At 74.4% G+C, this 56,151-nt stretch carries 51 protein-coding genes and 2 pseudogenes (2 of these 53 only partly in view); 27 read left to right on the top strand and 26 right to left on the bottom strand.

The features are described from left to right. On the bottom strand, positions 1–191 hold the beginning of the coding sequence (locus DQ392_RS07670; RefSeq protein WP_114014730.1) for a M20 family metallopeptidase. Its footprint begins 1,051 nt before the window's first position; only the first 191 of its 1,242 coding nucleotides appear in the window; it begins with the start codon at positions 189–191; its stop codon lies beyond the left edge, outside the window. Between the two features lie 223 nt (positions 192–414). On the opposite strand from DQ392_RS07670, the gene DQ392_RS07665 reads away from it, so the two are divergent. Continuing rightward, a complete protein-coding gene (locus DQ392_RS07665) occupies positions 415–1,227 on the top strand; it encodes a FadR/GntR family transcriptional regulator (protein WP_114014729.1) in 813 nt (270 codons plus the stop codon). Between the two features lie 39 nt (positions 1,228–1,266). On the opposite strand, the gene DQ392_RS07660 is transcribed toward DQ392_RS07665, so the two are convergent. Beyond that, positions 1,267–1,977, bottom strand: coding sequence for an HAD family hydrolase (locus DQ392_RS07660; RefSeq protein WP_114014728.1), 711 nt, complete (start codon positions 1,975–1,977; stop codon positions 1,267–1,269). 251 nt (positions 1,978–2,228) lie between these two features. On the opposite strand from DQ392_RS07660, the gene DQ392_RS07655 reads away from it, so the two are divergent. Then, positions 2,229–4,229, top strand: coding sequence for a glycoside hydrolase family 84 protein (locus DQ392_RS07655; RefSeq protein WP_114014727.1), 2,001 nt, complete (start codon positions 2,229–2,231; stop codon positions 4,227–4,229). Positions 4,230–4,310: 81 nt separating this feature from the next. Here DQ392_RS07655 and DQ392_RS07650 read toward each other — a convergent pair whose 3' ends face one another. The 5 genes from DQ392_RS07650 to DQ392_RS07630 all read right to left on the bottom strand — a co-directional run bounded on the left by DQ392_RS07650 (position 4,311) and on the right by DQ392_RS07630 (position 11,327). Beyond that, positions 4,311–5,432 carry an aromatic ring-hydroxylating oxygenase subunit alpha gene (locus tag DQ392_RS07650; protein WP_114014726.1) on the bottom strand — a complete coding sequence of 374 codons (1,122 nt, stop codon included), beginning with the start codon at positions 5,430–5,432 and terminating at the stop codon, positions 4,311–4,313. Then, positions 5,429–6,604: an N-methyl-L-tryptophan oxidase gene (gene solA / locus DQ392_RS07645; protein ID WP_114014725.1), complete on the bottom strand. Its 1,176-nt coding sequence runs from the start codon at positions 6,602–6,604 to the stop codon at positions 5,429–5,431. Before solA ends, DQ392_RS07650 begins: the two co-directional genes overlap by 4 nt. 80 nt (positions 6,605–6,684) lie before the next feature. Next, positions 6,685–9,189, bottom strand: a complete 2,505-nt coding sequence (locus DQ392_RS07640; RefSeq protein WP_114014772.1) for a GcvT family protein — start codon at positions 9,187–9,189, stop codon at positions 6,685–6,687. Between the two features lie 2 nt (positions 9,190–9,191). Continuing rightward, positions 9,192–10,277, bottom strand: a complete 1,086-nt coding sequence (locus DQ392_RS07635; RefSeq protein ID WP_114014724.1) for an S-(hydroxymethyl)mycothiol dehydrogenase — start codon at positions 10,275–10,277, stop codon at positions 9,192–9,194. A 246-nt stretch (positions 10,278–10,523) separates the two neighbouring features. Then, positions 10,524–11,327 (bottom strand): IclR family transcriptional regulator, encoded by an 804-nt coding sequence (locus tag DQ392_RS07630; protein ID WP_114014723.1) that lies wholly within the window; start codon positions 11,325–11,327, stop codon positions 10,524–10,526. 254 nt (positions 11,328–11,581) lie between these two features. On the opposite strand from DQ392_RS07630, the gene DQ392_RS07625 reads away from it, so the two are divergent. Together DQ392_RS07625 and DQ392_RS07620 are read left to right on the top strand one after the other, a co-directional pair. Beyond that, entirely contained in the window at positions 11,582–11,938 is a 357-nt protein-coding gene (locus tag DQ392_RS07625; RefSeq protein WP_114014722.1) for a bifunctional 3-phenylpropionate/cinnamic acid dioxygenase ferredoxin subunit, read from the top strand. Then, complete coding sequence (locus DQ392_RS07620) at positions 11,935–13,119, top strand: NAD(P)/FAD-dependent oxidoreductase (protein WP_114014721.1); 1,185 nt, start codon at positions 11,935–11,937, stop codon at positions 13,117–13,119. The genes DQ392_RS07625 and DQ392_RS07620 overlap by 4 nt, the downstream gene beginning before the upstream one ends. Before the next feature lie 223 nt (positions 13,120–13,342). On the opposite strand, the gene DQ392_RS07615 is transcribed toward DQ392_RS07620, so the two are convergent. Then, a complete protein-coding gene (locus tag DQ392_RS07615) occupies positions 13,343–14,017 on the bottom strand; it encodes an AIM24 family protein (protein ID WP_114014720.1) in 675 nt (224 codons plus the stop codon). 262 nt (positions 14,018–14,279) lie between these two features. Between DQ392_RS07615 and DQ392_RS07610 the strand changes: the two genes are divergently transcribed. The 3 genes from DQ392_RS07610 (at position 14,280) to DQ392_RS07600 (ending at position 16,857) form a co-directional block, all read left to right on the top strand. Then, the gene (locus DQ392_RS07610; RefSeq protein WP_114014719.1) at positions 14,280–14,468 is read left to right on the top strand and encodes a hypothetical protein; all 189 of its coding nucleotides are present in this window, start codon (positions 14,280–14,282) and stop codon (positions 14,466–14,468) included. A gap of 29 nt (positions 14,469–14,497) precedes the next feature. Then, a complete protein-coding gene (locus DQ392_RS07605) occupies positions 14,498–15,475 on the top strand; it encodes an NAD(P)-dependent oxidoreductase (RefSeq protein ID WP_114014718.1) in 978 nt (325 codons plus the stop codon). 119 nt (positions 15,476–15,594) lie between these two features. Then, complete coding sequence (locus DQ392_RS07600) at positions 15,595–16,857, top strand: alpha/beta hydrolase family protein (protein WP_181856321.1); 1,263 nt, start codon at positions 15,595–15,597, stop codon at positions 16,855–16,857. A gap of 15 nt (positions 16,858–16,872) precedes the next feature. Here DQ392_RS07600 and DQ392_RS07595 read toward each other — a convergent pair whose 3' ends face one another. Beyond that, positions 16,873–18,246, bottom strand: a complete 1,374-nt coding sequence (locus DQ392_RS07595) for an amidohydrolase family protein (protein WP_245981241.1) — start codon at positions 18,244–18,246, stop codon at positions 16,873–16,875. A gap of 115 nt (positions 18,247–18,361) precedes the next feature. Here DQ392_RS07595 and DQ392_RS07590 point away from each other — a divergent pair, with 115 nt between their 5' ends. Then, positions 18,362–18,574: a DUF2180 family protein gene (locus tag DQ392_RS07590; RefSeq protein ID WP_114014717.1), complete on the top strand. Its 213-nt coding sequence runs from the start codon at positions 18,362–18,364 to the stop codon at positions 18,572–18,574. A gap of 70 nt (positions 18,575–18,644) precedes the next feature. On the opposite strand, the gene DQ392_RS07585 is transcribed toward DQ392_RS07590, so the two are convergent. Both DQ392_RS07585 and DQ392_RS07580 read right to left on the bottom strand, forming a co-directional pair. Further along, positions 18,645–19,682, bottom strand: a complete 1,038-nt coding sequence (locus DQ392_RS07585) for an SDR family oxidoreductase (RefSeq protein ID WP_114014716.1) — start codon at positions 19,680–19,682, stop codon at positions 18,645–18,647. A 216-nt stretch (positions 19,683–19,898) separates the two neighbouring features. Beyond that, positions 19,899–20,660, bottom strand: a complete 762-nt coding sequence (locus tag DQ392_RS07580) for a VOC family protein (RefSeq protein ID WP_114014715.1) — start codon at positions 20,658–20,660, stop codon at positions 19,899–19,901. Positions 20,661–20,984: 324 nt separating this feature from the next. Here DQ392_RS07580 and DQ392_RS07575 point away from each other — a divergent pair, with 324 nt between their 5' ends. After that, on the top strand, positions 20,985–21,173 hold the full coding sequence (locus DQ392_RS07575) for a DUF5133 domain-containing protein (protein WP_114014714.1): 189 nt from the start codon (positions 20,985–20,987) through the stop codon (positions 21,171–21,173). Here DQ392_RS07575 and DQ392_RS07570 read toward each other — a convergent pair. Together DQ392_RS07570 and DQ392_RS07565 are read right to left on the bottom strand one after the other, a co-directional pair. Next, complete coding sequence (locus DQ392_RS07570) at positions 21,161–22,171, bottom strand: cytochrome c oxidase assembly protein (protein WP_425470498.1); 1,011 nt, start codon at positions 22,169–22,171, stop codon at positions 21,161–21,163. The genes DQ392_RS07575 and DQ392_RS07570 overlap by 13 nt on opposite strands. Continuing rightward, positions 22,168–22,704: a DUF2243 domain-containing protein gene (locus DQ392_RS07565; RefSeq protein ID WP_181856320.1), complete on the bottom strand. Its 537-nt coding sequence runs from the start codon at positions 22,702–22,704 to the stop codon at positions 22,168–22,170. Before DQ392_RS07565 ends, DQ392_RS07570 begins: the two co-directional genes overlap by 4 nt. 209 nt (positions 22,705–22,913) lie before the next feature. Between DQ392_RS07565 and DQ392_RS07560 the strand changes: the two genes are divergently transcribed. The 6 genes and pseudogenes from DQ392_RS07560 to DQ392_RS07535 all read left to right on the top strand — a co-directional run bounded on the left by DQ392_RS07560 (position 22,914) and on the right by DQ392_RS07535 (position 26,225). Beyond that, entirely contained in the window at positions 22,914–23,114 is a 201-nt protein-coding gene (locus DQ392_RS07560) for a hypothetical protein (protein WP_114014713.1), read from the top strand. Positions 23,115–23,218: 104 nt separating this feature from the next. Further along, positions 23,219–23,858 (top strand): annotated as a pseudogene (locus DQ392_RS07555) (helix-turn-helix domain-containing protein); the annotation flags it as partial. Positions 23,859–24,003: 145 nt separating this feature from the next. Next, a complete protein-coding gene (locus DQ392_RS07550) occupies positions 24,004–24,558 on the top strand; it encodes a sugar O-acetyltransferase (protein WP_114014767.1) in 555 nt (184 codons plus the stop codon). A gap of 277 nt (positions 24,559–24,835) precedes the next feature. Next, positions 24,836–25,252, top strand: a complete 417-nt coding sequence (locus DQ392_RS07545) for a DUF2267 domain-containing protein (protein WP_114014712.1) — start codon at positions 24,836–24,838, stop codon at positions 25,250–25,252. A gap of 56 nt (positions 25,253–25,308) precedes the next feature. Beyond that, positions 25,309–25,632, top strand: coding sequence for a DUF2795 domain-containing protein (locus DQ392_RS07540; RefSeq protein WP_114014711.1), 324 nt, complete (start codon positions 25,309–25,311; stop codon positions 25,630–25,632). A gap of 86 nt (positions 25,633–25,718) precedes the next feature. Then, on the top strand, positions 25,719–26,225 hold the full coding sequence (locus DQ392_RS07535; protein ID WP_114014710.1) for a hypothetical protein: 507 nt from the start codon (positions 25,719–25,721) through the stop codon (positions 26,223–26,225). A 167-nt stretch (positions 26,226–26,392) separates the two neighbouring features. Here DQ392_RS07535 and DQ392_RS07530 read toward each other — a convergent pair whose 3' ends face one another. Together DQ392_RS07530 and DQ392_RS07525 are read right to left on the bottom strand one after the other, a co-directional pair. After that, on the bottom strand, positions 26,393–27,850 hold the full coding sequence (locus tag DQ392_RS07530) for an NAD(P)-binding domain-containing protein (RefSeq protein WP_114014709.1): 1,458 nt from the start codon (positions 27,848–27,850) through the stop codon (positions 26,393–26,395). Between the two features lie 108 nt (positions 27,851–27,958). Then, the gene (locus tag DQ392_RS07525; RefSeq protein ID WP_114014708.1) at positions 27,959–29,398 is read right to left on the bottom strand and encodes a carboxylate--amine ligase; all 1,440 of its coding nucleotides are present in this window, start codon (positions 29,396–29,398) and stop codon (positions 27,959–27,961) included. A gap of 125 nt (positions 29,399–29,523) precedes the next feature. On the opposite strand from DQ392_RS07525, the gene DQ392_RS07520 reads away from it, so the two are divergent. After that, on the top strand, positions 29,524–30,831 hold the full coding sequence (locus tag DQ392_RS07520) for a glycoside hydrolase family 26 protein (protein ID WP_114014707.1): 1,308 nt from the start codon (positions 29,524–29,526) through the stop codon (positions 30,829–30,831). A 55-nt stretch (positions 30,832–30,886) separates the two neighbouring features. Here the strand turns inward: DQ392_RS07520 and DQ392_RS07515 are convergent, their stop codons facing one another. The 8 genes from DQ392_RS07515 to DQ392_RS07480 are packed head-to-tail and all read right to left on the bottom strand — an operon-like array spanning position 30,887 to position 41,415. Further along, a complete protein-coding gene (locus tag DQ392_RS07515; RefSeq protein WP_245981240.1) occupies positions 30,887–32,137 on the bottom strand; it encodes a GNAT family N-acetyltransferase in 1,251 nt (416 codons plus the stop codon). Beyond that, the gene (locus DQ392_RS34340; protein WP_181856319.1) at positions 32,134–33,138 is read right to left on the bottom strand and encodes a YveK family protein; all 1,005 of its coding nucleotides are present in this window, start codon (positions 33,136–33,138) and stop codon (positions 32,134–32,136) included. Before DQ392_RS34340 ends, DQ392_RS07515 begins: the two co-directional genes overlap by 4 nt. A gap of 12 nt (positions 33,139–33,150) precedes the next feature. Further along, complete coding sequence (locus DQ392_RS07505) at positions 33,151–34,416, bottom strand: glycosyltransferase (RefSeq protein WP_114014706.1); 1,266 nt, start codon at positions 34,414–34,416, stop codon at positions 33,151–33,153. Next, a complete protein-coding gene (locus tag DQ392_RS07500; RefSeq protein WP_114014705.1) occupies positions 34,413–35,177 on the bottom strand; it encodes a polysaccharide deacetylase family protein in 765 nt (254 codons plus the stop codon). The genes DQ392_RS07505 and DQ392_RS07500 overlap by 4 nt, the downstream gene beginning before the upstream one ends. Further along, positions 35,167–37,038, bottom strand: coding sequence for a lipid II flippase MurJ (locus tag DQ392_RS07495; protein ID WP_114014704.1), 1,872 nt, complete (start codon positions 37,036–37,038; stop codon positions 35,167–35,169). The genes DQ392_RS07500 and DQ392_RS07495 overlap by 11 nt, the downstream gene beginning before the upstream one ends. Next, positions 37,035–38,423 (bottom strand): O-antigen ligase family protein, encoded by a 1,389-nt coding sequence (locus tag DQ392_RS07490; protein ID WP_114014703.1) that lies wholly within the window; start codon positions 38,421–38,423, stop codon positions 37,035–37,037. Before DQ392_RS07490 ends, DQ392_RS07495 begins: the two co-directional genes overlap by 4 nt. Continuing rightward, on the bottom strand, positions 38,420–40,192 hold the full coding sequence (locus DQ392_RS07485; RefSeq protein WP_114014765.1) for an exopolysaccharide biosynthesis polyprenyl glycosylphosphotransferase: 1,773 nt from the start codon (positions 40,190–40,192) through the stop codon (positions 38,420–38,422). Before DQ392_RS07485 ends, DQ392_RS07490 begins: the two co-directional genes overlap by 4 nt. Continuing rightward, complete coding sequence (locus DQ392_RS07480; RefSeq protein ID WP_114014702.1) at positions 40,189–41,415, bottom strand: glycosyltransferase family 4 protein; 1,227 nt, start codon at positions 41,413–41,415, stop codon at positions 40,189–40,191. Before DQ392_RS07480 ends, DQ392_RS07485 begins: the two co-directional genes overlap by 4 nt. A 246-nt stretch (positions 41,416–41,661) precedes the next feature. On the opposite strand from DQ392_RS07480, the gene DQ392_RS07475 reads away from it, so the two are divergent. Further along, a complete protein-coding gene (locus DQ392_RS07475; protein ID WP_114014701.1) occupies positions 41,662–42,162 on the top strand; it encodes an anthrone oxygenase family protein in 501 nt (166 codons plus the stop codon). Positions 42,163–42,355: 193 nt separating this feature from the next. Here the strand turns inward: DQ392_RS07475 and DQ392_RS07470 are convergent, their stop codons facing one another. Both DQ392_RS07470 and DQ392_RS07465 read right to left on the bottom strand, forming a co-directional pair. Further along, positions 42,356–44,128, bottom strand: coding sequence for a hypothetical protein (locus DQ392_RS07470; protein ID WP_114014700.1), 1,773 nt, complete (start codon positions 44,126–44,128; stop codon positions 42,356–42,358). A gap of 145 nt (positions 44,129–44,273) precedes the next feature. Then, positions 44,274–45,426: pseudogene (locus tag DQ392_RS07465) on the bottom strand (CaiB/BaiF CoA transferase family protein). Positions 45,427–45,903: 477 nt separating this feature from the next. Here DQ392_RS07465 and DQ392_RS07460 point away from each other — a divergent pair. The 10 genes from DQ392_RS07460 (at position 45,904) to DQ392_RS07415 (ending at position 56,111) form a co-directional block, all read left to right on the top strand. Then, the gene (locus DQ392_RS07460) at positions 45,904–46,584 is read left to right on the top strand and encodes a helix-turn-helix transcriptional regulator (RefSeq protein WP_114014699.1); all 681 of its coding nucleotides are present in this window, start codon (positions 45,904–45,906) and stop codon (positions 46,582–46,584) included. A gap of 334 nt (positions 46,585–46,918) precedes the next feature. After that, positions 46,919–48,124, top strand: coding sequence for a glycosyltransferase family 2 protein (locus DQ392_RS07455; protein WP_114014698.1), 1,206 nt, complete (start codon positions 46,919–46,921; stop codon positions 48,122–48,124). A gap of 132 nt (positions 48,125–48,256) precedes the next feature. Then, complete coding sequence (locus DQ392_RS07450) at positions 48,257–49,468, top strand: class II D-tagatose-bisphosphate aldolase non-catalytic subunit (protein ID WP_114014697.1); 1,212 nt, start codon at positions 48,257–48,259, stop codon at positions 49,466–49,468. After that, on the top strand, positions 49,465–50,391 hold the full coding sequence (locus DQ392_RS07445; RefSeq protein WP_114014696.1) for a hypothetical protein: 927 nt from the start codon (positions 49,465–49,467) through the stop codon (positions 50,389–50,391). Before DQ392_RS07450 ends, DQ392_RS07445 begins: the two co-directional genes overlap by 4 nt. 70 nt (positions 50,392–50,461) lie before the next feature. Then, positions 50,462–50,968, top strand: coding sequence for a cupin domain-containing protein (locus DQ392_RS07440; protein WP_114014695.1), 507 nt, complete (start codon positions 50,462–50,464; stop codon positions 50,966–50,968). Positions 50,969–50,970: 2 nt separating this feature from the next. Then, positions 50,971–52,137 (top strand): DegT/DnrJ/EryC1/StrS family aminotransferase, encoded by a 1,167-nt coding sequence (locus DQ392_RS07435; protein WP_245981239.1) that lies wholly within the window; start codon positions 50,971–50,973, stop codon positions 52,135–52,137. After that, on the top strand, positions 52,137–53,315 hold the full coding sequence (locus DQ392_RS07430; RefSeq protein ID WP_114014694.1) for a GNAT family N-acetyltransferase: 1,179 nt from the start codon (positions 52,137–52,139) through the stop codon (positions 53,313–53,315). Before DQ392_RS07435 ends, DQ392_RS07430 begins: the two co-directional genes overlap by 1 nt. 195 nt (positions 53,316–53,510) lie before the next feature. Beyond that, positions 53,511–54,233: a TIGR04282 family arsenosugar biosynthesis glycosyltransferase gene (locus DQ392_RS07425; protein ID WP_114014693.1), complete on the top strand. Its 723-nt coding sequence runs from the start codon at positions 53,511–53,513 to the stop codon at positions 54,231–54,233. Continuing rightward, positions 54,230–54,883, top strand: a complete 654-nt coding sequence (locus DQ392_RS07420; protein ID WP_114014692.1) for a methyltransferase domain-containing protein — start codon at positions 54,230–54,232, stop codon at positions 54,881–54,883. The genes DQ392_RS07425 and DQ392_RS07420 overlap by 4 nt, the downstream gene beginning before the upstream one ends. A 160-nt stretch (positions 54,884–55,043) precedes the next feature. Continuing rightward, positions 55,044–56,111, top strand: a complete 1,068-nt coding sequence (locus tag DQ392_RS07415) for a zinc-dependent alcohol dehydrogenase (RefSeq protein ID WP_245981238.1) — start codon at positions 55,044–55,046, stop codon at positions 56,109–56,111. Positions 56,112–56,122: 11 nt separating this feature from the next. On the opposite strand, the gene DQ392_RS35780 is transcribed toward DQ392_RS07415, so the two are convergent. Continuing rightward, a protein-coding gene (locus tag DQ392_RS35780; RefSeq protein WP_281272958.1) for an LPFR motif small protein crosses the window boundary here: on the bottom strand, positions 56,123–56,151 show its final stretch. The gene runs 103 nt beyond the window's last position; 29 of the gene's 132 nt are visible here — the last part of the coding sequence; its start codon lies off the right edge, out of view; it ends in the stop codon at positions 56,123–56,125.

Raw genomic sequence — 56,151 nt, 5'->3', positions numbered from 1 at the left:
ACCTCGGTGACGGTGTGCTCCCACCCGAACCGGGAGAACAGCTCGGAGACGAGTTCGGCGGCCGGTTTCTCCACGGCCTCCGCGCCCGCGGCATTCACGGTGCGCAGCCGCACCAGTTTCTGCGTGAAGGCGACGGCCGCCTCGGTGTCGAGCACGGATTCCCACGGCGGTGTGCCGGGACCGGAACGCATGGAACCTCCAAGTCCCCTCCCAGACCGCCCTACCCAGGTGGCCAGGCGACTGGTCAGACCAGTTGATCGTCCGTACTCTGCTGGTGGGCCGAGGGCCCGGTCAAGGGGTCGGCACGGGCCGGTCCCGTGTGCGCGCACGGGACCGGCCCGCACGCGTACACGGAACGGATCCGCGGGCGCGCACCGGACCGGCCCGCACGCACACATGGGAAAGGGCGGACGCATGCCGGCGGAATCTCCTCAACGGCCCACCGCACGGGCCGACTTCCGGCCCGTGCGCCCCGTGCGGGCCTACCAGCGTGTGGCCGAGCAGGTAGAGGAACGCATCCTCGGCGGCTCTCTGCCGCCCGGCTCCCGGCTTCCCGGCGAACGCGAACTGATGCGCCAGTTCGACGTGGGCCGCTCGACGATCAGGGAGGCGCTGCGGGTCCTCCAGTCCTCAGGGCTGATCCGCTCGCGCCCCGGTGACCCGCAGGGCGCCGAGGTGCTGGGCGTCTCCCCTGACACCCTCAGCCACGCGCTGGGCCGCCTGGCCCGCTCCCACCTGTCCGGGCTCGGCGAACTGATCCAGTTCCGGATGCTCCTGGACGCGGAGAGCTACCGGCTCGCCGCGCGCCTCCACTCCGCTGACGACCTGCGGCGGCTGACCGAACTGGTGGACGAGATGGCGAAGCTCGCCCCCCAGGATCCGCACGGATTCAGCGAGGCCGACGGGGAGTTCCACCGCGTGGTGGCGAAGGCCAGCGGCAACGCGCTGCTCGCCCTGTGCGCCCGCGCCGTGCACGACGCCGTCGTCGAGGCCATCGAGAGCAAGCTGGTCCGTGCGGAGGCCGCCGGCGAGGCGGCCGCCGCGATGCGGCGTTCGGTCGCCCACCACCGGCACATTCTCGACGCGCTCCGCGCCTGCGACGGGGCCCTCGCGGCGCGCCTCGGCAGGCAGGCCCTCCACGAGCACTACGCGCCCCACCTTCCGCCCGGGGACCGAGCGCGGCTGCGCGCGGCGTTGGAGGAGGACCCCGGACGACCGCCAGGATGAGCTTTCCACGGGAAGGGGGGTGCCTCCGGGGAGGTCCTCCTAGCCTCCCTGGGGCGCCTGTGGGGAGCTGTTCGCGGGCTCTGTCAGAAGGTCGCGCAGGTCGGGGACGGTGGGGGCGGGGGTCAGCCAGTGGGCGGGGGTGGGGCCGCCCGTGTAGCCGAGGACGGGCATCCGGGCCGCCCGCGCCGCCCGGATGCCGGCCGGGCTGTCCTCGACGACCAGGCACTGCGCGGCGGGCACCCCGCACTCCGCCGCCGCATGGAGGAACACGTCCGGCGCCGGCTTGCCCTCGGCCACGTCCTCGGCGCTGAAGACGCGCCCCGCGAAGCGGTCCCACAGCCCGGTGGCCGTCAGCGAGTGGCGGATGCGTGAGTGGCTTCCGCTGGAGGCGACGCAGTAGGGGACGGAACGCTCTTCGAGGGCGTCCAGGACGTCGCGGACGCCGGGCATCGTGTGCGGGGCCGCGTCGAACGCGGCGGCGACCCGGGCGCGGTACTCCGCCAGCCAGCTCTCGTCCACGGGCACCGTCGCGTGGGCGCGTACCTGTGCGAGGAGGTAGGGCTCCGGAGTGCCCAGGAACCTCTCCAGTACGTCCTGGGGGGTGAGCGGCCAGCCCGCCTCGGTCGCCATGGCGGCCACCACCTCCGGCCCGATCCGTTCGGTGTCGACCAGTACGCCGTCGCAGTCGAAGATGACCAGCCGTGCTGCCGCGAGGGCCTGGGCGGGGGAGGGGCCGAGGGGGGCGTTCATGCGCCCCACCCCATCACACCGCGCCCCGGGTGCCTCCAGCGGGCCGAGCGGAGGTCCGACCTCTCGGCGCGTGCACCGGACGCGGACCTGGCCCAGGGACGGAACGCGGAGGGAATACAGCGGAGGGAAAACGGGGGAGAAAAAGTGGAGAGAAAGAGCCCACCGTCTTGACGAGTGGACCAGACCACTCGAAGCTGACATCCGATCAATCAGCGTACGCCGCCCACGCACCCGTATCTCACGGAGGCCGCATGTCCGCCGCTGACGGAGTCCGCATCAAAGTCCTCGCCCTCGGTCTGGCCCTGCTCGCCGCAGGGGTCCCGGCGGTGGCGTCCGCCGCCGGCGGATCTGACGGAGGGAGCGGAGGGGGCGGAGCGGGCCGCACCGGCGGTGCCGACGCCGCGCTGCCCACCGTCTCACCCACCCCGCAGCACGCCGAACGCGCGGGCGGCGACGTCCGCGTCCCCCGCACCGCCGAGATCGTCGTCGGCGAGGACACCGACGCCGCGGCCCGCCGCCTGCTCACCGACGTGCTCAAGGCGGGCGGCGTCCGCTCACCCGAGGTCCGCGACAAGCCCTCAGGCCGCGCCCGGCTGACGGTCCTGCTGGGCGAGGCGACCAGGGACGACATAGCCGAGGCGCTGCGCGGCACCGCGGCGCCCGACCACGCCGAGGGATACGCCCTCAGGGTCTCCAGGGCGGGCAAGCGCCACGACGGCGGTACCGTCGCGCTGGGCGGCACGGACGCGGCCGGACAGTTCTACGCCGTGCAGACCCTCCGCCAGCTGATCACCGAGCGCCACGGCCCGCGCCGCATCGCGGGCGCCGCCATCAGCGACCACCCCTCGATGCCGCTGCGGGGCACCATCGAGGGGTTCTACGGGCCGCCCTGGACCCAGGCCGAACGCCTGGACCACGTGCGGTTCCTGGGCGACACGAAGGCGAACACCTACGTGTACGCGCCCAAGGACGACCCCTACCACCGGGAGAAGTGGCGCGAGCCCTACCCCCAGGACAAGCTCGCCGAGCTGGGCGAGCTGGTGGAGGCCGCCCGCGCCCACCACGTCCGCTTCACCTTCGCCGTCTCGCCCGGCACCTCGATCTGCTACTCGGACCCGGACGACGTCAAGGCCCTGGAGGCGAAGCTCCAGTCGCTCTACGACCTGGGCGTGCGCGACTTCTCCGTTCCGCTGGACGACATCAACTACACGAAGTGGAACTGCGACGGCGACCAGGACACGTACGGCGCACCCGGCCGCGCCCCGGCCGCCGAGGCACAGGCCGGCCTTCTCAACGCCGTCCAGCGCGGCTTCCTGGCCGAGCACGAGGGCACCAGGCCCCTCCAGACGGTCCCCACCGAGTACGGCGACCTGACCGAGACCGCCTACAAGAAGACGCTGCGCGAGAAGCTCGACGCCGACGTGGAGGTGATGTGGACCGGCACCGACGTGGTGCCGCCCGAGATCACCGACGAGCAGGCGCAGAAGGCGTCCGAGCTGTTCGGGCGCAAGGTGTTCGTCTGGGACAACTACCCGGTCAACGACTTTGAGCAGACCAAGGGCCGGCTGCTGCTGGCCCCGTACGACAAGCGGGACGCGGGCCTGTCGGAACACACCAGCGGCCTGGTCTCCAACCCCATGAACCAGGCGGGCGCCAGCAAGCTCGCCGTCTTCACGATGTCGGACTTCTCCTGGAACGACCGCGGCTACGACCGCGACCGCTCCGGTGCGCAGGCCGCCGCCTACCTGGCGGGCGGGGACGCGCGGAGTGCCGCGGCGGTCCGCACCTTCGTGGACCTCAACCACATGGCCCCCACCTTCGGTGAGGAACCCTGGCAGCCGCAGTCGCCGAAGCTGGCCGCCCGGCTCGACGGCTTCTGGGAGCGCTACGCCGACGACCCGGCAGCCGCCGTCCGCGGCCTGCGCCCCGTCGCCGACGACATCCGCCGCGCGCCCGCCCGCATCCGCGACGGCGTCCAGGACCGCTTCTTCCTGCACGACGCCGGCCGCTGGCTGGACGCCACCGAGCTGTGGGGCGAGGCCATGGGGCAGGGACTGCGGGTGCTGACCGCGCTGCGGAACGGCGACGACGAGGCGGCCGAGGCCGCCCGCGCGGCCATGGACGAGGCGGCGGAGAAGGCCTCCGCCCTCACCGTCGACCCCGACGAACACCACCAGGTCGGCCCGGTCAGGATCGGCGACCCCTACCTCGCCGACTTCCTGGCCGGCGTCCGCGACCAGCAGGACGGCTGAGGCGGCGGTGGCGTGAAGACGGGGCCGGCGACCCGGGCGGTGCGTTCCCCGCCCCGGTCGCCGGCCCACCACCGGTGTCACTCAGCCTGGCCCCTCCAGTCGTCCCGTCACCCACGCGTGGAACTCCCCGATGTGGTGCTCGCTGGGGACCAGCACGCCGCCGTCGCGGTAGGCGCGGGAGGACATGGCGGGCTGGGTGCGCTCGCAGGCGTCGAAGTCCTGGACGTTGACGCGGTGGAAGAGCTCCACCGAGCGGTCCAGATCGGTGCCCTCCGCCACGACCTCGGGCGCGTAGAGCCAGTCGCACTCCACGACGGTGCGGTCCTCGGCCAGCGGGAACATCCGGTGCCAGATGACGTGGTCGGGAACCAGGTTCACGAAGACCTGCGGGCGCACGGTGACCGCGTAGTAGCGGCGGTCGTGGGCGTCGGGCACGCCGGGCAGCCGCGCGAACCCCGCGCTCCCGTCCACCGTGAACCCCTGGGCCTCGGCGGCGAACTCGGGACCGTGGCCCACGAAGTACTGCGCGGCGAGCCCGTCGGCGAACTCCGGCAGCACCTCCGTCAGTTCGGGGTGGATGGTGGCGCAGTGGTAGCACTCCATGAAGTTCTCGACGATCAGCTTCCAGTTGGCCGCCACGTCGTAGGTGTGCCGCCTGCCCAGTGCCAGCGACTCGATCGCGTAGTGCCCGATGACGTCGCCGCCGCCGAGCCGGCCGGCGACGTCGCCCATCACCGTCTCCTCGAACGACGGTGGCTCTTCGGCCAGACACACCCACGCGTACCCCAGCCACTCCCGCAGCGCCACGGTGTGCAGCCCGTAGGAGCCGCGGTCCACGTCCGGCATCCGCGTGAGGTTGGGGGCGGCCGTGAGCTTGCCGTCCAGGTCGTACGTCCAGGCGTGGTACGGGCATTGCAGGCTGCGCCGCACCTCGCCCGCTTGTTGTGTGCACAGCCTGGCGCCGCGGTGGCGGCACACGTTGAGGAAGGCCCGCAGGTCTCCGCGCCGGTTGCGGGTGACCAGCACGCTCTCGCGGCCCACCTGGACGGTGCGGTAGGCGCCGGGCTTGTCGAGATCGGCCGAGCGGACCGCGCAGAACCACTCGGTCTCGAAGATGCGTTCCTGCTCGCGCCGGAAGTTTCCCGGATCGGTGTAGCGGTCACCTGGCAGGGTCGCCAGCAGGCTGCCGACGGCGGTCGTCATGGTGCGGTCACTCCCTCGGGCTTCACGGACTGCCTCAGCGGGTCGAAGAGGGCGATCGGATGTTCGGTGGCGCCGGTGAGCGCCAGGTCGGCGACGATCTCGCCGATGACGGGAACGAACTTGAAACCGTGCCCGGAGAAGCCGCACGCCACCGTGACCGCATCCGGGTGCTCGGGGTGGCGGGCCAGCACGAAGTGCTCGTCCGCCGTGGTGGTGTACATGCACGCGACGGCCCTGCGCAGGCTGCCGGGCAGGTCGGGCAGGCGGGGCCGCAGCTGGGCTGCCATCGCCTCCGCCTCCCGCCGGCCGACCGTGCGCTCCAGGGTCTCCGGGTCGCAGACCGAGCCCTTGCGGAAGAAGGCGACCTTCGCGCCGCCGTCCGGGCCCTCGATCGCGGGGAAGCCGTAGATCTGCACCCCTTCGCCGTCCTCCCACACGTAGATGGGGTGCCGCTCCGGCTCGAACGCCGCGGTGCCGCCCCGCGGATGGAACCAGTACATGACCTGCCGCTCGATGGTGAAGCCGACACCGAGATCGGCCAGCAGGCGGGGCGCCCACGCGCCGGGGCACACCACCAGGTGCCCCGCGGTGTAGACGTCGTCCACCGTGTGGACGCGCACGCCCTTGCCGCCCGGCAGCACCTCCCACCGGGTCACCGGCTCCTCGAACCGCAGATCGGCGCCCGCCTGCCGGGCGAGCTGGACGTGCGCGGCAACCGTCGCCTCGGGCCGTACGAAGCCGGCCCTCTCCTCGTACAGGGCCACCTCGTCGGGGCCCGGGGTGAGCGTCGGGAAACGCCGCCGCACCTCGTTGGCGTCGAGCATCTCGTGGGGGAGCCCCCACTGCTGGGCCGAGAGCCGGCTGCCCGCCACGGTGCGGCTGTCCGGGCGGCCCAGCATCACCCCTCCGCACAGGGTGGCCAGGGTGCGTCCCGTGTCGCGCTCCAGCTTGGCGAACAGTTCGTAGGAGCGCAGCAGCAGGGGAACGTAGGCCGGGTCCTCGAAGTAGGACTGGCGGGTGATGCGGGAGCCGCCGTGGCTGGAGCCGCGGTTGTGGGCCGGGCCGAAGCGCTCCAGCCCGAGGACCCGGTGGCCTCGGGCCGCCAGATGGTAGGCGGCGGCACTGCCCATGCCGCCGAGGCCGATGACGATGACGTCGCGGGTGACTGACACTGCGGGCCTCCTGTTCGTGGGCCCCCTGCCCCGCCCTTCCCGTCTCCTCGGGAAAACGGGAAGGGAACGCAGGTGGGGGATCAGCGGCGGATGCGGGCCATCTCGGGGTCGAACAGCGGCTCTGCGGCGACCGTCGCGGCGACCTTCTCGCCGAAGTACTCGACGGACACCGCCGTACCCGGCGCGGCGGCGCCGGCCGGCAGCCACGCGTACGCCACGCACCGTCCCACGCTGTAGCCGTATCCGGCGCTGGTCACGTACCCGGCCACCACCCCGTCGAGGTGGACGGGCTCGCTGCCCATGACGAGCGCCGCGGGGTCGTCGAGAGTGAGGCAGACCAGTCTGCGTGCCGCCTGGCCGCGGGCGGCGAGCGCGTCGAGACCGACGAAGTCGCCCTTGGACGGGCGGACGGCGAAGGAGACACCCGCCTCCTCGGGGGTGTGCTCCGTGGTCATGTCGGCACCCCAGGCGCGGTAGCCCTTCTCCAGCCTGAGGCTGTTGAAGGCGCTGCGCCCCGCCGCGATGACGCCGAGCCGCTGCCCGGCCTCCCACAGGGTGTCCCACAGCCGCAGCCCCACATCCGCGTCGGCGTACAGCTCCCAGCCCAGTTCGCCCACGTAGCTGACCCGCAGCGCGGTGACCGGCACGTGTCCCACGTACGTCTCGCGGGCCTTGAAGTAGCCGAAGGCCCCGTGGGAGAGGTCGGCCGGGGACAGCGGCTGCACCAACTGCCGGGCCAACGGCCCCCAGACACCGACGCAGCAGGTGCCGGAGGTGATGTCGCGTACCTGTACGCCCTCGGGCGCGCGGCGGATGAGCCAGTCCAGGTCCGCCGGGGTGTTGGCGCCCAGCTGCCAGCGGTCGCGGCCGAGCCTTGCGGCCGTCAGATCGCTGCGGATACCGCCTGCCTCGTCCAGCAGCAGGGTGTAGGTGACAGAGCCTGGCCGCTTGTTGAGATTGTTGGTCGTCATACGCTGGAGGAAGTCCAGCGACCCCGGCCCTGTCACCTCCAGCCGCCGCAGCGGCGTCATGTCGTAGAGGGCCACCCGCTCGCGGGTGACCTCGGCCTCCGCGGCGGCGATGGGGGACCAGTGCTGCGCCGACCAGGCGTCGCGCTCGGGCAGCTCCCCTTTCAGGTCCGCGACCAGCGGTGCGTTGGCCTCGTACCAGTGGGGCCGCTCCCAGCCGCCCGACTCCAGGAAGTGGGCGCCGAGTTCCCGCTGGCGCGGATAGAAGGGGCTGGTGCGCAGCGCCCTGGCCCGCTCGGACGGCTGGAGGGGGTGGATCACGTCGTAGACCTCGACGAAGCTGCTGACGCCCCTCTCCCGCACGTACGCGGGGGAGCGCTGCGCCTTCTCGAACCGGTGCAGGTCGCACTCGTGCACGTCGACGGTGGTGCGCCCTTCGGTCATCAGCTCCGCGACGGCGCGGGCGGCGCCCGCCGAGTGGGTGACCCACACCGCCTCGGCGAGCCAGAATCCGCGCAGGGCGCGGGACTCGCCCAGCAGGGGCATGCCGTCCGGGGTGAAGGAGAAGACGCCGTTGAAGCCCTCCTCGACGTGCGAGGCGGCGAGCCGTGGCAGCACGCGGCGCGTCTCCGTCCAGCTGGGGGCGAAGTCCTCCGCGGTGAAGGGGAGCGAGGAGGGCATCACCGGTGCCTCGTCGAACGCCGGCACCGCGTACGGGTCGACGGGCAGCGGGCGGTGCGCGTAGGTACCGATACCGATGCGTCCGGGGCCGCCCGCGGGGTCGAGGTGCTCGCGGTAGTAGAGGTCGTGGTCCTGGTGGCGCAGCAGGGGGCGCACGGCCTCCGCGCCGTCCGGCCCCGCCCCGGTCAGCTCTTGCAGCGGCGCCGTCTTCGCGTACTGGTGCGCGAGCGGCAGCAGCGGGACGTCCACCCCGGCCATGGCGCCGATGACCGGGCCCCAGAAACCGGCCGCCGAGACCACGTGGTCAGCGGGGAAGGTGCCCCGGTCGGTGACGACCCGCGTCACCCGGCCGCCCTCCCGTTCGATGCCGGTGACCGTGTGCCGGTCCCGGAAGCGGGCGCCGCGCCGCCGGGCTCGCTCGATCTGCGCGTGGCAGGCGAGCTGGGCGCGGGCCAGCCCGTCGCCCGGGGTGTGGAAGCCGCCGAGCACGGTGCCGGCGTCCAGCAGGGGGAAGAGCTCGGCGCACCGGGCGGGCCCCACCAGTTCGCCCTCCACGCCCCAGGCGGCGGCGAGCCCCGCCTTGCGGTGCAGGTCGAGCCGGCGCGCCTCGGTGGAGGCGACCTCCAGCCCGCCGACCGGCAGGAAGCAGGAGCGCCCGTCCACGGTGAGTGAGCTGAACTTCTCGACGGTGTAGCGCGCGTACTGCGTCATCGTCTTGGAGGCGTTGGTGCGGAAGACGAGTCCTGGCGCGTGCGAGGTGGAGCCGCCGGGCGCCGCCAGCGGGCCCTGTTCGAGGACGGTCACGTCGCGCCAGCCGCGCGCGGTCAGTTCGTCGGCCAGCGAGCAGCCGACGATGCCGGCACCGATGATGACGACGCGCTCCGTACGCGGGGGCGCGGCGTGCGGGCCGGAAGGGACGACGGCCGGTTCAGGGATGTTCACAGCACCACCACCGATCGCAGCACCTTGCCGCGCTGCATCCGTTCGAAGGCGACCTCGACCTCGTCCAGCGCGACCGTCTCGGTGACGAAGGCGCCCAGGTCGAGCTTGCCGCTGAGATAGAGGTCGATCAGGACGGGGAAGTCCCTGCTGGGCAGGGAGTCCCCGTACCAGGAGGACTTGAGGGCACCGCCCCGGGAGAACAGCTCCTGGAACGGCAGCTCGATGGTCGCGCCCGGCGCCGGCACCCCGGCCTGGACGAGCACGCCCGCCAGGTCCCGCATGTGGAAGCCCTGGAGGTAGGTCTCGGGGCGGCCGACGGCCTCGACGACGAGGTCGGCGCCGTGCCCGCCGGTCAGTTCGCGGACCGCCGCGACGGGGTCCGTGCCGCGCGAGTTGACGCTGTGGCTGGCCCCGAACCGGGCGGCCACGTCCAGCTTGGCGTCGTCGATGTCGACGGCGATCACCCGGCGCGCCCCGGCCAGCGAGGCGGCCGCGATGGCCGCGTTGCCGACACCGCCGCAGCCGATGACGGCGACGGTGTCGCCGTTGGCCACCTGGCCGGTGTGGACGGCCGCACCCCAGCCGGCCATCACGCCGCAGCCGATGAGCCCGGCGGCCTCGGGGCGCGCCGCCGGATCGACCTTCACGGCTTGGCCCGCGTCGAGAAGGGCCTTCTCGGCGAAGGCGCCGATGCCCAGCGCCGGGGTGAGCGGGGTACCGTCCAGCAGCGTCATCGGCTGCCGGGCGTTGCGCGAGTCGAAGCAGTACCAGGGCCGCCCCTTGCGGCAGGCGCGGCAGCTTCCGCACGGTGCGCGCCAGGCGAGGACGACGAAGTCGCCGGGGCGCGGATCGGTGACGCCGGGGCCCGTCTCCTCGACGATGCCCGCGGCCTCGTGGCCGAGCAGGAACGGGAAGTCGTCGCTCACGGCGCCTTCCCTGTAGTGCAGATCGGTGTGGCAGACACCGCATGCCTGGACGGAGACGAGGACCTCTCCGGGCCCTGGATCCGGTACCAGGACCGGCTGCACCTCGGCCGGGGCATCCTTCTTCATCGCGATGACAGCGCGGACCTCGTGTGGCATTCCCAGACCTCGCATTGTTGCGTAGTGCACGACTGGTTGCGCTATGGGAGACATAGTGAGAACGCCGTCCGCCGCCGTCAAGAGAAGACGATCAGCGGTTCCTGACGAGGTGTCATAAACGCGAACTGCGGGCCCGGGTGATGCCGGACCCGCAGTTATGGGAGGTCGGGGCGGTGCAAAAGCTGATGCCCCATCAGAAAATCGTGAGGCTCCCGGGCGCTCGCCACGCCGTGGAGCAACCGGGGCTCAGTACGCGTACCCCATGCGGCGGGACAGATCCTGCGCCGCGGCCACCGTGCGCTTGGCGACCTCGTGCAGTCGCTCCGGCTCCAGCCGGTAGGACGGCCCCGAGACGCTGATCGCCCCGATGACCTTGCCGTCGTGCGCCCGCACCGGCGCCGCCACCGCGTGCAACCCGATCTCCAGCTCGTCACGCGCCGACGCAAAACCGTTCTTGACCACCGATCCCAGCTCCGCCCGCAGCTCGGCGGGCGAGACGACGGTGTGATCCGTCAGGCGCGGCAACTTCCTGGCCAGCACGCTCTCCTGCACCGACTTGGGCTGATGCGCCAGCAGCGCCTTCCCGCTGGAGGTGGCGTGCAGCGGTGTCCGTCTGCCCAGCCAGTTCTGGGCGGTCACCGACGACGAACCGCGCGCCTGCATGATGTTGACCGCCGCGTCGTCGTCGAGCACCGCGATGTTCGCCGTCTCACCGGCCTCCTCGGCCAGCTCCCGGCACACCGGTGCGCCCTCCTGCGAGATGTCCAGCCGGGAGGCCGCGGCCCCCGCCAGCCTCAACACCCCCGGGCCCAGGTAGTACTTTCCGCGATCCTGCTCCTGGGAGACCAGGCCCCTGGCCTCCAGCACCCCCAGCAGCCGGAACGCCGTGGACTTGTGGACGCCCAGCTCCTCGGCGATCTCGGTCACTCCCGCGTCGGTGTGCCGGGCGAGAATCTCCAGCACGCTCACCGCGCGGTCGACCGACTGGACAGAGGCAGCCGCTCCTCTGGACTGCCTGCCCGACCCTGTGTCCTCCGTCTTTTCGCTCATCTGCTCAACGTCACCGCCTGGTGGCCTGGTTGGTGGTACTCGGTTGCCGGCGCGCGTCCGCGCCGCCTCCTCCGTCACGTCCCGGCGGAGGTCGTCGGCGGGTGCTTGACGTGAAGCCTTCCCGCTTGGATTCTGTTGCGCATCACGCTCCATCGTGCGCGATACGGAACTCGGATAGTAGCGAAGTGCATGCCCGCACCACCCCGGCCCTCCACAGCCGGGGGCCGCAGACCCCGCTCGCGAGGTGAATCACAGTGATACCCGTCTGTCGCCTTGAGGACCTGCCCGCCGGTGAGTCCGTCCGCCTCGACCTCGAACCTCCCATCGCCGTCTTCAACGCCGACGGCGAGCTGTACGCCGTCGACGACACCTGCACCCACCAGGACGCGTCCCTCTCCGAAGGCTGGCTCGAGGGCTGTCTGGTCGAATGCCCGCTGCACGCGGCTTCATTCGACCTGCGCACCGGACGCCCCACCTGCCTCCCTGCCCGCAAGGCGGTGCGCACCCACCCGGTGAGCGTGCTCGAGGGCACCGTCTGGGTACACGTCGAGACCGACCAGGCCGCACACCGACCGCAGACCGCGACCGCCACACAGGGGAGCGCCGCATGAGGACCATCACCGTGATCGGCGCATCTCTCGCAGGACTCCACACCGCGCTCGCGCTGCGCGCGGAAGGCTACGCAGGACGCCTGGTGATCGTAGGGGAGGAGCACCACAGGCCCTACGACCGCCCTCCGCTCTCCAAGGAATTCCTCACCGGAGCCCTGACCGCCGAGAAACTCTCCCTCGCCGACGCGGAGGAGATCGCCGAACTCGACGCCGACTGGCTGCTGGGCACCCGCGCCGAGGGGCTCGACCCCCCGGCCGGCGGCGTCACGCTCACCGGCGGGCGCACCCTGGCCACCGACGGTGTGGTGATCGCCACGGGAGCCACCCCCCGCGCGCTGCCGGGTGAGCGGCTGGAGGGCGTCCACACGCTGCGCACCCTCGACGACGCGGCCGCGCTCCGCGAGGACCTGAGCCGCGGCCAGGTGCGGGTGGTCGTCATCGGTGCCGGCTTCATCGGCGCCGAGGTCGCCTCCTCCTGCGCCACGCTCGGCCACGACGTCACCGTCGTGGAGGCAGCAAAGGCGCCGCTGCTACCGCAACTCGGCGCCCGTATGGCCGCGTTCTGCGCCGACCTGCACACCGACCACGGCGTCACGCTGCTGACCGGCACCGGCGTACGCGGACTGCACGCCGAAGGCGCGCCGGGCGGCGGGCAGGGCGGCCGGGTCGGCTGGGTGGAGCTGGCCGACGGCCGGTTCCTGCCCGCCGACGTCGTCCTCGTCGGAATCGGCGTACGCCCGGCCACCGACTGGCTGACCGGCTCGGGCCTCGCGCTGGACGACGGCGTCGTCTGCGACGCGGGCGGAGTCACCGCGCTGCCCGGCGTGGTCGCGGTCGGCGACGTGGCGCGCACGGCGGGGCGGCGCGCCGAACACTGGACCAGCGCCATGGAGTCGGCCGCCGTCGCGGCCCGCAACCTGCTGGCCGGCGCGACGGTTCAGACGTACACCGCGCTGCCCTACTTCTGGTCCGATCAGTACGGCATCCGCCTCCAACTGGCGGGCCGGCGCGGCCCGCACGACACCGTACGCCTCGTGGAGGGCGCCCCCGAGGACCGCAGCTTCCTGGCCGTCTACGAACGCGACGGCACCACCACGGCCGTCCTCGCCGCCAACCGCCCCCGCCCCTTCACCCGAGCCCGCCGCGAGCTCGCCCGCGAGGGAGGACTGGCCGCGGTGTGAGGACCTCCACGACGTGTCCGACGCGCGCCACGAGCCGGCCGGCCGGCTCGTGGGGTGAGCGCCCGGCCGCGCGGCGGTGACGCCTCCCGCCCTGTGAGGGCGGGGGGCTCGCGTGCTCGTGCGGCCCCGCACCCAGCGCCCCCCCCACCCAGCGGTCTCCTGCCCGGCGGATGTGCGCGCGGGTGGGCCTCAAGGCAGGCGCGTGGGCCCGCCCGGCAGGGCGTCAGTTGCTGGTCTGGGCCGGTTGCTTCTCGCTCGGGCGGACGATGACGAAGCCCTCACCGTCCAGCCGCAGCTGCACGGCCTCTCCCGAACCCCCGCGGATCATCGACCCGAAGCTCTGCGAGCGGTGCAGCGAGGTGTGCAACTGGGCGCTCCAGCCCACCACCGCGTCGGTGTCCACGAACACCGGCGCCTGCTGGGACACCGGAATCACGATCGGCGTGCCCTCGCAGATCACCCCGAGCCTGCCCTGGCCGGAGAAGACGCTGTTGAACAGGCCGCCGCCGGTCATCCCCGCGCCCTTGACGACGCCGATCTCGTAGTGCAGGCCGGCGTCGAAACACAGCACGTTGCGGCCGTTGACGGTGAGCGAGTCGCCGGGAGCTATGTCGACGACGAAGCAGTTCTCCGCCTCGTGCGCGAACCACGCCTCCCCCTGCCCGCTGATCGACATCAGCGCGAGGCCCTCGCCGGTCACCTGCCGCTTGAGGAAGTTGCCGACGCCCTGCCCCTTCTTCTCGAACTTGAGGTTCCCCCGGAAGGCCACCATCGAGCCCTGCCGCGCGTAGCACTCGCCGTTGACCGTGTACTTCACACACTTGTCGTTCTGCAGCTCCATCCCCGGTGCGGAGGGCGGCTGCGCCATGTTCTTCGAAGCGAAGAGATCACTCTGCATGGCTGTATGTTTCCCCGGAACGCGCCGCTGAGCCAGTCCCGCAGGGCGAGCGCGTGGCGACCCGTTTCTCCGCCACCTGCCCAGCCCTGCCACGCCCCATTTGAGACCTGGCGACCTCACGCCCCCCGTCTCGCGGGTCGGCTTCGCCGTCAAGTCCCCAAAAGCACTTCAATGAAAAAATGGAAGGCGAAGGTGTCGAGGGGACTCCCGCCCCCAGGACACCTGTGCGCACGGGCGGGAACACATACGGGAAGGGGCAGGCGTGAAGTTCGTACTCGAGGTCGACATGGCGCACATGCACGGCAAGGAGGAGGCCGTGGCCGAGTTGGGCCGCGTGCTGCGGTACTGGGGTGGAAATCTGCGCCACTACGCGCTGGAGGAGGGGGATGCCGCCGAGGTGTACGACTCGGACTACCGTGAGATCGGCAGCTGGCGTGTGACCGCGGCCTGACGGCGCGGACGAGGCGAGAAGGTGGACGGATGACGACTGCGGGCGCTGACCCCTTGCGGATCGGACACGAGCTCGACGGCGCGGTCGTCACCGTCGACCCCGCTCTACCCGAGCGGGTGCGCGAGGGCGTCGAGGAGATCGTCGGACGTCCTGTCGCCACCGGCCGCGGGCCCCGGGTGCACATCGGCCCGCACTTCCCCGAGCTCGCCGAAGGGGAGCGGCTCTTGTGGGTGCACAGCACCAACGCGGGCGTCGACGCGCTGCTGAAGGCACGTACGCCGTGGCCGCGCGAGGTGCTGCTGACCCGCACGGTCGGACGCATGGGGGAGCGGATCGGACAGTACGTCCTGGCGTGGGTGCTGGCCGAACTCCAGAACGTGCCCGGATTCCTGGACCAGCACACCCGCCGCACCTGGCACCGGCTGCCCACCGAACTGGCCGACGGCGCGCTCGCGGTCGTCCTCGGAGCAGGCCGTATCGGCACCGCCATCGGGACCGCGCTGCAACAGTGCGGTGTCCACACGGTCGGGGTGGCGCGGAGCCCGCGCGAGATGCCCGGCTTCGACAGCGTCGTTCCGCTGGGCGTCCCCGAAGAGCCGGGGGGCGGCCCCTCGCGGGAACTGGCCGACGTGCTCGCGAAGGCGCGCTGGGTGGTCAACGCGCTGCCCCTCACGCCGCAGACCCGTGATCTCGTCGGTGCCGGTCTCCTCGGCGCGCTGCGCGGCGCCACGTTCATCAACGTCGGCCGCGGGGAGACGGTCCTGACCGACGCGCTCGCCCGGGCCCTCGACGAGGGAACGGTCGGACACGCCGTACTCGACGTCCTCCCGAAGGAACCCGCGCCGCCCGCCGACCCGGCCTGGGACCTCCCCCGCACCACCCTCACCTGCCACTCCGCGGGACCGACGACCCACCAGGACGTCACCGCCGATTTCCGCGCCGCGTGGCAGGCCCTGCGCGCGGGTGAACTCCCCGCGCTCACCGTACGGGTGTCGGCCGGGTACTGACCCTTCACGGACCGGAACGCCGGGCCCCCGGGCCCGGCCTGGGCACTGACGAAAGTCAGGCAAGTGACCTGCCGATCGTCGGTGCCCGGCACCCCGGCGGCCTTCCTACGCTCCCGCACATGCTTCTCCACTCGCCTCGCGGGAGGGCGCTCGCCGTTCTCCTCTCCGCCTGCCTGCTCACCCCGGCCGCCGTCGCCTGCGCCCCCGCAGGGGCCTCCTCCCGGGCGGCCGGCTCCGACCTGTCCGCGCCCGGCTCCGGCGAGCACCGGGACACACGCCTGTCCCTTCCCCGCCCCACCGGCCGGTACGGGATCGGCGGCACGACACTGCACCTGACCGACACCGCGCGCCGCGACCCCTGGGTGCCCTCGGCGGGGGACCGCCAGGTCATGGTCTCCCTCCGCTACCCGGCGCGGCACCGCAGCGGTCACGGTGCGCGGATGCCGTACATGTCGGCCAAGGAGGCGAGGCTGCTCCTCGAAGGGCAGAAGCTGGACAAGCGCCTGAAAGCCGGGCAGCTGGCCTCCACGCGCACCCACACCCGCCAGGACGCACGTCCTGCCGAAGGCAGGCACCCGCTGATCCTGCTGTCACCCGGCTTCACCCTGCACCGCGCCACCCTCACCGTGCTGGCGGAGGACCTGGCCTCGCACGGTTACGCGGTCGCACTCGTCGGCCACGCTTACGAGTCGTTCGGCTCGACGTTCCCCGACGGCGACTCCTCGCGCACCCTCACCTGCGTCGCCTGCGAGACCGTCGAGAAGGCGCCCGACGACGACGGGGAGAAGAGGATACTGGCGCGGGCCGCACGCACCAGGGCGGCCGACCTCTCCTTCGTCGTCGACGAGCTGACCCGGCAGCCGGGGAAGACGGGCCGGGGCCAGACCGCCCCCCACGGCTACAGCCGTCTCATCGACCCCCGCCGCATCGGGGCCGCCGGGCACTCGCTGGGCGGCAACGCGGCGGCCGTGGCAGCCGGTACGGACCGCCGCGTCCGCGCCGCGGCCGACCTCGACGGCAGCTCCTTCGCCCCCGTGCCCCGCGCCGGAACGGGTCGCCCCCTCCTGATGCTCGGCACCCGCGAAGAACACACCCCGCAGGCCGACGACCGCACCTGGCCGCGCCAGTGGAGCCGCCTCCACGGCTGGAAGCGCTGGCTGACGGTCGCCGGCGCCGGACACTTCTCCTTCAACGACCTCCCCATCCTGGGCGGCCTGTTGGGAATGAGCGACCCGTCGGCCCCGCTGTCCGGCGAACGCTGCCGGGAGATCACCACCGACTACGTCACCGCGTTCTTCGACCAGCACCTCCGCGGCCGGCACCGCTCCCTGCTGAACGCCCCGACGAAAACCAACCCCGAAGTCACCTTCCACAACCCGTGACCGGTCACCGTGTCGCTACGTCCCGTCCTCCAGCCCCTGGATGCGGCGGGCGTGGTGGGCGTGGGTGGTGAGCATGTCGTGGGTTCGGGCGTGGGGGAGGGTGAGGGAGCCGTCCTCGACGAGGGGGTGGCCCTGGACGAGGGTGTGGCGCGGGCGCACGGGGCCGCAGCGGAGCCACGCCTCGACCGGGTCGGTGTGCGCGCCGGCGAAGGCGAACTCGTCCAGGTCCCAGACCACGACGTCCGCGGGGGCGCCCGGTGCGAGGCGGCCCAGGCCGTCCTCGCGGCCCAGGCAGGCGGCCGCGTCGACGGTCGCGGCCCGCAGGATGTCGCGGGCGGTGGCCGCCCCGGCGCCGCCGCGCTCCCGCGCGGCGGTCAGCGCCGTGCGCGCCTCCAGCCACAGCGAGGCGTGGTCGGTGGAGGCGGAACCGTCGCAGCCCAGGCCGACGGTGACGCCCGCGTCACGCAGAGCGGGCAGGCTCGCGGCCCCCGCGCCCAGCATCATCGTCGATCCCGGACAGTGGGCGACGGCCGTGCCCCAGCGTCCCAGCCGCTCCCGCTCCCACGGCTCGGTGAAGATGAAGTGCGCGACCCAGGCGCGGTCACTGCCCCAGCCCACGTGCTCGAACTGCTCGACGGGGCGGCGGCGATAGGTCTCGCGGCAGTACTCCTCCTCGCCGAGGGACTCGGCCAGATGTGTGTGCAGTCGTACGTCCAGCCGCTCGGCGAGGCGGGCCGTCTCCACCATCAGGCGTTCGGTCACGGCGGCCTGTGTGGAGGGGGCCAGGGCGATGCGGAGCATCGATCCCGGTGCCGGGTCGTGGTAGGTGCGCACGAGGCGTTCGCTGTCGGCCAGGATCTCCTCGACGCTTTCGGTGAGCTGCGCGGGGGCCGGACCGCCGTCCTTCTCGGACAGGTCGAGGGCGCCCCGTGCGGGGTGGAACCTGAGCCCCACGTCGCGGGCCGCGCGGATCTGGGCGTCGATGAGCCGGGGCCGCGGGTGCGCGTAGAGCATGTCCGTGGTGGTGGTGCAGCCGCCCAGCGCGAGTTCCGCCAGCCCGACCCAGGTGGAGACCTCGACGGCTTCCTCGTCCACCGCGGCCCAGAGGGGGTAGAGCGCCTTGAGCCAGTCGAACAGTTCGTAGCCGGTGGCGGGGGCGTAGGCGCGGGTGAGGTTCTGGAAGATGTGGTGGTGGGTGTTGACCAGCCCCGGGGTGACCAGTGCACCGCGTGCGGTCAGTGTGCGGGCCGCTTCGGGTTCCTCGCCGGCGCGTCCGGTGCCCGCCACCGTGCCGCCGTCGAGGGCGACCCAGCCGCCGGGGATGTCGTCCCCCGCCATGGTGACGACCGCTTCCGCGTCGCGGATGAGTGTGTCGGTCCGGTGGTTCACGGACAGCTCCTCGTCGGTTGTGCGTGCATGCGTGCGGGGCCGTGCCGGGGGGAACTCGCGAACGGTCGGGCCTGAGGGCGCCGAGTGAGACGGAAGAGCCGGGAAGAGAGGCGTCATGCACTGCTACGACTGCTTCAAGGAAGGCACCGAGAACACGGCCGTCGCCGTCTGCGTCGACTGCGGCGCGGGCGTGTGCACGCGCCACCTGCACGACGAGCCGGAGCCGGTCCGACGCTCCAGCGCGACCGGCCGGGTCTGGTCGCCGCACGACGCGCGCCGGATGGTCTGCCTCGTCTGCCACGAGTCGCTCCAGCAGAACCCACACTGAGTCTCCCGTGCGGCGACGTGCGGCCGAGCCCCGTACGCCTGCCGGCCGTTCGGGGCCGGCCCGTCCGGGGTCAGTGCCGCACCGTCCGTGCCACCGCTGCCGCCCCCGCGGCAGCGGCCGCCGCCGTGCCGAGCGCGGCGAGCAGACCGTGGTGGTGTGAGGCCCACAGCTGGTAGCTGCGCTCGGACGCCTCGTCGTCGAACTCCCCGTGTGCGCCGTAGTCGTGCTGCTGGTCGGCGGGCTTCCACAGGTTGTCGGGCTGGGAAGGGGCGCGCTCGTGGTCGGTCTGCTGCCCCTTGAACCCGGTCAGGGCGAGGTAGCGGTCGAGGAGCCCGGGCGCGAACTTGTCGCCCAGCAGGGTGCCCACGGTGGATCCGCCGACCCAGTACTCGCGGCGCCGCGGGTGGTCGGCCGCGTACAGGACGCCGCGCGCGGCGACCTCTGGCTGGTACACGGGCGGGACCGGGCGGGGGTTGCGCGGCAGCCGTGACTTGACCCAGGTGAACTGCGGGGTGTTGAGCCCGGGCAGCTGCACCATCGTCACGCTGACGCCGCTCTTCGCGTGGAGCAACTCGCAGCGCAGCGACTCGTGAAAGCCCTGGATGGCGTGCTTGGCCGCGCAGTAGGCGGCTTGCAGCGGGATGCCGCGGTAGGCCAGTGCGGAGCCGACCTGCACGATGGTCCCCTCGTCGCGGGGCTCCATGTGCCGCAGCGCGGCCAGTGTCCCGTGGACGAAGCCGAGGTAGGTGACCTCCGTCGCCCGGCGGAACTCCTCCGCGCGCACCTGGTTGACGGGTGCGAAGACGGTGGAGAACGCCACGTTCACCCACACCGAGATCGGCCCGAGTTCCCGTTCGATCCGTTCGGCCGCCGCGTCGACGGCCGTGTGGTCGCTGACGTCGACGTCCAGCGGGAGGGCGGTGCCGCCCGCGTCGCGTACGTCGTCGGCGGCGCGTGCGAGGCCCTCCTCGCCGCGGGCGATGAGGGCGACGTGGGCGCCGCGCGCCCCGAAAGCCCTGGCCGTCGCCCGGCCCACCCCGCCGCTGGCGCCGGTGACCACGACGACCTGGCCGTCCGCTCCCGCCGGACTCGACTGCGCTCGGCTCATCGGCACACCCTTCCTCGTCTTCACGCACGTCACGCGTCTTCGGGTACTTCACGCGTTTTCACGTGTACGCGTGAACCGTGTGTACGCGTGTCTTCACGTGTCTGCGCGTACGGGCGGCCCCGTGGGGTGGGGCCGCCGCGTTCTGCCGTGTGCGGCGGCCCACCGGGTACCCGCGTACGCGGCCTCGGTCACACGCCCCGGGCTCCGGGCATCTCCTCACGGGCCGAGGAGGGAGAACAGACCGCCGTCCGGGTCGCGTACCGTCGCGTAGCGGCCGTGGGAAGCGTGCTGGACGGGCGAGATCACCGTGCCGCCCGTCTTCTCGGCGGCGGCCAGCGCGGCGTCGATGTCGGTGGCGCGGAAGTAGACGTCCCAGCGGGTGCGCCGCTGCGGGTCGGGCGCCGCCTCGACGCCACCGCCGCGCAGCCCGGCGACGGTCTCGCCGTCCACCAGGATGTGCACCTCGTCCTGCTGCTCCTCGTAACTGACGCCATGGCTGGGGTTCTTCGTCCAGTCGAGCACCTCGCCGTAGAAGAGCGCCGCGGCGAAGGCGTCACTGGTGTGCAGTTGCAGCCAGGCCGGCGCCTGTCCCGCGCCCACCTCCCAGCCGCGCGGCAACTCGCCCTGCCACAGGCCGAACGCCGCACCGTGGGGGTCGGCGGCCATCACGGCGCGCCCCTCGCCCACGCGCAGCGGGCCCACGGCGACCGTGGCACCGCGTTCGCTGATGCGCTCGCAGGCCCGGTCGGCGTCGTCGACGGAGAAGAAGACGGTCCAGCGGACGGGCAGCTGCCAGGAGACGGCGGCTTCGTTGAAGCCGGCCACCGGCGCCCCTTCCCTGGTGGCGGTGCGGAACCCCGGGCCGAGGGGGCTGTCGACGAAGGACCATCCCAGTACGGCGCTGTAGAACTCCTCGGTGGCCCGCCGGTCGCGGACGGTGAGGCTGACCCAGCATGGCACTCCGGGTACGGAATCCATCACGACACCTCTAGCCTCCTGGGCGTTCCTCTCTCGCGTCTCGTCGTGTGTTGCGGTTGGGCTCGCGCTTACCTGTGCGACTTCATCCTTCCTTCCCGGGCGCCGGGCTGCCCCCAGCGGCGTCCTGCTGCGCGATTCCTGTGCACCGTGGTGCCCCTCGTCCGAAGAGGTGAAACAAGGACGAGAATGTACGATTTTGTGAGTTTTGCTCTTTCTGCTGCCGGGTACTGGGCGGGATGCGCCGATTCCGCGGCGACCGCCGCGTTGGCCCCTCTTCACCCCTACTCGTCGAGCGCCGTCGCGCGCCTTCTGGAGGAACCCGCCATGATGGCCCACCCCGACACCCTGCGAGAGCTGCTCGACCGCTACGAGAAGCTCCGCGCCCGCCCCGGCCATCCTCAGGAGCTGGACGACGTCTCGTACACGCTGTGCGTCTCGACGAACACCCGCGACATCCGCGAGGCGCTGCGCGCCGCACGCGAGCACATCGCGAGCGCCGCTCAGGCGGCCTGAGCGTCCGACCGCCGCGCCCCGTCCGCATCGGTCAGCGGCTCCCCGGCGGGCGGGCCGTGCGCCCCGGACCGTACGCGTGCCGGCCACGCCCGTGGGGACGCTTCCTGTCCGGACCGTGCTCGTACGGGCCGTTTCCGTGCCGGCCCCGCCCGTCCGGGGCGCCACGTGGCCACCACCGCGCCTGCCAGCAGCAGCTCGGCGATGTCGCCGCCGTAGTACATGAGTTCCGCGCCTCCCCGCACCTGGCCGACGGGTGCGGGGATGTCGATGAGGAAGCCTCCGTACATCAGCTGGGACAGTACGGCGTGTCCGGCGATGGCGGCGCCCAGCAGCACCAGCCGTGCGGGCACTTCGGGGCGGGCGGGCGCCGGGTCAGGTCCCGCGACCACCCAGGCGAACAGGCAGCCGGCCGCCAGGAAGTGGAGGTGCAGCAGCCAGTGGCCCCAGGGCTGGGCGGTGGCCGCCCCGTACAGCGGTGTGCAGTAGAGGACGGCGAGGGAGCCGGTGTTCAGCAGCAGGGCCGTGACCGGGTGCGTGAGCACGCGGACCGGGCGGCTGCGCAGAAGTGAGGTGAGCGTCCGCGCGCGTGCCCCCGGAAGGGTGCGCAGCAAGAGAGTGACCGGCGCTCCGAGTACCAGTGCCACGGGCGCGTACATCCCGATGAGCAGATGTTGCGCCATGTGACCGCGGAAGTCGCCGTGCGCCCACGGGGCCAGTGGCGGCAGTACGGCGGCTGCCACCAGCCCGCATCCGGCCAGGAAGCTCGCGGACCGCCAGGCGCTCCACTCGCGCCGGGGGCCGCGGCGGTGCGCGCGGCGTACCAGCAGCAGGTAGCCGAGCGCGGGGACGAGAGCCGCCAGGGCGGGCAGCAGCATGCCGGCCATGTCCAAGCCGCCGGCGCCGTGCCCGGGTCCGTGCCCGTCGCCGGGGTGCGCGTGGGCGAGGGCCGCCGCCGGGCCCGCCGGGTGCGGGGGCGGCGGTGCCGTGCCGTCCGTCATACGAGCCTGCCGTCCGCGTCCAGGGAGCGTCCGCCGCGCTGGATCAGATGGCCGACGACCAGCAGCACGGCGCCCAGCACCAGGAAGCCGATGTCCCACCACAGCTGGTACGGGCCGCCGTGCACGTGGTGGATGCCCAGGATCTGGTGGTCCAGCAGCCCCTCCACCACGTTGAACAGGCCCCACCCCGCCAGGATCCAGCCCCACAGCACCCGTGAGGTCCACACCCGGCGCCGCCCGTGCGTGACCCGCGCGTACAGGACGGCAAGCCCGATCAGCACCGCGAGCCAGCAGACGGTGTGGAAGATGCCGTCCCACACGGTGTTCATCTCCAGCCCCGAGACCGTGCGGGGCGAGTAGTACTTCACCCCGATGCGGTCGTCGTTGGTACTGGTCAGCATGTGGTGCCACTGGAGGAGCTGGTGCAGCAGGATTCCGTCGACGAAACCGCCGAGCCCCACCCCCAGCACGATCCCCGGAAGCCGCAGGCTCACCGGCTCCCTCCCGTCCCGGATTCCGTCCGTCACGGCCATCGCTCGCCTCCGCCTCAGCCTCCGCCGCACGTCGTACGCCGGTCGCCACGGGTTTCCCGCCCCCGGCGGGGCCAGTCACTTCCGGCCGCGTTTTCCACCGACCGGCCCAGCGTTTCTCCGGCATCCGGCGTGGGAACAGCGGAGCGCGAGCGGGCGGCGGCACAGCTGAGCCGCCGGTGACCGCTGCCGATGCGAGGGAGGTGAGCGCAGTGCCGGAACCCGGCAGCAAGAGCTACGACAAGCACCGTGCGCGGCGCCGGAAGGACCAGGAGAGGAGCGGCCACACCGACGCGCAGGAGGCGAACGAGGCGGCCAAGCGGGAGATGGAACGCGATCCGCACTGGCGGCCCACGGGCCCGCGTACGGAGCGCGGCCGTGGACCCAAGGGCGAGCGCCCCGGCAACGAGTGACCGAACGTAACGAGCGGACCGGCTGGACCGAGTGGACCGGCCGGACCGGGTGGTGACCGTCCGCTCCCCGCCGTCCTCGCGCAGCGCGATGCGCAGTGCGCCGTCCCGACGCGCTGTTCGTCGACGACGGCGACATCCTCACCGCCGCGAGCAGCGCCGCCGCGCTGGACCTGGGCCTGTACGTGGTGCACCGGGACCACGGCGCCGAGGTGGCCAACGCGGTCAGCAGGCGCCTTGTCTTCGCGGCGCACCGGGACGGCGGGCAGCGGCAGTTCGTGGAGCGGCCGCTGCCGCCCGTCCCCCAGGAGTCGCTGGCGCCGCTGCTGGCCTGGGCCGCGGAGCGGCTGGCCGAGCCGCTGACGGTCGCCGACCTCGCCACCCGGGCACGCGGTGGGTCAGGCCACGCTCCACCGCAGGTTCCGGGCCCAGTTGGGCACCACGCCGCCGGCCTGGCTGACCGGTGAACGCGTCACGCTGGCCTGCCGGCTGATCGCGCGCGGTGAGGAACGGCTCGACGTCGTCGCCCGCGACAGCGGCCTGGGAACGGCGGCCAACCTCCGTGCCAGGCTGCGCCGCGAGACGGGGCTGAGCCCGACGGCGTACCGCAGCGCTTCGGACGGGTCGAGCTGCCGGGACCCGCGCCCACAGGAGCGCGGAGCCGGGCGGCGCCGTAGCCCGTCGTGGCGACGTACCGGACGGCCCTGTGACCGACCGGATGCGGCTGACCTGCCTTACGCGGAGTAGTTGGAGACCGCAAGAGGTGTTTGCGTCGAGAGTCGCCGGAAGATTTCCGGGGCTTTTCCGCGCCCGTCGCCCAACAGGTCTGCAAGAGTGGCACTCGAACGGAAACCGGCCTGCTCACCGCAGTAAAAGGAGCTTTGTGGGCGAGATGGGCAACAACAAGGAGCGCATGCTGGCGGGGGAGTGGTACCTCCCCGACGACGACGAGTTGCAGGCGGCGACCGAGCGGCGGGCCGAGCTGTGCGCCGCCTACAACGCCGCGGGCGCCGCCACGGCCGCCGAGCGCCGCTCGGTACTCCAGGAGCTGGTCGGCGAGCTCGGTGAGAGCGTGACGATCCGGCCGCCGTTCTACTGCGACTACGGCACCTACCTGTCCATCGGCGCCCACACCTTCATCAACTTCGGTGCCGTCTTCCTGGACGCCGCGCCCATCACCATCGGACGCAACGGGCAGATCGGCCCCAACGTCCAGCTGCTGACGCCCACCCACGAGCTGGACGCCGAGCGGCGGCGGGCCGGCTGGGAGAAGGCGGTGCCCATCACCCTCGGCGACAACGTGTGGCTCGGCGGCGGAGCCATCGTCTGCCCCGGGGTGACGATCGGCTCGGACACCGTCGTCGGGGCCGGCTCCGTGGTCGTGGGAGACCTGCCTGCAGGCGTCCTGGCCGTCGGCAACCCGGCCCGCGTGGTGCGGAAACTGTGACCGGGACGCTGTGCGCCGTGACCGGCTCCCGCCGCTGAAACCCCACCGCTGACGCCCCACCGCTGACGTCCCACCGCTGACTTTCCCTCGCTGGTCGCCTCGCCGCCGACGCCTCCGCTCCCGCACGGTCGCTCCGCTCCGTATCCAGCCGTGCGGGCCCGCGTGAGGGCCGTGGCCGACGGCGCCCGCGGCCGATGTGCGACCCGTGCGAGCGGCGCGCATGCTGGAAAGCGACGCGCGTTGGACCGCTTGAGTGACATGAGTGAGGTGAACGGCTATGCAGCACGACGAGTTCATCGGTCAGGTGCAGGCGCGGGCCCACCTGAACAGCAGAGGAGCGGCGGAAGCCGGAACGCGGGCCACCTTGGAGACGCTGGCCGAGCGCATCCCGGCCCCGATGGCGGAGAAGCTCGCCGCGCAGCTCCCCACCGAGCTGGGAGAGCACCTGCGCCGAGTGGAGCTCGCCCCCGACGAGCCCGTCACCGGCGTGCGGATGGACCGCCACGAGTTCTTCGACCGGGTGGCGCGGCGCGCCAGGACCGACCCGCCCAAGGCCGTCCACGAGGCCCGCACGGTCGTCGAACTGCTGGAGGAGGCCACGCAGGGCGCGTTGACCGAACGCATCCGCCAGTCACTCGACGAGGAACTCGCCTCCGTCCTGTTCTCGGGCAGCACCGGCACCGCCGGAACCTGAGCCGAGCCGCGAGGAACGGCAGGCGAAGGCGTCGGCTCAGAAAGGCAGCGAGCAGCATGAGCACTGCGCACACCACCGTCGACCAGGTGCTGGCCGCGCTCGGCGACGTGGATTTCCCGGCGGACAAGGACGAGCTGATGCGGGCTGCGTCGGAGGCGGGTGCCTCGGGCGAGGTCCGCGTCGCACTGCGCGGCATCCCACCCGAGGAGTACGCCAACCGCGAGGAGGTGGCACGCTCCGTCCGCGTGGACCCCGACTCGGACCTCGACCTCAGCCCCGCACAACGCGCCGAGCAGGCCAGACTGGGCGGCAAGCACCGGCAGTCGGAGCACCTGCGTGAGGTGCCCAAACCACCGGTCGAGGACGAACTCGACCGCTGAGCTCGGACCGCTGGGCAGGCACCCGCACACCGACCGCGACACAGCAGCCCAGCCCGGCACCTACAACGAACCGTGGGAGGACCCTCATGGTGCGCAAGAAGGTCGAAGGCGACGAGGAACAGCGGCGCGCCGCGGCACACAAGGCCCACCGCGACGAGGAGCCGCCCAGCGCCCGCAGCGTGACGACGGGAGCGTCCAAACAGCGTGCCCACCGCGCGGGCCCGTCGGCGCGGCAGGACGAGGAGATGCTGGCCCAGCGGCAGGGCAAGCAGGGCCACAGCGCGGAGGCGCCCAGCCCCGCGCCACGCGGCGGGGTCGGCCCTGCGGAGCCGCGCAGCCCGTACCAGGGAAGGGGCAGGCCCGGCTACTCGCAGGAGCACGAAAAGGTCTTCCGCGCCCTGGTCACAGCCGAGGAGCAGCACGGCGGCGAGGCGGTCAGTCTGGAGGACGTCTCACGAGAGGCGGCGATGCCCAGGAACCGCACCCGCACGATGATGCACGACCTGGTGACCGTGCATCACCTCGCCACCGAGCTACAGAGCACCGACACTCCCGACGTCGACTCGCGCTACGAGAGCAAGCCCGGGCGCTGAGCGGGCGACCGTCCCGGCCGGGCGACCGTCCTGGCCGGGTGACCGTCCTGGCCGGGTGACCGTCCTGGCCGGGTGACGGTGCGGCCGGGTGAGGGCAGCACCGTCACCCGGCCGGCCCCGGGGGCCGACCGGGCCGCGGAAGCGGGGCACCGGAAGACAGCGCCCGGTCACTCCGCCCGGCCGCCGCCGCCCCTCCTCGCGTCCACCGCCTCCGCCGCGTCCTTCGCTCCGCTGACCGGCGCGGGCAGTCGCCCCGTGCCGTCCCCGGAAGGGCTCGGAGTCCCGCCGGCGGGCCGGGTGTGGCGCCGGCCGCTGAGCGGTCCCCGCACGACCTGCTGCTCTCGCTCCCACGTGTCGCGGACGGGCGGCACACCCGTGCCGGCCGTCGCCGCCGACGACTCGGCCCTGTGCCGCAGCACGCCCTCCAGCAGCCGTGGCGCCGTGAACGACGCCCCGTGCACGAAACGCATCGCGGGCCCGAACGAGGGAGCCGTCAGCAGCCCGGCGAAGAACAGCCCCGGGCAGGAGGACTGGAAGCGCGCGTCCAGCCAGGGCGCGTCTCCGGTGCCGACCCGGCGCAGCCCCTCGCGCAGCGAGGAGTCGAGCATGCCGAGCCGGGACAGGTCGGGGGTGAACCCGGTGGCGGCCACCACGTGATCGGTCTCCAGGGTGGAGGCCGTTCCGTCCGCCGCCGCCAGCCACAGCCGCACCCGTTCGCCCAGCACGCCGCCGACCCGGCGGACACCCGGCGCCGTCCGGTCGGCAGCCGTGATCGTGTGCCCCAGGAGCGCCGGCACGGCCGTCTCGAAGCGCTCCCGCAGCCACCAGGCGCCCGCGGGGCCCAGCGCGTTGCGGGCGATGTGCAGCCGCGTGGCGGCGGGCAGCCGCCGCACCGCGGACGGCAGCCGGGACCACACCCAGCTGGGCCAGCCGGTGCCCAGCGCGCTGTGCGGGTCGCGCAGCGCCGTGAGCCGGCCGCGCGCCAGCGGCTGGGGAGGCGCGTTCCAGTCGATGCGGGGCGCCCGGGCGACGACCCGCACGCGCGCACCCTCCTCCGCCAGCAGCGCCGACGTCTCCAGCGCGGCCTGCCCGGCACCCACCACGGTCACGTCCTTGCCCGCGAACCGGCTCAGATCGCGGTGGTGGGTGCTGTGGCTGACCAGCTCGGCGGGGAGGCCGCCGAGCACGGGTGGCCGCTGGGCGAACGGCAGCACGCCGACGGCCAGGACGACGGCGCGCGACATCAGCCGCTCGCCCTGCGCCGTCTCCAGCAGGAACCCCTCGACGCGGGGGGAGACCCGTGTCACCGTCTGCTCGTCGGCGGGCGGCGCCGCGTTCCGGCCGAACCAGGCGCCGTACTCGGTGAAGGTGTCCAGCGGCAGCGGGCTCCCGTGCGCGACCTCGATACCGCGCTCGGCACAGTAGCCGGCGAGGGTGTGGGTGCCCGAAGGGTCGGACAGCGCGGAGGCGTCGGGCTCCGACTTGAGGAACATGCCGCGCGGCATGTGGTCCCGCCACGACGCCATCGGTCTGCCCAGCAGCCGCAGGTTGAGCCCGGCGGCTGCGGCGTGCGAGGCGACGGACAGTCCGTAGGGGCCGGCGCCCACCACGACGAGGTCGTACATGGGTTTCCTTCTCTCTGTGCGGCGTTGCGGGGTCTGGAGCTGTGGGCTGTGGGTGGCGAGACGGGCGAGGGCGCGGGGTGCGGGTCGCGGCCCGGCGGGAAGGCGACGTCAGGAGTCGGCGGCCAGGAAACGCTTGTCGGGCCCTGGCGACGGCCGGTGCGGTGGCGCCGGTGCGGCCGGTGCGGCCGGTGCCGCGGGAGCGGGGCGCGCGGCGAGGGCCCCAGGCGCGGCGGAGGTCGCGGGACGCGGCACCACCGCACGGCTCGCCCGCAGCCCCCGTCGTCGCCGCTTCCCGCGGTGCCGGGGACCGAGGCGTGTGCCACCGAGGCGCAGCCCTTCGCGCAGGCAGCGTCCCAGCCAGCCCGCCGCCATGGCGGCGAAGGGCAGCGGATCGTCGGCGGCGAACCAGGCGCGTTCCACCGGCCCGCCCTTCGGCCGTGCGCGGCCGGTACGGCCGAAGGGCGCCCCCGGGGCCCGGCCCACAAGCGTGGAGAGGACCGCGTAGTTCTCCACGACGTACGTGCGCCCCGTACCGCCGCGCGCCGCCGGCACCGTGCGCCCGGTCAGGTGCAGGTGCTGGGCGCGGACCACGTCCACGCCGTTCTCGTCCGTGAAGAGGCGGAACTGGGCGCCGGGCCGTGGATTGAAGTCCACCAGGTGGTGGACGCCGGTGCGCGGGTCGAGCCGGAAGTCCAGGTCGAGGATGCCGCGGTAGTCCAACCGGGCCGCCAGCCGCGCCGCCGCCCGTTCCACGGACGGGTTGGGCAGCCAGGTCCCGACGGCCGTCAGACCCGTGTGCGGGGGCCAGGAGCGCTCCTTGCGTCCCGCGCCGCAGGCCAGGAACCGGCCGCCCTCGGCCGCGTACCCGTGGAAGAACCAGTCGGCACCCGGGCCGTCGGGCAGCCTGCGCTGCAACAGCAGCGCGCTGCCGGCCTCCGCGCTCCGTGCGAACAGCCGCGCGGCTTCCCCGGGTGTGCGGACCAGCGCGGTGCTGCGCAGGCCCGGCGGCAGCAGCCAGGGGCGGCTCCACTTGGCCACCACGGGCAGCCCCAGGGCCGCCGCCTCGCGGGCCGCCTCCGCCGCGCTGCCGGGCAGCACGGTGGTCGGATGGGGGACGCCGGTGCGGTCGCACAGGGCGGCCAGCTGCGCCTTGTCGGCCAGCAGGGCGGGCAGCCGGGGTGCGACGGACGGCAGCAGGTAGGGCCCGGCGAGCCGGGGGGCGAGGCGGGCGGCGGCGATCGCCGAGTGGTCGTCGAGCGGGACGAGGACGGCCGGCCTGCCGATCGCACGCGCCGCCCCCAGCAGCGCCCGCTCCAGTTCGTCGTCCGGCGGCGTTCCCGCGGCGCCCGCGGCCGACCACCGCACCGGCGTGTGGAGCCGGTGCAGGTAGCGGGTCCTGCCGACCGGGCCCGGGGCCGTACCGAGCAGCGCGTGCACCTCCACGCCGGCGCGCCCCAGCGATCTGGCGGCGCCCAGGGTGCCGTGGTGGTACGGGTTCGGGTCGAGTCGCAGCAGCAGCGCTGGCACGTCCGTGGCGAACGACGGCATGAGGGGCATGTCCTTCAGACGCGGGGCGGGTGGACGGGGTGAGAATTCCGCTGACAGATCATCAGGAATGTCGACCGGCACACGAGCGGACACGCGCCGGGGGCCACAGGCGGCCAGGAGGAGCCATGCGCAGCGACGGACGCGGGCGGGTCAGGGCGGTCCTGCACGCAGGTGTCACCGCCGCGGTGCTGCTGGCCTCCTGCACGGTGCTGCTGGCCTCCTGCACGGTGCTGCCGGTCGCCGAACGCCAGTCCGGACTCCGCCCGGGTGAGCGTCAGGAGCGCGAGCCGGCGCCCTCGCCCTCCGTCCGGCCGTCCGGGTCCCCCGCTGCGTCCACGCCGTCGGGCCGCGCGCTCGGCGCGTTCCTCGGCCCCGGTCCCGAGGGCGTGCGCCGCATGGCGGAGATGGAGAAGTGGCTCGGCGGCACGAAGCTGCGGGTGGGACACACCTACCTGCCGGGCCGGCTGTGGTCCGACATCGAGGGGCAGCCGGCGTTCCTGCGGCCCTGGGCGCGTTGGCGGCGTGCGGATCCGACCGGGCTGTTCGTGCTGAACGTTCCCATGCAGGCGCGCAACGAGGCGCGGCTGGACGACGAACGGGTGCGCGCCCTGCTGCGCGAGGGCGCGGCGGGCAGGTTCGACGCCCACTTCCGCACACTGGCCCGGAACCTGGTCCGAGCGCGGCTCGCCGACACCGTGGTGGTGCTCGGATGGGAGATGAACGGTACGACCTACACGCATCGCTGCGCGCCGGACCCGCGCGCCTGGAAGGCGTACTGGCGGCGCGTCGTGACCACCATGCGGGCGGTGGAGGGGCAGCGGTTCCGCTTCGACTTCGCGCCCAGCCGCGGCCGCGACGCGATCCCCTGGACCCGGTGCTACCCGGGCGACGACGCCGTCGACGTGCTCGGCATGGACGCCTACGACCAGCCGGAGGGCATGAGCTTCGACGAACAGGTGCGCGAGCCGTACGGACTCCAGGCGCACGTCGACTTCGCCGCCCGCCACGGCAAGCCCCTCTCGTACCCCGAGTGGGGGCTGTTCCGCAACGGCGACAACGCCGAGTACGTGCGCTCCATGCTCGGCTGGATGGACCGGCACAAGCCGCTCTACCAGACCATCAGCGACTACTGCCCGCACGGCGTGTGGCGGTGCCGCTCCAACCCGACGTCCTCCAAGACGTTCAGGATGGCGCTGTTCGCGCAGCCGGAACCGCCCGTGGTGCCCTGGCACAGCGGCTCGCCCACCGCCCCGCCCCCGGGCACCCGGCCTCCGGGTACCGAGCCGCCGCGCCAGGCCGGGCAGTCGAGGCCCTCGCGCCCCGCCACCACGGGCACGGCGCCCCCCGCACCGGCCCGCCCGTGGTGGGAGCGGTGCTGGGAGATCGGACAGTACTGCGTCCGCTTCGACTGGCTGCGCGCCCTGGAGGGCTAGCCCGCACCGGGACGGAGCCCGCCGGTGTGCGGCCCGGCGTGCCGCCGTCACGCCGTCACGTGCGCGGCCGGAGCGCGGCCGCGCGGTCGAGCAGCGTACGGACCCGTGCCGTGGCGCCGCGCTCGCGCACCAGGCGGGCCGCGGCCTCGCGGGCCGCCGCCTTCGCCGCGAGCAGCTCCAGGGCCGGCGCCAGCTGCGGGCGGGCCAGCAGGTAGCGCCGGTTGGCCGCGGTCACCGGCTGCCAGCGCAACTTGTACGGCTCGGTGCCGCGCAGCAGGCTCAGGGTGCCGCGCCCGGTGGCCGACGCGAAGTGGGCGTCGTGCCGCAGCAGCATGGTCGCGATGTCCACCCGCCGGTCGCGCAGCGCCGGGTCCGCGCCGTACAGGTAGCCGCACACCAGGTCCCGGGAGACGAGGGCGACGTCGCAGGCGGCGACCCGGCCACCGATCCGGTACTCCGTCACCGCCGCGTCTCCACTGGCCACCAGCTGCTCCACGGCGCCCACCAGGTGGGCGCGGAAGCGGGGCCGCAGGTGTTCGGGGGTCACGCCGCGGCCCCGCCACTGGCGCTCGTGCAGCCGCAGCATGGTGCTCACCGACTCCGGTACCCGCTCACCCGTCACCTCGTGCGCCTCGATACCGAGCTCGTCGATGCGGCGCAGTTTGCGCCGGGTGCGCTTGGCGCTGGCGGGAGCGAGCCGCCGCAGCATCTCCTCCATGGGGACGCCGGGGAGCTCCAGGCAGACCGAGTCGGCCAGCCGCCGCCGCACCCCGGGCCAGGCGGCGTACAGGCGTTCGGCGGCCCCGCCGGGACGCACCTCGCGCAGGTCGACGACCGCGGTACGGGAGGCCGCGTACAGCGCGCGGGCGAGCGCGTCGGCCGCACGGGAACAGCTGTCGTCGAGCAGCACGTCCTGGTAGTCGGAGATCTGGCCGCCGAGCGTGACCAGCACGGGCAGTGGCCGGTGGACGAGCATCAGCGGCGCGGCGGCCACCAGACGGCCGTTCTCCCGCACCAGGACGACCCGCAGCCTGCCCCGCCGGCCGTAGGCACGCCACCACGAGGCCAGCCAGGCGTGGCTGAGGAACGGGGTGGCCGAGCGGTTGCGAGCCCGCAACCCGTCCCACTCCTCGGCCAGCTCCGTGAACTCCTCCTCGGACCGGCACAGCGTGGCGGTCAGCCGCACGGGCGGCCGCCCCGAGGCCTCACCGCGCCCGCCCCGCCAGGGGGAGAGGACGGGTCCCGCCAACTTGCGGCGCGCGTAGGGGAACCTGCGGCGCGTGGGCGGAGAGTAGGAAGAATTCACCGCCCCGCCTCCGCTTTCTCCGCCGCGTGCGGCGTCTTCCGCGTCGCGAGCGGGGCCTTCTCCGGTGCGTGTGCGGCTTTCTCCGTCACGTGCGCGGTGCCGGGTTCCGCTGTCGCGTGCGTGCCCTCGCCGCCGTCCGCGCACGCGCTGCCGCCCGCGCACGCGCTGCCGTCCGCGCTGCCGTCCGCGCCGGCGGCTCCCGGCGCCGTCTCCGGCGAGCGGGCGGCTCCCGGCGCCTTTCGCACGTGTGCGGTCTCGGAGTCGTCCGTCGCGCGGACGATCCCGTGGCTCTCGCCCGACCCGGCGTCCGGTCCCTCCTCCGCGTCGGCGCCCCGGGCGGGGGCGGGCACGAGCGCCGGTCCCTCGGCGTCGCGGCGCCGGGGCCGGGCCAGCAGCGCCAGGCCGCCGAGCAGCCCGCCCGCGCTTCCGCCCACGGCCACGGCCAGCGGCGCCCGGGGGGAGACGGGTTCGGCCGTGGCGGTGGCGTGGGAGACGACCGTCAGCCGCACGCCGGTACTGGCCGACGACTTCGTCGCCGTGCGGGCCAGGGCCGCGGCGGTCGCGTCGGCGTAGTCGGCCGCGTCATCGGCCGTGGGCGCACTGCCGGTGATCTGCACCATGGGCGCGTCGGGCGAGGTGCCGGCCCGCACGTGCGTGCGCAGCTCGCCGCGCGGCAGGTCGAAGGAGGCTTCGGCCCTGGTGAGGACCACGGCGTCCGTGGCGATCTTCCCGTACGCCTGGGCGTAGCCGAGCGCTGACGTCGCCTCGGCCTGCTCGCCGGGGGAGACGAGCACGTAACTGGACGCCTCGTAGCGCGGTTCCGCCACCGTCGCGTACGTGGCGCCGGCCAGCGCGCCCAGCACGGCGCACACCGGCAGCGGCCACCAGCCGGGTACCCGGCGCGAGGGGCGCGTGCCGCTGCGGCGGGCCGCTCGCGGACGCGCGGGCAGGCCCGTTTGCGTGGGCTCTCCTGCGGGCTGTCCCGGTGCGGTCGTGGACATGGGGTCACCTCGTTATCGGGGGGCGTGCTCGGGTGCGGGTGCCGGTGCGGATGCCCTGCGGTGCGGGGACAAAGGGCCGTGCCGCCGGGCCTGGCCACCGGCGGCGGGGGCGTGCGGCAGGCCGAGCGCGGCCCGGTAGACGTCGGCCAGGCGGGCGGCGCAGCAGTCGATGTCGTACCCCCGGACGACGTCGGGCACGGGGAGTCTGCGCGGGTCGGCCAGGTGCGCCGCGCGCGCCTCGCGCAGCACGGCGGACAGTTCACCCGGTGCGTGCGTGAACCGGCGGGCCCCCGGCGCCCGTTCGGGCGGCTGGTCCTGCACGGCCGGGCACGCCGCGTACCGCACGGGCAGCCCCGCGGCGAGACCCTCCAGGACGGCCAGTCCGAACGACTCCTCGTCGGAAGGGGAGACGAGCAGGTCAGCCGCCGCCAGCACGCCGGGCACGCCCGGGATGCCCCCACTCCGGCCGGTGCCGTCGCTTCGCCCGGCGTCGTCGTGCAGGCCGCCGGCGCACTCTCCCAGCAGCCGCACACGGGCGGCCGCGCCCGCCGCCTCGGCGTGGGCCCGCAACGGCGCCGCCTGCGGCCCGTCGCCCGCGAGCAGCAGCCGCGTCCCCGGTACCGCCGCCACCGCGTCCACCAGCGTGTCGAAGCGCTTCCCTCGGACCAGCCGGCCCACACCGGCGACCACGAAGGCGTCCGGCGCCAGGCCCAGCACCTCCCGTACGCGGGCGCGCCGGGCCGCGTCGAAGCGGAAGCGGGCGGCGTCGATGCCGCCCGGCACCGTGCACAGCCGTGCCGCGGGGACACCCCAGCGCCGCAGCCGCGCGGCGACCGTGGCGGAGACGGCCACGGTCGTGGTGCCCAGCCTTTCGGTCGCCAGGTACAGGGCGCGGACGGCGGGTGTGAGCGGACGGCCCTCCAGCACGCCCTCGCCGAGCGAGTGTTCGGTCGCGACGACGGTGCGCACCCCGGCCAGGCGCGCCGCGATCCGCCCGTACACACAGGCCCGGTACAGGTGGGTGTGCACCACGTCGTACCGCCCGGTCCGCACCAGCCTCACCAGCCGGGGCAGCGCGGCGAGGTCGCGGTTGCCGCCCATGCCCAGGTGCGTCACCCGGGTGCCGTCTCCCCGGATGCCCTCGGCGACGCTGCCCGGCTCCGTGAGCGTGACGACGTCGCAGTCGACCCCGTGCGCGGGCAACCTGCGCAGCAGCAGCCGCAGTTGTTCCTCGGCGCCGCCCACCCCGAGCCCGGTGATGACGTGCAGCACTCTCATCGGCGGGCCCCGCTCGCACTCGGCGCTCCGGCCCCCTGCGCGGGCAGCGGACGGCGGCGCAGCGGGTGCAGCACCCTCTTCAGGTGGAGCCGTGCCCAGGTGTCCCGCGAGCCGATGTGGACGCGGGGCAGCGCGTGCACACCCGTCAGCGGCCCGGGGTCGATGGCGCAGGCGTACGCGTACCCGGCGGCCCGCACCGCGTCGACGGCGCGGGTGTCGAGCGTCCCGTACGGGTAGCAGAAACCCTCGGGTGCCGTGCCGGTGAGCTCGGCCAGCAGGCTGCGGCTGTGCGCGGTCTCCCGCTCCAGTGCGGCGTTGCCGGCCGTCGTCAGATCGGTGTGGACCAGCCCGTGCGAGCCGACTTCCATGCCGGCCGCGGCCACCGCCCGCACGCCTTCCGCGTCCAGCAGCGGTTTGCGCGGGCCCTCCGCGTCCCAGGCGTTGTCCCCGCCCAGCCGGCCCGGCAGCACGAAGGCCGTCGCGGTGCACTCGTGGCGGCGCAGCAGCGGCAGCGCGTCGGTGAGGAAGTCGGCGTAGCCGTCGTCGAAGGTCAGCCCCACCAGGCCGCCGCCCCGCCCGCAGGCGCGCGCCCGCAGCAGCCGCCCGACGCTCACCCCTCTCAGCCCCCGCCCGCGCAGCCAGCGCAACTGCCGCTCCAGGCGGGCGGGGGAGACGGTGACCTGGTACGGGTCCTCGTCGCAGTCGGAGACCGAGTGGTACATCAGCACCCAGGGCGCTCGTGAACCGGTGTCAGCGGACATGGGTGATCCTCCGGGTGACGGTGGCGAACAGGTTCGGCAACTCCGGCGCCCCCACCAGCCGGCCGACCGCGGCGAAGGCGGCCAGTACGGCGGCTCCGCCGACGGCCGCGGCGGCGAGCGGCGACGGGAACAGGCCCGCGGCGAGCCGGCCCGCGGCGGCGGCCGCGCCGGCGGCCACCAGCAGGCGCAGCAGCCCGGCCGCCACCCGGGGCACGTCGATGGCCACCACGCGGGCGCCGAGGCCGCGCAGCAGCAGCGCGGCGGTGGTGGTGATGCCCAGCGCGTTGGCGGCGGCGATGCCGTACACGCCCCACGGACCCGCGGCCGCCACTCCGGCCACGGCGGTGACCGCGAGCCCCGCGCCCATGGCGACGGCCGGGTACCAGGGCGGGCGGCTGCCGGAGAAGAACGGGCGCACCAGCGCGCCCACCATGCTGTGGCCCAGCAGCCCGCAGGTGTAGACCCGCATCACCGCGGCGGTCGCGGCCGTGTCCCGCGCGTCGAAGGCGCCCCGCTCGAAGAGCAGCCCGATCAGCTGCGGCGCGCAGGCGACCACGTACGCGGCCCCCAGCAGCACCACGATCCCGGCCAGCGCCAGATCCCTCTCGACCCGCCGCCTGGCCACCTCCGCCTCACCGTCGGCCATCGCGCGGGCGACGACGGGGAACGTCACCGTGCACACCATCAGCGAGAGCACCATCGGCAACTGGGCGACCTTCTGCGCGTAGTTGAGGTGCGAGATGGCACCCGCAGGCAGCGAGGAGGCCATGAAGCGCTCGAAGAGGACCTGCGCCTGGCGGCTGACGGCGAACGTGACGACGGGCGCGACGACTCCGAGACCGACCCCCACGGCACCGCCCGCAGCCGCGCCGCGGGCCGAAGTCCCGCCGTCGGCCGCGGGGCCGCCGTCGGCCGCAGTCCCACCGGCGGCCGCAGCACCGCCGGCGGGCAGGGCGACGGCGCGCTGTCCGCGCGCGGGGCGGGCGCGGCGTGCGGGGAGCCGGGAGAGGAAGGCCGGGAGCTGCACGAGGACCATCAGCGCCCCGCCGACGGCGACTCCGAGCGCCGCTGCCCGCACGCCCCACAGGCCGTGCCCGGCGTACATCACGGCGATGATGCCCGCGTTGTAGGTGACGTAGATCGCCGCGGGCGCCACGAAGTGCCGGTGGGCGCGGAGCGCGGCGCTGAAGTATCCGGCCAGGCCGAAGGTGAGGACCGTCAGCGCGGTCAGCCGCAGGCAGGCGGCGGCCGTCCCCGCGTCGGGCAGCCCGGGCGCGAGTACCCGCACCACCTGGGGCGCTGCCACCACCAGGAGCCCGGCAGCCCCGGCCAGCAGCAGCGACAGGCGGGGCAGTGTCGCGGCGACCAGCGCCCGCACCGGGTCATCCGTGAGCGTGACGTCCGTCCCCGGGGCGTCCGGCAGCGCGCCGTCCGTGCGTGCGCAGGCCGCCGCCCGGCGGGAGAGCGCCAGACTGAAGGCGGGCACCAGGACCAGCGCCATGGCGTCCTCGATCAGCAGGGTGGAGGCCAGCTCCGGAATCGTCCACGCCACCAGGAACGCGTCGGTGTCGGCATCCGCGCCGAACAGCCGGGCGATGGACTGGTCCCGTAGCAGCCCGAACAGCGACCCCGCAGCGGTGAGCACCGCCGTGACGGCGGCCGCCCACGCGAGGAACCGCCCGAGCGCGGGGGCCTCGCCGGGCGGGCGCCCCCGCGAGGTGGCCGGCGCCTCCCGTGAACCCGCCGTCGCGTGCTGGGCGTCCGCCGACGCGCCCCCGGATCCCGCGGAAGCGAGAGGGGAAGCGGAGGGAGAGGCAGAGGCGGCGGAGACGGTGGGGTGGCGGGGGGTGGTGTCGGTCATCGAGTGGAGCCCCCGTCGACGGCCCCTTCCGCGGCGGGCGAGAGCGCCCACCAGGCGGCCAGGCCCAGCACGAGCGCGGTCAGCACGGTGGAGGGGCCGCCGATGTCGCCGTAGAGGAAGTCGATGCCCTGCCAGGCGAGGAGACCGACGGCGGCCATGCCGCAGTCGGCGGCCCGGGAGCCCGCACCTCCGCGGCGGGCGGTGCGCAGCCGCCGCAGGCCGCACACCAGCAGCGCCGCCCAGGAGCCGACGAGGGCGACGGCGCCCACGAGCCCCTGCTCGCTCAGGACGAGGAGGTACATGTTGTGCGGCGACAGCAGCGGCTCCCGCTGGAAGCGCACCCCGGCGCCCGCCGTGTCGCTGCCTGAGGAGAGCGCGAGGGAGGCGTGCGCGTCGCGGTGCGCGGGAAACCCCTTGGGGCCGACGCCCGTCGCGGGCGCCGCACGCCACATGCCGACCGCCGCGCTCCACAGGCTGTAACGGTCGGTCACCGACTGGTCGGGCGAGGAGGAGACCTCGGTGATGCTGCGGGCGCGCTCGGCGAGCTGCTCGGAACCCACCGACAGGCCGCCGACCAGCACCACCGCGGCGGCCGCCAGCGCGGCGAGGACAGGCACCGCCGTCCGCGCCCCGCGCAGGGCGACCAGCAGCGCACACGCCGCCGCGGTCGCGATCCACGCGCCCCGGCTGTAGGAGAGGGCCAGCGGCGCCAGCAGCAGTACCGCGCAGCCCAGCGCGTACGGCCGCAGCCGGCGGGGCGCGGCGGCGGGCGGGGCGAGAGCAACCGCGAGCGTGGTCACCAGCCCGTAGGAGACGACCGTCGCCATGCCCATCACGTCGAGGGCGCCGAAGGTGCCCACGGCCCGTACGTTCTCGCCCATGTAGGAGGCGCCGGTCCCGGTGGCGGACTGGACGACACCGACCGCGCCCTGCACGAGTGCCAGCAGCACCACCGCCGCGCACACCAGCCGCGCGTCGCGCGCGTCCCGCAGCGACAACAGCACCGCCGAGGGGACGAGGACGAACAACTGGAGGTAGCGCACGAACCCGGGCAGCCCGGCGGCGGGGTCGGCGGCGGCGATCGTCGCGGCGGCGAACGCCGCGGCCGGAGCACCGAGCACGAGCGCGGCCTGCCAGGTCAGCACCGGGCCCGACGCGCCGCGCCCGTCCCCCCGGACCAGCCTGAGCACGCACCAGACCACGAGCGCACCCGAGGCGGCGTCCGCGAGCGTGACACCGCCCTGCCCGTCCAGGCTCGTACGTCCTGCCGGGGCGCACAGGAGCAGGACCGTCCCCACGACGGGCACCACAGGCCCGTACCGCACGAGCCGGGGAAGGGGAGAGCCCGACACCGCGGCGCCCGCCCCCGCGGGCAGCGCCCTCACCGGCCCTCCAGGCGGAAGAACGAGGTGACGGTGCGGCACATGATGCGCACGTCCTGCCACAGCGACCAGGTCTCGATGTAGTGGTTGTCGAACCGGGCGCGGTCCTCGATGGAGGTGTCACCGCGCAGCCCGTGGACCTGCGCCAGCCCGGTGATGCCGACGGGCGTGCGGTGCCGCTGCGCGTAGCCGGGGTGGATCCTGCTGAACTGGCCTACGAAGAAGGGGCGTTCGGGGCGGGGCCCGACTAGGCTCATGTCGCCGCGCACGACGTTCCACAGCTGCGGCAGTTCGTCGAGCGAGGTGCGGCGCAGCACTCTGCCGACCCGGCTGGTGCGCGTGTCACCGGCGACTGTCCACCGGGTCGCGGCCTCGTGCTGGTCCGCGGGCCGCACCGTGCGGAACTTCAACAGGGTGAAGGGCCGCCCGCCCTGGCCGATCCGCTCCTGCCGGAAGAGCACGTCGGGCCCGTCCAGCAGCCGTACGGCCAGCGCGCAGGCGGCCAGCAGCGGGGCCGCCGCCACCAGCGCGGGGACCACCAGCGCGAGGTCGAGCACCCGCTTGCGCAGCCCGGTACGCGGGCGCGGGCAGTCCAGCACCAGGCGGCGGCAGCTGAAGCCCCACAGGTGGGCGTCGCGGGTGGGGCCGCCGCCGGGAGAGGCGTGCGGGCCGTGCGCTCCCAGCGCGCAGCCGGGCCGTACCAGCCAGCCGGTCACTCCGTACCGTCCCAGCAGCCCGGCGAGCGCGGCGGTGTCCGCCTCCTCCCAGGGGGAGCGGACGAAGACGACGTCCTGGACGGCGCTGCGCGCCACCTCCCGCGCCACCTCGTCCAGGGTGGCGACGACCGGCAGCGGGGACGGTGCGGGGCAGGCGCCCGTGCCGGGCGGCGGGCCCGGCGCGTCCTCGGCCGCCGGTTCCACCAGCGCCACAGGGCGCAGCCCGTAGCGCGACCGCTCCAGCAGGGCCGCTGTGACCGCATGCGCCGTCCCGCCGCGCCCCACGACCAGGGCGGCACGCGGGCTGAGGCGCCCCCGGTGGCGGCGCAGCCCGTGCGCCAGAGCGCGCGCCGCGCAGGCCAGCGCGGTGGTGAGGGTGACCCCGGCGAGCATGCCGGCCAGGCTCAGCGCGTCGGAGCCGCCGCACACCGCCAGCACGGTCACCCCCACGCACCAGGCGGCGGCCACCCGTGCGCCGAGCGCGGGCAGTTCGTCCAGCGCCTGCGGGTCGAGGCACGGGCGGTACAGGCCCGCCCGCGCGCACAGCGCCAGCAGGCCCGCGCCGGCGGAGGCCAGCAGGAGCGGCGCGGCCCGGCCGCCCGCGCAGACCAGCACGGCGGTGGCGGTTCCCGCCAGGTCGCAGGCGGCCAGCTCCGCGGCCGCCGCGCGCCGGCGCCGGGCAGCGGAGCGGGGCGGTCCCGCCGAGACCGGACCGCGCGCCGGCGGCACCGCGAGCACACGCACGGAGGGCACCGCGGGCACGGAGGGCACTTGCTCGGGCGGCGCCGTCGGTACGGTCAGCCGGCCGCCGGGCTCCGGCGCCACGGCCGCCTCGTCCCCGGGGCCCGTGCCCGACACCGGGTGGGGTAGGACGGGAGCGGTCCGGGCGGGCGCGGACGCGGCCTCGTCCGGCTCCGCCGTCCCCCGCGGGGCCGGGGTTCCGGCCGGAAGGTCCATCCGGGCGCGCGGTTCCCGCCGGTCGGGGAGGGCCGTCCCGTCCGTGCCGGTGTCCGCGGCCCGCCGGGCCGGCGCACTGCCCGCGCTGTCGGTGGTCATCGGTCCTCCGACAGCCCGGCGGGGACGCCGGGCGCACACCGCTCCCTGAGCACCTCCTGGTACAGCTTCAGCACGGCGGCGGCCGTCTCACGCACGTCGAACTCGGCGCGCACGTGCTTGAGAGCGGCCTGCGCCAACTCCTGGCGCAGCCGCGCGTCCAAGCACAGCGCCGCGACGGTGTCGGCCAGCGCTGCCGGGTCGCCCGGCGGGACGAGACAGGTGGTTTCCTGCCCCGGGGGCAGCAGTTCGCGCGAGCCGTCCACGTCGGTGACGACGACGGGACGCCCGCAGGCCATCGCCTCCAGCGGGGTGAGGGCCATGCCCTCCCACAGGGACGGCAGCACCACCAGGTCGGCGACCGCGTACCACGCGTCCACCTGCTCCCGCGCGCCGGCGAACACCACGCCGCGCGGCGCCGACCGCGTCAGCCGGTCACGGTCGGGTCCGTCACCGACGAGCACCAGCCGGGCACCGGGGACCCGGGCGGCGATGCGCGGCCAGGCCGCCAAGAGGTGGCGCTGTCCCTTCTGTTCGCACAGCCGGCCCACGCACACCACCAGCGGCGCCGCCCCGGCCCTCTCCCGCAGCGCCGCGGGCCCCGCGGCTTCCGGCGGTGCGCCGGGTGGCGGCGGGCCCGAAGGGGCGGCGGCGAACCTCTCCAGGTCCACCCCGTTGCGCACGACCGACCAGCGGGCGTCGAGTCCGGCGCCGCGTCCTGTCTCCCGCTCGGCCTCGCTCACGCACAGCACCCGGTCCGCCCACCGTGTCGCGTACCGTTCCCAGGCGCGGGCCGGCAGCGCGGTTCGGCCCCGTGCGGCCTCGAAGGACCAGGCGTGCGGCTGGTGGATCGTGGGGACGCGGGCGCGCAGCGCCAGCCGCGCCGCGAGTCCGGCCTTCGCGCTGTGCGCGTGCACCAGGTCGGGGCGGAACCCGAGGACCAGCCGTCGTACGCCGTACATCTCCAGGGCGAGGCGCGCTCCGGGTTCGCGGACCGCGGGCCAGTGCGCGGTCAGCGCGCCCGCGGCGGCCGCGTCCCGCTCCAGCGTGCCGCCACGGGGACAGGCGACCACGACGCGCAGCCCGGCACGGACCTGTGCCCGTGCCAGAGCGGTGACGACGCGTGCCACGCCGCCCTCGACGGGTTGAGCGAGATGCAGGACGGTCATCCGCCCCCGTGGCTCGCTGCCGCGCCGTTCAGTGCACTGTGCCAGCAGTTTCGGCATGGACGACTCCGCCTCCCGGGATGAAGCAGAGTGACCTTGACAAAATCCGACTGTCGAACCCGTGCGGCACGCCGGTCATGTCCCGCTTTTTCCTGACTGGTCCCACGCGTGGCGGTGCAGACGCCCGCACATTCTCCTGAGCGCACGGGCCATGGGACCGCGCGGCTCCGTCCGGTTGGCTGGAGCCGTACCCGCACCTTCCCTGTGCGGGGCACCAGGACGTGGGCGCAGAGAGAGGGGAAGGGCGTGCGGGCGCTGCAAGGGGTCTCACTCGTGGGGGCCGTCCTGCTCACCGGGGTGAGCGCGGGCCTCTACTACGGCTTCGCCGTCGCCGTCATGCCGGGGCTGCGGCGGGCCGCGGACCGGACGTTCGTGGAGGGCATGCAGCGGATCAACGCCGCCATCCTGAACGGCTGGTTCCTGCTGGTGTTCGTCGGGTCGCTCGCGCTGATCCTCACCGCGGGAGCGCTGCGGCTGTGGGGCGGCGGCAGCACGGGCACGCTGCCGTGGATCGCGGTGGCGGCCGTGCTGTACCTCGCCGTTCTCGTGATCACCATGGGGTTCAACGTCCCGCTCAACGACGCGCTGGACGCCGGCGGCCTGCCCAGGGACCCTGAGCGGCTGGCCGGGCTGCGGGAGCGGTTCGAGGGCGCGTGGAACCGCTGGAACGTCGTGCGGACCGTCTGCAACACGGCCGCCTTCGGCTGCCTGGCGTGGGCGCTGGTCCGGCACGGGAACGGAAGCTGAGCCCGTCCTCCGGTTTCCGGGCGGCCGCACGCGCCGGGCCCCCGCGGCGCCGGGTGGCCCGCCCGGCCGGTGGCGCGCTCGTCCCGGACGGCGGGCGTGCACCGCCCGGCCGGAGGCGTGCACCGCCCGGCCGGAGGTGTGCACCGCCCGGCCGGTGGGTGCGCCCCGGTGCCGCAGCTTCCGCTACCGGCGGCTACTTCCCCTTGCGGCCGAACCACAGGGCGCGGCCCAGCACGTCCAGCGCCTCGTCGGCCCAGCCGATGATCTGGAGGCCCGAGGTGACGTTGGCGGGCGGGCGGTTGATGAGCGTGTCCCGGCGCACCAGGCGCTGGAAGTCCACCCGCACCGGGTCGGGCCGGGGATCGCCCCCGTACGGGGTGCGGAACTCCACGCCTGCGGTACGCATCACCCCCATCAGTTCCTGGGCGAGAATCCCGTAGGCCACGGTCGTGGGGTGCACGCCGTCCAGCGAGAAGAGCCCGCCGTCGCTGCGCCGCTCACCGTCGCTGAGCAGGAACCGCGAGTTGGGTACCGGATCGAGCGCCCGCAGCTCGCGGGGCAGCGGATACGGTGACCACCAGTCGGGCCGCGCCGCCTCGTCCTCGAAGTAGCGGCGGCACGCCAGCCGGTCCAGCAGACCGGCCGTATCGAGCAGATACCAGTCGCGCCCAGCCCGGCGTGCCGCCCGCACGACGTCGGCCATCGCGTCGTTGTACTGGTCGATCGCCGCGTCCACGTCGCGTGCCTGCTCGCCCGTCAGATGCGGGTCGCGCCGCACGTCGAAGTCGCTGTCACCGATCCAGGGCCGCGTGTAGTACGGGAAGTAGCGCGAGCCCGGCTCCGCCTTCCCGTGCACGCCCCGCGCGATGGGCGCGATCGTCACGTGCGGTACGGCGCACCAGATGACGTGCCGTGCGCGGATCTGCCCGATCTCGTCCGCGAGCTGCCGCAGCTCGGAGGCGAAGTGCTCGGGCCGCCAGACCGTGTACTTGCCCTTCTCGCGCAGGTCGTCGTAGCCGGGGCCGCTCCAGGTGACGTCGAGTTCGATGACCGAGGAGAGGGCGTTGTTGGCCCCGAGGAAGACGATGAGGGTCTCGATCCCGTGGTCGGGGTCGGGGTCCCGTCCGCCTCGCCCCTCCCGCGTGTCCTCGCCGGAGCCTTCGCCGTCCGCTCGCTCGTCCTGGCGCTCGCCCGTCTGCTCGCCCAGCAGCCGCGCGGCGCCCACCTGAGTGAGCGCTCCCGCGGCGGGCGGGCGGGTGGGCAGGGCGCGCAGCGCGGCACGCTCCCCGGGGTTGCCGACCATCTGCCGCACCAGGTCGTCGCGTGGGGCGCCGATCATCTTCCGGCACACGTCGGCCGACTTGTCCAGCGCGTCCCGCAAATCCCAGCCGAAGACCGCCAGGTTGTGGTTGACGGCCGTGGTCGTGGCCGGAGCGCAGCCGGCGCCGCGCTCCCAGTAGTCCTCCACCTTGTCCATGAACCGGCGCGCCCGGAAGAGGGCCGCGGGCGTGTCCCACCAGTCGAGGTCCTTGCCGCAGTGCTCCTCCAGGTCGCGCAGCAGCAACTCCAGGTTGAGCGGGAGCCCGCCGCAGCCCTCGTAGCTGGGGTGGCGGAAGTGCGCGGACCAGCCCAGCTCGTGGGCGATGATCGCCGGGTAGGACAGGTCGGTGCGGAAGACGGCGCAGCTCTGGAACCCCTCGGTGAGGGAGTCGCCGAGGGCCACCAGCCGGTTGCGGGGCTCGCCGCGCCACGAGGTGGACACCGGGATGCCGAGGGTCGGGTCGGTGTAGGGCGCGCCCGGTGCCGCGCGCCCCGTTCCGGCGCGCTCCTTTCCGGCTTCCGGGGCGGCGCGCCGCGTTCCGGCGTCCGGGGCCGCGGGCTCGCGCGTGGGGGAGGGGATCGAGGGGGACGCGGGTGGTGGTGCGGTCGCGGGTCGCGGTGCGGAGGCAGGTGGTGGTGCCGTCATGTCACGCCCCGATCTGCCGGTGCCGGGCGCCGCCGCGGTGGGCCGCGCTGCCCGGTACGGCCGTGTTGGGTGAGTACGGTGTCCTTCCTGCGTCTTACCCAGTGCGGTGCGTGATCCGTCCACGGGCCGGTCGGCAACGGCGCTTTCACTCCTCCGGCGCCGTCCGCACGGCCCTGGAGGCCACCGCGGCGGCGATCTCGTCCTCCTCCAGCCCGGCCCCGCGCAGGACTTCCACGGTGTCCGCGCCGGGCGGGCGGGGCGCCGAGGGCCTCTGGACAGGGGTGCGGGTGAGCGAGACGGGGGTGGCGATGCCGCGGTAGTCGCCGTGCTCGACGACCAGGCCCCGGTGCCGCACCTGTGGGGAGGTGAGCGCCTCGGCCACGTCGTGCACGGGGGAGGCGGGGACGCCCTCGTCCAGGAGCTTGGCCGCCAGCTCCGCGCGGTGCCACCGGGCGAACCGGGGTGCCAGCAGGGCGCGCAGCGCCGCCGTGTTGCGCACCCGGTCGGGGTTGGAGGCGAAGCGCGGGTCGCGGGCCAGTTCGGGATCGTCCAGCAGCCGGGCGAGCGCGGCGAACTGCCGGTCGTTGCCCACGCCGACGAAGAGCGGCCCGTCGGCCGCCTCGAAGGAGTCGTACGGTGCGATCGTCGGATGAGCGGAACCGGCGCGGCCGCACCCGGCCGTCCGCGAGCCAGGTGGCCGAGTGCGGATGCAGCAGGCCGACGGCGGTGTCCAGCAAGGCGCAGTCCACCAGCTGCCCGAGGCCCGAGCTGTTGCGCTCGTGCAGGGCGAGCAGCACACCGGAGAAGGCGAGGACGCCGGTGACCATGTCCACCACGGGCACGCCGACCCGCAGCGGGTCGCCGCCCGCCTCGCCGTTGACGCTCATCAGCCCGCCGTACGCCTGGAGCACCGCGTCGTATCCGGGCAGTCCGCCCATCGGCCCGTGTGTGCCGAAGCCGGTGACCCGGCAGTGCACGAGCGCCGGGAAGCGGGCCCGCAACCGCTCGTCCGGGTAGCCCCAGTCGGCCAGGGTGCCCGCCTTGAAGTTCTCCACCAGTACGTCGGTGGACCGCAGCAGCCGCCCGAGGAGCGCTCGCCCCTCGTCGCACGAGAGGTCGAGGACGATGTTGCGCTTGTTGCGGTTGAGGTTCTGGTAGTAGGCGCTGGTGCGGGCCGCCCCCTCGACTGCCTCCGCCCCCTCGGCCGCCCCATCGACGAATGGCGGTCCCCAGCCGCGGGTCTCGTCGCCACCGGGCGGCTCGGCCTTGACGACCTCGGCGCCGTGGTCGGCCAGCATCTGCGTGCACAGCGGGCCCGCCAGCACCCGCGAGAGGTCCAGCACCCGCAGCCCGGCCAGCGCCCCGGGCCCGCCGGACCTCCGTGCCGCTTCCTCGTCCCCGCCGAGCTGGAAGTCCACGACGCGGCTGCCCGCCCTTCGCCTGCCGGTGCCGGTGCCGGTCCTGTGCCGGTTCCGCTTCCGGTTCCGGTTCCGGCTGTTCCGAGTGTTCGCACGTACGGCCCGCGAGGCCGCCGACCCGCACGAGGGGCCGCCACGGATGCTAGGAGCGTGACAGGAGAGGCGCAACGGGGCGATCGGCGAGGTGACGCGCGGGGCTCTCCCCGGGCGGCGCGGCGGACACCTCGTGCCTCGGCCATCACTCGGTCAACTCGCTTCCCTGGGGCGGGAGTCTGCGAGATCATCGCTCGCGGCAAACAGGGCCGGACCACACCCGCGACGGCGGAGGTGGGCCTCCACGGGGATTGGGTGAGCCGCATGACCGAGACGCAGGCAACGCCGGGCACCGACGAGCGCACCGAGGTCCGGCTGGCCGTCGCCGTACACGTCGAAGCCGAACTCCTGCGCCTGGGGCTCCAGGCGATGCTCCCCGGGCTCGGATGTGTCGAGCGCGCCGAGGAGTTCGGCCACACCGAAGCGCTCGACCGGGCGCTGGCCGAGCACAGGTTCCACGTGCTGATCCTCTCCAGTTCCAACTCCGGGCACACCACAGCGGGGCGGCTGCGCCACACCCAGCCGGGGCTGCGCACCCTCGTCGTACTGGACCCCGCAGACGCCGAGTCCCACGGCGCGCTCGCCCGCCTCCCCGCCGACGGCTACCTGCTGCGCGAGGAGCTGACCGCCGCGGCGCTCGACCGCGCGCTGCGGCAGCTCGCCGCCGACGAGATGCCGATGCCGCTGCGTCTGGGGCGCCGCCTGCTGAGCCATGCGGGGGAGTCGGCACACCTGTTGCCGGCCCGCACCGTGCGGCTGACCGCCCGCGAACACCAGGTGCTCGACCTGCTCGTCGCGGGCCTGAGCAACAAGCAGATCGCCCGCCGGCTGCGGATCTCGGAGCACGGCGTCAAGCGCCTGGTCAGCAGCGTCCTGCTGAAGCTCGGCGCCGCCAACCGCACCGCGGCGGTCGTCACCGCCATCAAACTCGGCCTCATCGACTGACACCGCCAGGCCCCGCGCACGGGCCACCGGCCGATCCGGCGGGGGAGCGACGGGGGGCCGGGGGATGCCCCAGCGGTGCAGCGGAGTTGTGGACGCGCACCAGAGGCGCGGGGAACGGCGCCACGAGCCACCACCCGGCCGCGGCCCGCACACCGCGGACAGCGGTGCCCCCTGCGCAGCGGCGCCCCCCGCAACGGAGCAAGAGCCGCAGGACAACCCCTAGCCGAACGGCTACCCCCATCCGCACAGCTCGATGCGGGCGGCCATCCGGGGCTGTCAGCGGCCGCGCGGCCGGGCCCACGATGAGCCCAGCCCCTGCCGAGAGGACCGTCAGATGAGCTGGAGGCACCAGGACCCGGCGACCCTCGCGGACGCCGCGGTCAGCAGCGTCGCCCTCGTCGCCGACCTGTTCGCCCAGTCCGCCGCCCCCGGCTTCTGGGTATGGTCGCGCGAGGCGCACCAGGCGGTCGCCGACGCGGTCCTCGCCCTGCCCGACGCGGACCTGCGCACGCTGGCCCGTACGGTCGGCAAGGACCCCGGTGACGTCGCCGCGTGCCGCGGTCTGACCGTGTCGCTGGCCGACAGGTTCCGGCGCCGCGCGGACGCGCCCGAGATCGCGCGGTTGGCGGAACTGGTGTGGGAGGCGGAGTGCCGCTCGCGGCTGCGCATGCAGACCGGCAGCGAGCGGCCCGCCCGGCTCGCCACCCCCGACGCGCGCGAGATCCTGCGCACCTCACGGCCACCGGCCGCCCCCCGGGGGCCGGTCGACGCGGCCGTGGTGATCCCGTTCAGGGAGCGCGGGGGCGACAGCGACCGTACCCGCAACCTGGCGGCCGTGCTGCACGCGCTCAACGACCAGAGCCACCCCCGCGACCGGTACCGCGTCGTCGTGGTGGAGGCGGACAGCGAGCCCCGCTGGGAGAGCGTGTACGCGCCCTGGTGCGACACCTACCTCTTCGCCGAGAACCCCGGCCCGTTCAACTACGCGTGGACGCTGAACGCGGGCGTCGTGCACGGGGCCCGTCCCGCGGAGCTGGTCTGTGTGCTGGAGGCGGACATCCTCGTCGACCGCGGCTTTATCGAGCGCGCCGTCCAACGGTTCCGTACGCCGGGCACCCAGGCGCACTGGCCGTTCGTGGACATGCTGTACCTGGACGAGGGCTCCAGCCACCAGGCCGTCGGCGAGCGGTGTGCGCAGGGGCGGCCCACCGTGGACAGGGACGCGCTGCGGGGCGTCTTCCTGCGCCGTACGCCCGGGGCCTGCGTGTGGCTGCGGGAGAGCCTTTTCACCCGGATCGGCGGCTACGACGAGCGGTTCACCGCCGGGTGGGGCGGCGCGGACAACGACTTCGCATGGCGCGCCGACCTGCACGGCGGGCTCGACCGCCATCCCGACCGCATGGTGCACCTGCACCACGCGCGCGCCACCGACTGGTTCGACGCCGAGGGCGCGGGGGCCACGGCCTACGAGGCGTTCCCCTGGTGCACCTGGCCACCCGACTCCCGCATCGGCGACCTGAGCGCGTTCCGCTCCGGGTAGCCGCCCGCGCGCCACATGCCGCCCAGCCGGTCCGCGTGGCCCGTCCCCCAGCCCGGCCGCCCGCGCGCCGCACAACCTCCCAGGAACTTCGGCCCCCGCGATCAGGGCCCCCACGAACAGGGGAAGACATCCATGGAACCAGTGGTCGGCATCGGCCCGGTCTCTCGCACGACCGTCGACGCGGCTCTCGCCGTCGCCCGGCGCACCCGCACGCCGCTCATGCTCATCCCCAGCCGCCGCCAGGTGGACGCGGCCGAGTTCGGCGGCGGCTATCTGGGCTGGACGACCGAGGAGTTCGCCGCCTACGTACGCGCCCGCGACCCGCACGGACTGACGATGCTGTGCCGGGACCACGGCGGCCCCTGGATGCACACGGCCGAGGCGCGGCTGGCCGACCCGGACGAGGCGCTCGACTCCTGCCTCCGCTCGTTCACCGCCGACCTGGACGCCGGGTTCGGGCTGCTGCACATCGACACCTCCGAGGGGCGCCCTGGCACGGGTCCCGTCTCCGCGCGGACGGCCGCCGCCCGGCTGGTGGAGCTGTACGCGCGCTGCCACGCGGAGGCCACCGCGCGCGGCAGTCAGGTGGCGTACGAGATCGGCTTCGAGCCGCAGGACGTCTCCACCAACGACCCCGACGAGTTCAAGGCGGCGCTCCGCCTCGTCCTGGAGGGCGTGGAGGCGGCGGGCGCCCCCCTGCCCCGCTATGTCGTGGCGCAGACGGGCACCAAGGTCGCCGAACTGCGCAACGTGGGGCGCTTCCACGACCCGCAGGCGCGCGCCGAGACGCTGCGTCAGGTCTCCACGCTGGCCGCCATCTGCCACCAGGAGGGCGTGCGGCTCAAGGCGCACAACTGCGACTACCTCACCACCGAGGAGACCGCCTCGCTGTTGCGGGCCGGCGTGGACGCGTTCAACGTCGCGCCGGAGTACGGCGTCACGGAGACCCGCGCCCTGCTGCGTGTTCTGGAGGAGATGGAACTGGGCGCGGCGAAGGAGGACTTCCTGCGGCTCGCCCACGACAGCGGCAAGTGGCGCAAGTGGATGCTCGAGGCGACCGACGCCACGGACGTCGAGCGCGCCGTCATCGCGGGGCACTACGTCTTCGGCACCCCGGAAGGACTGCGCATCCGCGACGAGGCCGCCCGCGCTCTCGCGCGCAGGGGCAGGCCGCCGCTGGAGACGGTGCTGCGCGAGGCGGTGAGCGAGCGCATCGAGGCCGCGCTGCACGCCGTGGCCGCGGTGCCGCGGACCGCCGGGACGGCGATGGTACCGGGGCGGTCCGTGGCCGCCGGCGCGGCGGGGGACGCGGGGGCGGCCGGAGCCGCGGGGGCGCGGCGGTGAGCGCGCCCGTGGCCGACGTGTTCGCGCCCGAAACGCTCAGGCAGGCCGTCGACCGGATCCTGCGGGTCCCCGACGCGCACCGCACCTTCGCCAAGGACGCCGCCTTCGCCGAGGAGTTCTGGGCCATCGGGCCCGACCTCCTCCAAGCCCTCCTCGACCACGGACTCCCGCACCGCGACCAGGGCGGTTCGCGGCGTTTCGAGCGCACCGACCTGCACAACATCAGCACCTATCTACAGCTGCCTTCGCCCTACTTCAGCGCGCTCACGCGCAAGGCGTCGGCCATGGACGCCGCCGCCCGCAACGGCCAGCCGCACCGGTACGAGCTCCAGCTGACCGCCGAGTGCGCAGGCCGGCGCCACCAGGGCGCCTGCGCGTTCACGCCGGTGCCGGGGCTGGAGCGCCACGGCGAGCCCGGCAGCCTGCGCGAGACCTCGCCGGGGGCGTTCACCGTGCAAGCGCGACTGCCCTCCGACACCCACGTGTTCGACGCGGACCGCTCCGAGTTGCTCTCCCTCGTCGCCGACTGGGAGCTGTACGTGCTGCCGGACGGCGTCATCGAGGACGAGGGCTTTTCGCGCGCCACCCGCCTGGCCAACTGCCTCATCCCCACCCGGCTCCTGCTGCGGGAGGCCGAGCGGCGCGGTATCAGGGCCAGGCACGGGGCCGGGCTGCTGGTGGCGCCGCCGTTCACCACTTTGCACCACTGGGTGGAGTTCGACCTGGACGGCGCGTGGGTGCCGGCCGACCCCGTACTGCTGACCGCCTTCGCGCGCTGGGGCATGACGGAGCCCGCCGTCTGGCCGTACAACCGCTCGGTCGCGGGCGCCGTCTGGCACCTGCTCACCTGGCCGCCCGAGGTCTTTTTCCCCGTCGTCCACGACCACGGGCGCCAGGCACCCCTGCACATCTCCGCACGCTAGCCATCCCGGAAACCGGCCGGGACAACCGCCTCGGAAACCAGCCGGGAAAACCGCCACGGAAGGACCGCCCATGGGCAGCCCCGCGACCGACGCCGTCTTCACCGCCATCAGCGAGCCGGCAAACGACACCGACGCGCACCCCTCCCGCACGCCCCGCGAGGTGGCGCCCGGCGTCCGGGTCATCGAGTTCGCCGACACCAAGAAGGTCGTCAAGCTGTGGGGTCAGGAGCGCTGGCTGCACGAGGAGGAGCCGGACGGTCCCTACGGGTTCAAGTTCATCCGGATCAGGGCGGGCCACCGCACCTCCCTCCAGTACCACGAGCACAAGAGGGAGAGCTACTTCATCCTGGAGGGCGAGGCGGTGATGCACTACCGCGCCACGCGCGAGGGCGAGACGCTGCGGCTGCCCATGCCCGCCGGGACACTCGCCCACGTCGACCCGGGTGCCGTACACCGCGTGGAGGGCGTCACCGACATCGTGCTGGTGGAGGTGTCCACCTACGACGACGGTTCGGACAACGTGCGTCTGGAGGACGACTACGGGCGTGGCGACGGCCGGATAGCGGAGGAGCACTGAGCGTGGGCGGCTCCACCGTTTCAGGACACCGGCACGCCCCCACCTTCCGGCACGTGCCCAAGTACCACTATCCCGCGCAGTTCGAGGGCGCCAAGGAGGAGTTGCTGGCGCGGATCGGGGAGCTGCTGCTGCGCGGCGGCTACGTGCTGGGGGAGGAGGTGGCCGAGTTCGAGCAGCGTCTTGCCGGCTACCTGGGCGCCGCGCACACCGTCGGCGTCAACTCCGGTACCGACGCGCTGATCCTCACCCTGGACGCGCTCGGCGTCGGCCCCGGCGACGAGGTGGTCACCGTGGCCAACTCCTTCCACGCCACAGCCCAGGCCATCGCCAGACGCGGGGCCACGCCCGTGTACGTCGACTGCCGTGACGACGACTTCCTGATGGACCTGGACCGGCTGCCCGAGGCGTTCACCGAGCGCACCCGCGCCGTGATCCTCGTCCACATGTTCGGCAAGGCGGCCGACGTGCCGCGCGCCGCACGCATCGCCCGCGACGCCGGGGTCGCCCTCGTCGAGGACTGCGCACAGGCCATCGGCGCACGCAGCCACGGCGTCCGCGTCGGCACGGCCTCGGCGGCCGGCTGCTGGAGCTTCGCCCCCTCCAAGAACCTCGCCGCCGCCGGGGACGCCGGAGCCGTCAGTGTCCAGGACGACGAGCTGGCCGAACGGCTGCGCCTGCTGCGGCACTTCGGCCAGCCGCGCCAGAACGACCACCGCCTCCTGGGCTACAACTCGCGGCTCGACACCCTCCAGGCGCTCGTCCTGTTGCACAAGCTCGACCGGCTGGACGCCTGGAACGCCCGCCGCGCCGCCGTCGCCGCCACCTACCGCGAACGGCTCGCGCCCTTCCCCCTGCGCTTCCAGCAGCCGGGGGAGGAGGGGGAGCACGTCTACCACCTCTTCCAGGTGCGCACCGAGACCGAAGCGGTGCGCGACGGGCTGCTGGACCATCTGACCGCCTCCGGCGTGGACGCCGTCGTCCGCTACCCCGTACCGCTGCCGCGCCAGCCGGCGCTCGAGGTGCCCGCCGCCCGGCGCCACGACTGCCCGGTCGCCGGCGAACTGTCCCGGCAGACCCTGTGCCTGCCCATCCGGCCCGACCTCGACGCCGCCGAGATCGGGCACGTGTGCGACACGGTCGCCGGGTTCTTCACCACGGGGGCGCCCTGATGGAGACCCGAGTGGGCACGGCCGCCGACGCCACCGAGACCGAGGGCTACCTCGCACTGGCCCGGCAGGCCTTCGGCAAGACGCCCTACGACCATCCCACCCTGCTCGCCCACGGCACCGGCGTGGTCGCGGTGCGCGGATCCCAGGTGCTCGGCGGCGGACTCTTCCTGCCGTTCGCTCAGCACTTCGGCGGACGCCCCGTACCCTCCGGCGGCGTGGCCTGGCTCGCCGTCGCCCCGTGGGAGCGCGGCGCCGGACTCGCCCGCCGCCTCACCGAAGAGGGCACCGACCGGCTCCGCCACGAACACGGCGCGCACCTCGCCGCCGCCTGGACCCCCGCACCCGGTGTCTACCGCCGCTGGGGCTGGGAGTCGGCCGCCGTCGCCTCGGAGTACGTGCTCCACCCGGCCGAACTCCCCCCGGAACCGGAAGGTTTCACGGTCTTGGTACCCGACGAGGCCGCCTGCGCCCGGCTGCGCGAGCGGCTCGCCGCCGACTGGAACGGCCCCCTCCACCGCCCCGCCTGGTGGCACGGCTGGAAGCGGCGCGTCACCGAGGGGGCGCTGACACTCGGCGTCACCCGCGGCAACGACCTCGCCGGGTACGCGACCGTCACCGTCGAACCGTGCAGCCCCTGGGGCGTCACCGCCGTCGTGCACGACTTCTGGCACGAAGGACTGGCCGCGCTGCCCGCCTTGCTCGCCGCGGTCGCCGCCCGCTCCCCCCAGGTACGCGAGATCCGCTTCCGCCGCTCCGTCCTGCCGCGCCCCGGCCCCCTGCAATGGGTGCTCGACCAGTACGCGGTGCGCGAAGAGGGGCGCTATCCGTGGGTGGTGACGCTGCTCGACGTACGGCGCGCGCTCGAGGCCCGCGGCTGGGACCCGCACCCGAGCGGGGGCGTCGGTCTCGAGGTCGTCTCCCCCGAGGGCAAGAGCGCCTGCTACGCGCTGACGTTCGAGGAGGGGCTGCTGCACGCCCAGCGCGGCGGCCACACGGCGGGCCGCCCCTCGGCGCGCACCGTGCGCCTGCCCGCGAGCACGCTGGCCGCCTGGTACGCGGGGGCCCTGACGCTGCGGCACGCCGCCCGGCTGGGCCTCGCGGAGGGGCACGCACGCGACCTCGCCCTGCTCGACGCGCTGGCCGCAGGACCCACGCCGTGGCTCCCGGACAGCTTCTGACACCGGCCGCGACCGGCCGCCCACGAACCGGAGCTCCACCCCGGCAGCGACTCGAGGAGGACCGACGCATGCGTCCGAGGGAGAAGACCGTATGACGCGCCGGACCCCGCCTCCGACCACTGAGGGCACCCTCGGACCGTGCGCCCCCACGCACCGGGCCGCAGGCGCCCCGCCCGCACGGGGCGAGGTCCGGTGATGCGGTCGCCCACCACGCTGCTGGTCATCGCCAAGGAACCGCGTCCGGGGCGGGCCAAGACCCGGCTCGCCCCGGCCTTCACCCCGCACGGTGCGGCGGCGCTGGCCTCGGCGGCGCTCACCGACACGCTGCGTGCCGTGCTGGCGGCCCCCGCCCGGCGCCGTGTCCTCGTCCTGGACGGCAGACCGGGGCCCTGGCTGCCGGGGCCGGAGGAAGGCGGCGGACGGCTCGAGATCGTGCCGCAGAGCGCGGGCGGGCTCGACGAGCGGCTGGCCGCCGCCTTCGCCCTGTGCGACGGGCCCGCGCTGCTCGTCGGCATGGACACACCGCAGTTGACCCCCGCGCTCCTGGCGCCCGCGACGCGCCCGCACGCCTGGCGGGAGCGCGACGCCTTCTTCGGCCCCGCGGCGGACGGGGGGTTCTGGGCGCTGGGACTGGCCGCCCCCGACCCCGCTCTGCTGCGCGGTGTCCCCATGTCCACCCCCACCACTGGAGACACCCAGCGTGCCAGGCTGGTGGCGGCCGGGCTGCGCGTGGACGACCTGCCCGGACTGCGGGACGTGGATCTGCCCGATGACGCCGCCGCGGTCGCCGCCGCGGCCCCCGGCACGTGCTTCGCCGCCGCACACGACCGGCTCGTACGCCTGCTGAACCCTGGCCCCGCCGGGGTGCGGACCACGGGAGCCCACCTGCCCGACGGCCGGGGAAGGGCGCGGCCATGAGAGGGCGGGCCGCGGCCGTGGCCTGGACGGAGGACCCCTACACCGAGGCCATCGGCAACGGCCGGGGGCCGCTCCACCTGCGGGCCCGCGACGGCTGGTCGCTCGCGCTGGACGTGGAGCGCTGGTGCGCGGCCGCCGACGCGGCCGACCTGAGCGTGCTCGACCGCTGCCGGGGCACCGTTCTCGACATCGGCTGCGGCCCGGGCCGGCTCGTCACCGCGCTGCACGCGGACGGACACCCCTCGCTCGGCATCGACCTCAACCCGGCCGCCGTCGCCCGCACCCGCGCGCGCGGCGGCAGCGCCCTGCGCCGTTCCGTCTTCGAACCCCTGCCCGCGCCCGGCACCTGGGACACGGCGCTCCTCATGGACGGCAACATCGGCATCGGCGGGGACCCGGCGCTGCTGCTGCGCCGGGTCGCCCGGCTGGTGCCGTCCGGCGGCCTGCTGCTCGCGGAGGTCGCCACCGACGACGTCGACGAACGGCTGCACGTCTGGATGGAGAGCGCCGCCGGAGCCGCCGGCACTCCTTTCCCCTGGGCGCGCGTGGGGGCCGCGGCCCTGCACCGCCTCGCCACGCTGTCCGGCTGGCTGCCCGAGGACAGCTGGTCCAAGGACGCCCACGAGTTCGTCGCGCTCCGCCGCGCCTGACCACCGGCCACCGCGCCAGCGCCATACACGGGCGCGCCGGCTGCCCGCACACCCGGGCGGTACGCCGAGGCGGCCCCGTGCCATGATCCACCGGAGAGCGAGCGGCGCGCGCACGGCGTGCCGCACGACCCGCGTCGTGAGCAGCCCGAAAGGACGTCCGTTGAAGGGGAACTGGCCCGGCGGCACCATGCGTGCCGCGCGCATCACCGGCCTGACGCAGACCGACCTGGCCGAGGTGCCGGTGCCCGCACCCGAACCCGGCACGGTACTGGTCCGCACCCGGCAGGTGGGCATCTGCGGCACCGATCTGGAGATCCTGCACGGCACCTCGGCGTTCCTCCAGGACGGGCGGACGACGTTCCCGCACGTCTTCGGGCACGAGTGGTACGGCGAGGTGGCCGCCTACGCCGACGATCCGCCCGAGGGCGCACCCGCCGTCGGCTCTCCCGTGGTCGGCCGCACGATGGTGCCGTGCGAGCGGTGCGCCGCCTGCCACGCCGGGCGGCCCCAGAGGTGCGCGGCTCTGCGGGAGACCGGCCTGTACGGATTGCAGGGCGCCGCGGCCGACTACGTACGCGTGCCCACCCACGCCCTCACGCCGCTGCCCTGCGGGCTGCCGGAGGGAACGGGGGCGCTGATCGAACCGGCCGTCTCCGTCGTGGAGGCGTATCGGCGCGCCGGGCTCGCCTTCGACGACCGGGTGGCCGTCATCGGGACCGGCACCATGGGCCTGCTGGCGGTGCAGTTCGCGCACCACTACGCCGCCGCCGTCGACGCGGTCGGCGTCGACCCGGCAGGACTCGACCTCGCCCTGCGCTGCGGCGCGGACGCCGCCCACCACGCGGACGAGGCGCCCGAGGGGGCCTACTCACTGATCGTGGAGGCGTCGGGCGCCGCCTCGGCGTTCACCGGGGCGCTGCGCATGGCACGGCGCGGCGGCCGGGTGGCGCTGGTCGGGGTGGCCAGGGAACCGGTCTCCTTCGTCCCCGGCGAACTCTCCCTCCAGGGCGTCGACGTCCTGGGCATCCAGCACGGCATCAGCCACTACGACCGCACGGTCGCCCTCTTCGAGCGGGGCGTGCTGGAGGCCGGGCCGCTGGTGGCCGAGGTCGTCGCGGCGGAGTCGGCGGACGCGGTGCGGCACGCGTTCGCGCTCCTGGAGCGCGGCAGAAGCGGCCCGCCGAAGGTCCTGCTGGACTTCGGCGGGCCACGGGTCACCGGGTCCTGACGGCCGGCCGTTCACACCCGGCGGCGGTGCGCCGAGTGGG

The sequence above is a fragment of the Streptomyces reniochalinae genome, assembly GCF_003323735.1.
GTDB classification, from domain to species: Bacteria; Actinomycetota; Actinomycetes; order Streptomycetales; family Streptomycetaceae; genus Streptomyces; species Streptomyces reniochalinae.
Note: the sequence above shows the minus strand (reverse complement) of the source record. Positions and strands in the feature narration are given on the sequence as shown.

Bases quoted from the DNA above. Each gene is read 5' to 3' on its own strand.
- DQ392_RS07665 (WP_114014729.1), top strand. From the start codon at position 415: ATGCCGGCGGAATCTCCTCAACGGCCCACCGCACGGGCCGACTTCCGG.
- DQ392_RS07660 (WP_114014728.1), bottom strand. From the start codon at position 1,977: ATGAACGCCCCCCTCGGCCCCTCCCCCGCCCAGGCCCTCGCGGCAGCA.
- DQ392_RS07655 (WP_114014727.1), top strand. From the start codon at position 2,229: ATGTCCGCCGCTGACGGAGTCCGCATCAAAGTCCTCGCCCTCGGTCTG.
- DQ392_RS07650 (WP_114014726.1), bottom strand. From the start codon at position 5,432: ATGACGACCGCCGTCGGCAGCCTGCTGGCGACCCTGCCAGGTGACCGC.
- DQ392_RS07635 (WP_114014724.1), bottom strand. From the start codon at position 10,277: ATGCCACACGAGGTCCGCGCTGTCATCGCGATGAAGAAGGATGCCCCG.
- DQ392_RS07630 (WP_114014723.1), bottom strand. From the start codon at position 11,327: ATGAGCGAAAAGACGGAGGACACAGGGTCGGGCAGGCAGTCCAGAGGA.
- DQ392_RS07620 (WP_114014721.1), top strand. From the start codon at position 11,935: ATGAGGACCATCACCGTGATCGGCGCATCTCTCGCAGGACTCCACACC.
- DQ392_RS07615 (WP_114014720.1), bottom strand. From the start codon at position 14,017: ATGCAGAGTGATCTCTTCGCTTCGAAGAACATGGCGCAGCCGCCCTCC.
- DQ392_RS07605 (WP_114014718.1), top strand. From the start codon at position 14,498: ATGACGACTGCGGGCGCTGACCCCTTGCGGATCGGACACGAGCTCGAC.
- DQ392_RS07600 (WP_181856321.1), top strand. From the start codon at position 15,595: ATGCTTCTCCACTCGCCTCGCGGGAGGGCGCTCGCCGTTCTCCTCTCC.
- DQ392_RS07590 (WP_114014717.1), top strand. From the start codon at position 18,362: ATGCACTGCTACGACTGCTTCAAGGAAGGCACCGAGAACACGGCCGTC.
- DQ392_RS07585 (WP_114014716.1), bottom strand. From the start codon at position 19,682: ATGAGCCGAGCGCAGTCGAGTCCGGCGGGAGCGGACGGCCAGGTCGTC.
- DQ392_RS07580 (WP_114014715.1), bottom strand. From the start codon at position 20,660: ATGGATTCCGTACCCGGAGTGCCATGCTGGGTCAGCCTCACCGTCCGC.
- DQ392_RS07575 (WP_114014714.1), top strand. From the start codon at position 20,985: ATGATGGCCCACCCCGACACCCTGCGAGAGCTGCTCGACCGCTACGAG.
- DQ392_RS07570 (WP_425470498.1), bottom strand. From the start codon at position 22,171: ATGACGGACGGCACGGCACCGCCGCCCCCGCACCCGGCGGGCCCGGCG.
- DQ392_RS07565 (WP_181856320.1), bottom strand. From the start codon at position 22,704: ATGGCCGTGACGGACGGAATCCGGGACGGGAGGGAGCCGGTGAGCCTG.
- DQ392_RS07550 (WP_114014767.1), top strand. From the start codon at position 24,004: ATGGGCAACAACAAGGAGCGCATGCTGGCGGGGGAGTGGTACCTCCCC.
- DQ392_RS07545 (WP_114014712.1), top strand. From the start codon at position 24,836: ATGCAGCACGACGAGTTCATCGGTCAGGTGCAGGCGCGGGCCCACCTG.
- DQ392_RS07540 (WP_114014711.1), top strand. From the start codon at position 25,309: ATGAGCACTGCGCACACCACCGTCGACCAGGTGCTGGCCGCGCTCGGC.
- DQ392_RS07535 (WP_114014710.1), top strand. From the start codon at position 25,719: ATGGTGCGCAAGAAGGTCGAAGGCGACGAGGAACAGCGGCGCGCCGCG.
- DQ392_RS07530 (WP_114014709.1), bottom strand. From the start codon at position 27,850: ATGTACGACCTCGTCGTGGTGGGCGCCGGCCCCTACGGACTGTCCGTC.
- DQ392_RS07525 (WP_114014708.1), bottom strand. From the start codon at position 29,398: ATGCCGTCGTTCGCCACGGACGTGCCAGCGCTGCTGCTGCGACTCGAC.
- DQ392_RS07520 (WP_114014707.1), top strand. From the start codon at position 29,524: ATGCGCAGCGACGGACGCGGGCGGGTCAGGGCGGTCCTGCACGCAGGT.
- DQ392_RS34340 (WP_181856319.1), bottom strand. From the start codon at position 33,138: ATGTCCACGACCGCACCGGGACAGCCCGCAGGAGAGCCCACGCAAACG.
- DQ392_RS07505 (WP_114014706.1), bottom strand. From the start codon at position 34,416: ATGAGAGTGCTGCACGTCATCACCGGGCTCGGGGTGGGCGGCGCCGAG.
- DQ392_RS07500 (WP_114014705.1), bottom strand. From the start codon at position 35,177: ATGTCCGCTGACACCGGTTCACGAGCGCCCTGGGTGCTGATGTACCAC.
- DQ392_RS07495 (WP_114014704.1), bottom strand. From the start codon at position 37,038: ATGACCGACACCACCCCCCGCCACCCCACCGTCTCCGCCGCCTCTGCC.
- DQ392_RS07485 (WP_114014765.1), bottom strand. From the start codon at position 40,192: ATGACCACCGACAGCGCGGGCAGTGCGCCGGCCCGGCGGGCCGCGGAC.
- DQ392_RS07480 (WP_114014702.1), bottom strand. From the start codon at position 41,415: ATGCCGAAACTGCTGGCACAGTGCACTGAACGGCGCGGCAGCGAGCCA.
- DQ392_RS07470 (WP_114014700.1), bottom strand. From the start codon at position 44,128: ATGACGGCACCACCACCTGCCTCCGCACCGCGACCCGCGACCGCACCA.
- DQ392_RS07460 (WP_114014699.1), top strand. From the start codon at position 45,904: ATGACCGAGACGCAGGCAACGCCGGGCACCGACGAGCGCACCGAGGTC.
- DQ392_RS07455 (WP_114014698.1), top strand. From the start codon at position 46,919: ATGAGCTGGAGGCACCAGGACCCGGCGACCCTCGCGGACGCCGCGGTC.
- DQ392_RS07450 (WP_114014697.1), top strand. From the start codon at position 48,257: ATGGAACCAGTGGTCGGCATCGGCCCGGTCTCTCGCACGACCGTCGAC.
- DQ392_RS07440 (WP_114014695.1), top strand. From the start codon at position 50,462: ATGGGCAGCCCCGCGACCGACGCCGTCTTCACCGCCATCAGCGAGCCG.
- DQ392_RS07430 (WP_114014694.1), top strand. From the start codon at position 52,137: ATGGAGACCCGAGTGGGCACGGCCGCCGACGCCACCGAGACCGAGGGC.
- DQ392_RS07425 (WP_114014693.1), top strand. From the start codon at position 53,511: ATGCGGTCGCCCACCACGCTGCTGGTCATCGCCAAGGAACCGCGTCCG.
- DQ392_RS07420 (WP_114014692.1), top strand. From the start codon at position 54,230: ATGAGAGGGCGGGCCGCGGCCGTGGCCTGGACGGAGGACCCCTACACC.